The following is a 57,671-nucleotide window of genomic DNA, read 5'->3' on the forward strand; positions in this document are numbered from 1 at the left end:
CCTAATGGCCGAGTTTCGTTACATTGTCAGATCCGCTACTTTATTCAGGATCCTAGGGTCATCTGGTGATACAGATGGTTCACTCTTGTCGTGGTGAACAACGCTTCATACGACTTCAGGTCGCACGAGCAAATATGTATTAGTGGTAAACAAGCAGAACACAAAACAACCGTCCCCCTCCCTTGCTACACTTACCACCTTTTACCCCTTTCCTCGCCTGCGATTCCGAAAACTTAGCAAGGGTAAAGTGCCGCATCGTCCATTTAGCTATGCTTCTAGCAATAGATTTCACTTCTGAATACTGCATCGGGGTGTCATATCCCATCTTTATGGTCTCGCAGCGCGCTAATACGGCATATTCCCATGATGAGCCATAGTCAGGTCGCCAATATTCTCTAATTGCCTTATATGCCCAATGACGGACATTATCAAAAGTGTCGCTGTTGCGACCCAATCCGCTCGCTCCCTACCCGTTTTCGGATGGTTGCGGATATCAACAAAGTCCACCAAATAATCGAGGCTGTAACCGTCTTTTGTCCAGCATTCGGTTTGCCAATGAGGATGGAGCGGATTTTTCGTGATAAGTCCCGCGTAACCTTCATCGGCCTGTAGTCGTTGCATGAACGCCGATTGAATCGCCGCCGCATAACGTATTGGCTCACTCAACAAGCTGACTTTATCTTGCAGGGCAATACTGGCATAGGTATGCCGCAGGTCATGCAATCGCACATTTCTTGTTGTAATGTGACCTTGGGCATTATCGACTATCACGTGATATCGTGGGGTGTTCTGAGTGAGGCGGATTTGGAACAAATTCCTCTAACCACATTCGCTAAACGCAAAAAGGGCGCTGATAAATCAGCGCCCTTTTCTAAATGTGGCGGAGAGATAGGGATTTGAACCCTAGAAGGGCTATAAACCCTTGCCGGTTTTCAAGACCGGTGCTTTCGACCACTCAGCCATCTCTCCAACGCGGTGAATAATACGTATAACCACAGTGGCTGTAAACCCCTAAATCGTCGATTGCTTGTGAATTAAACAATCACAGTAAAAAAACCAACCAACCGCTTTAAAAACAAGCAGTTCGAGCAATTTAATTGCTTATATTTAAGCTTAGAATATGCGATTAAAACCGGTTGCATAATGAGTAAATAAGCGCGAAAGAAAACTTGATCTGGAACCGTGTTTTTTACTGAGCGTGAACGATCGAAGATACGCCCAAAAACACATTAGAAATAGTAAATTTTAGTGTTATTTTCACAAATACGAATTAGATCACAAACTCAATATTATGAGCTTAACGCATGCATTTTCATTTGGTACACATATGTTGAATCCAACGCAGGGTTTCTTTCGGAGGTAATTGTGTCTATCAATTCTATCGACCACACAGAGATATCAGATGTATCTTCTAAGTGGGATTACAAAGATGAAACAGCTTCAAATCTTGCCTCAACAAAGAAGCAGCAATCTGAAGCAAGAAGACGTATTGAAACGTTAAAAGATATTCGAGAGAGCGGCTTTAGTATTGAAGAAGCAAAAGAACTAGGGCTTCTCCATTAAGTCACTTCCATCCCCTACTTCATACAATCGTAAACTAGAGCGCCAATGCGGCGCTTTGTTGTGTATATACCCCGAGCAGATACTGAAAAATGACGACTAATGGCTTTTCACCCACAATTTTGAAAAGTCACACCAACCAACATTGTTCACCCGTATGCCTTGAATTTTTAGTGGCGCGGTTAATTTAAAACTTTCTTGCCTTATCATCGTCAAGATTCGATCATCTGATAACCAAGTCAGTATCGACCGTAATACACCTTCTGCTTGCTGTTTGTCTTGTGTCGCTTGTGCCTGATGAAGTAAAGCCAATAATTTTTGATATAGCGGCTGTGATAAAATTTGTGACCATAAGCTGTAGGTATAAAAAAATGCTAATAAACTGGTTAGGCTACAACCTTCAATTCGTATCCCTCCTAAGCTAATATCTGTTTCTTTTTGTTGTTCACCGAAAGACACACAAGTAGAAATAACATGTTGATGATTAGCTAATGCTTGATTCAATAACTGCGCATAGTAGCGACATTCATTATTATCATCGTAGCTGAAGGTGATTGGGTAATAAATCTCGCCGAGAATAAGCCGTTTTTCTTGAAGAACATCGATAATAGCCTTGCTAACTATTCTCTCTCTCAACTGTGGCTTTTTAATCATCATATAAAAGTAACCAACATCGTTACATGCAGCGGTATAAACCTGCTCAGGTTGATCCAAAAAAAACGAACCTTCACTGCACAGTTTATCTTTAGCCCAATCAGGATGTATCCATAATTCGATACAATCAATTAAGGCATTCTTACCAGAATAATGGTTGTTTCTTTTTAATCGAAACAATCGTGATGACGCAATATCAATCATAAAAGAACCAGACCCAACAGGTGCTTCAGGATTGATTATGAGCCGACCATACTGGCTTGGCATTATCGATGCCTCAGAACGCCCCAATAATGCAGCAAGGTGCCAATCAGGCCTTGATAGAGAAATTCGAATAGATTCCGGTGACAGCACTTCAATTTTTTCAATATGTTCGTATAACGGTCTCCAATATGGATTGTTGATTAACACCAATAAGCTAAGAACAATATCTTCGACTTTCATTGGGGTTTGATCTTGGTATTGCACCCCAGATTGCAAATAGAATGTCCAATTCATCCCTTCTTCATCGCTTTCCCAATGGTGAGCAAGCGACGGCTTTATTTCACCAAAATCATCTTCTGTTAGGCGCTGAAAAACATGCAATATTAGATGTCGTTCTGTTCTATCAAGGGCATAGTGTGGGTGCAGTGTTTTTATTTCTCGATGAAAAGGAATACGAATAGCTTGGCTGTTATGTTGGGTCGATGAAATCAAATATTTTTTAAGTTCAGACGATACATGCCGATCATTAAAGCCTGCAAGTTTAAATACAGACTCATGCTTTCCCGCTTCTAGAGCATCCCCCATCAGTTGATAACAGGCATTAATGGGTTCTTGATTACACACTAATAATGAACGCTTCCCTCGCCCAGGTTCTGGTTGCCACATTAACCATTCTAGTGCCGACATTTGTTGCAGCAAGGTACGCGCATGGCGGGAAGTGCACCCTAACGCAACAGCAACATCAGCAAGTGTGGTTTCTGATTCACCTGGTCCAAAGTATTTAAATAACAGCTCATAAGTTTCTAGCTTCTTTTTATTATTCATTTTTTTCTCTATGTAGTCGTTCTAACTCTGCCAGAGATAATGGTACTCGCCGAATATCATAAATTTGATCAAGACGATCCATTCTTTCTTCTAACGACATGTGAACGATTTTTGCGAGCAAACCGTTTTGTATCTCATCACACACCGTTGCTTTAAAAAATACCGCTAAATGATGTCTCAACATAATAGTTACCTCTTCAGAACAATGAGGCAACTGTAACGGTAGCTGATAGAAGGAAACAGAGAACAAATTTCCCAACTGTTCCTCTTTTAGCCTAAACACGGAAGTGACACACATTAAAGTCACCATCGTATTCCCTTATTAATCTCGACTTACTTTTTACTTAACCGTACCACTAGAACTAAGACACCTATGCGCAATTCATAGATAAGAGCAATTGAATTAATAAGCATAGTCGTCTTTTTTTTCTGAGCGCAAGCCTGTAAATTACAGCTATATACCTGAGTGATACCATTCTGGATAAGTAAATGGTCAGATACTTATCTATTGGTATTACCTTCATTGGCTAAATGTAGAGCCTATGAAGGCAACTTAGATAAAAATAATTCTAAAAAGTAAACAGCCAGAAAACGGATAATAATTATGAATACAATGACAACACGCTGCCCACACTGTAAAGCGATGAATCGCATACCAGCAGAGCGCATTGAAGACACGGCAACATGCGGTTCGTGCAAAGAGAAGCTATTAGATGGAAAGCCAATTGAAGGCACGACAAACAACTTCTTATCGTTAATCCAGAGTGACACACCTGTTGTTGTCGATTTTTGGGCACCATGGTGTAACCCTTGTGTGGGCTTCGCACCCATTTTTGAAGATGTTGCTGCAGAGCGCTCTGGTGATGCTCGCTTTGTAAAAATAGATACTGAAGCACAACAAGAACTTGCTGCCCAATATCGTATTCGTAGTATTCCAACCATTATGGTATTCAAAAATGGTCAACTACTGAATAATTTGAACGGTGCGTTACCAAAATCACAATTTAATCAATGGTTAAATGAAACGCTTGAACAAGCGAAATAACAGAAACTAAAGCACCCATTATACCAATTCCATTAATTATCTGAACTGAGCAGATAATTAATGGATTTGGTATTACCCAAGCTAATTTTTTATTTATTGTCACGATGCTTCTGAAAGGGAGTGTCGGGCTGAAAAATGGCTGATGATGTGATTGCTAGGAGTGAAATGCTGCCGTGATCATAACTCATTGAGTGACTTTGCGATAAAGCCTAATTATTCATACGGTCAATCGATTGGTTTTAATAAGCAGGAAAGGACATCCAAAAGACCAAAGCGTACTTCGACTTTATGGATGTCCCGACTTAATGTCTTGTAGACAAATGCCTGTTATGCTTGCGGAGGAGTACCTTCACAGTTAGAAACAACAGCATCAATTTGTACTAAAGCACCCATAGGGATAGCTGAAACACCCACAACTGTTCTTGCAGGAAGATCGCCTTTGAAGAAAGTCGTGTAAATTTCGTTTACAGCATCGATATCTTCAATATTTTTAAGTTGGATATTGATTTTAACTGTATCGTCCATCACATGGTCAACACTTTCAATAATTGCCTTAATATTGTTTAGACATTGTTCTGCTTGCGCTTTTACGTCACCAGCAACTAATTCATTTGTTTTCGGGTCTACAGGTAATTGACCAGAAACATGGTTGTAGTGAGAGAAAGCTACAGTGTGTGAGTATGTTGCTTTTGGTGCATTTTCCGTATTGCTTGCTTCGATTACAAGTAGGCTTGTGTCTTCAGGAAGCTGTGGTGGCGTACCATCACCGTGTGATACTGATGTATCAATTTGAACTAAAGCACCCATAGGTAAAGCTGAAGCGTTTACTATTGAGCGTACAGGAACATAGTTCGGGTAAAATTTTGCACAAACTTCGTTTACCGCTTCAACATCAGCGATATCTTTAAGGAAGATAGTCGTTTTAACTACATCGTCCATTACGTGATCGATGCTTTCTAAGATTGCTTTAATGTTGTTTAAGCACTGTTCAGTTTGCTCTTTAACACCACCTGCTACCAACGCACCTGTTTTTGGATCTACAGGTAATTGAGATGCAAGGTTATTGTAGTGAGAAAATGCAACAGTTTGTGAATATAGACCTTTTGGTGCGTTTTCTGTATCTCTAGATACTTTGATTAGAGCACAAGGAGCTTGTGGAGTAGTTCCTTCACCATTAGAGATAAGTGCATCAATTTGTACTAAAGCATCACTCATCGGTAATGCTGCAACTGCAACTACCGTACGTGTAGGAAGAGCACTTTGGAAGAAAGTTGTGTAAATTTCATCGATAGCTTCGATGTCTGAAATATTCTTAACGAAGATATTCAATTTAACAACATCGTCCATTACATGGCCGATACTTTCTACGATTGCTTTAATATTGTTTAAGCACTGTGTTGCTTGGTCTTTTACAGAACCAACAACAATTTCGCCCGTTTTAGGATCAACAGGTAATTGCGCTGAAATATTATTATAATGAGAAAAAGCTACAGTTTGTGTAGATACAGAACTTTGTGGTGCATTCTCTGTGTTTCTTGAAAACTTAATGATATCGCCAGACATATAGATACTTCTCTTTAATAAATTTTATTTGAAGGAATAAACTAAGTGGCGCCATGGTAAGTGAATTTATTTAGGGGAAATGTGATAGGCATCAAAATATCATTTCACTAGAAATAGCTAATTGATAGAATGAATAGTCATTATACGATTAATTATCCGCGAGTATGCGAGTAATCTGGCTGTTATGTCATTTTTTTTACGAATGATTCGTTAATTATGAATATAATCTCAGTAATTTAAATGCTCTATTAGCTTAATTTAATCCAATTTTGATACGTTGTTCACAATAAATTCATGCAAACTCAAAAATAAGCTCTATTGGTGCATTATTTATGTGGTTATAAATGCATAAATTCCCTGAAGTGTTTCACGGAGTTCCTCTTCTTCGTAAGAAAAGGGTTCACCACCACTCACAACGACTATTCTCCATTACCTCAGTTCTATGTTCGTACCTCAGATCTTTTCCAACGTATTTTAAATCGCCTTATATACTTAAAAATACTCCATTGGGTCACTTTAAGGCGGAACGAAATGTTGAAACGCGTTCACTTTCAATCTTCTTTTATCATGTTATTCGTCTTACTCCTTGTCGGCTGTAGCTCAACCTCAGAGACAAGACCTGACCTAGCTGAGTACAGTTTTCTTGATTCAACCAAAAGCTTTCTCGAATTAAATAGCACCCGTTCTAATGGAGCTGTGGTTGATAAAGGCAACTTTTATCCGAAAAGTGCGTATTCATTTAGCTATCGATATTGCGCTAATAGTGCACAACAGGCGAAGAACGATATTGCCGAATTCCTCGCTCTCGCCAAAAGAACCTGTGATGCCAACATTGGTACGTTAGTCCATCAAGAAACGGCATCATGGTGTGTCTACAATGCAAATACCGTTGAAGAACGCCCTATCTTTTCAGCGCGTATTTCTAGCACAGAGCTGTGGGCTGACTTGTGTTTAGATGGACCCTTTGTCACTTTACGAGTCATCGAAAATACCAATGCCCCCTCTAATGAATGGCTTGGCGCAGCTCAAATACTTGGTTATCAACCTTACTCGATACACCGTACACTTATTAACGATAATGACGATCTAGCCAGCACAGCGTATACATCACAACCCAACGTGACAGTACAACCTCAAGTGTGGACAGAAGAAAGTCAGTTCATTTATACCAATAAAGGGCAAACAGTTTGCTTGTTTGAACAACCTAAAGGTTCGAGTTTAGGTCACACTTACCAAGGCACAGTAATGCAGGCCTACAAAGGACGGGTAAAAGTATTAGCAACAGCCAAGTTTAAAGGAGATATTCGGATCGCACCTGCGCTTGAAAGAGTCGATTGGTATCGTGAAGCATACATAGATGCAGCGGCAAGCTCTTGGTTCGTCTGTGGATAAGGTGGATAAGCGTATTATAAAACACGCTCAAAAGGTATACATCCACCCGGTAAATCTTTTGCGTTACCGATTTGTTCAAACCCCATCTTTTGATAGAAAGAGGCAGCATAGAACGAAGAGTTTAATTTAACCGTTGATTGAGGTGAACACCGCTTACATATAGCCAACGCATGCAAGATAAGCTGTTTTCCAATTCCTTGATGATGAAAATCAGGATCGACAAAAAGATTAGAGATATAACAAAAATCTTTAATTAATATCGTACCAACAACTTTATCGTCAATACGGTATATGTAGTGTGCTGTACTTTCTTGATGACATTTCCACCATAGAATCTCATCAACACTGCAGGCTATAAGCCCATCAGCCTCAGCGGTTGGTACATCGATACACGTTTTAATCGACTTACTAATTAACTTAATAATATCTGAAACATCTGTATCATTTACTTGTTCAATCAACGTCGTTTCTACTCGTTATCCTTAACTGAAAGGCTAGTATCCCCTCATTGTCTTTAATTGTCCAAAACGGCAATACGGACTGCCTTTTCAGCGGCTTCTAATGCCCCTTCTATATAACCACCATTTTCAACGGCAGCTTCAGTGCCCGCGAAATACCAACCAAGATCATGTAATGCAGAAATATTCCTAGGTAACCCGTAGTTTGGGTGAAAAGTTGGTGCAACTTGATCGGTCGTCGTTGCGGTGAATGCTTGCTGGCTCCAATCTACCAATTTTATGTCTATCGGGTTGCCCGCTTGTTCGCCAAAAATACGGATTAACTGGCTGACTGCCATCGACTTAATAAGCTCGTCACCTGCCGATATTCTCGTAGTCGCATCAATACCCACAAAACCAAATAGTGCTCCAACACCTTCAAACGTCGATGCATCATGTATTTCGACTAAGGGACCGACTCGGCTACTGGCAGAGCCTGATAAACCATTATTACGCCAAAAAGGTTCATCATACACCGCAAAAAATTTCGCATGGGCAGCCATCCAGGTCGGCGTTGAAGAAAATGCCTTCTCAATCGCAACGGGCAAAGCGGGTTGAAATTGAACACTTTCAGCTATTAGACGTAATGGCATCGCAAAAATAACGTTTTTGGCAATAATTTGCATGTCGGTGGTATGCTTTTCACATGCTTGCTTATCATCGGTCATCGCGAGAGTTACAAGGGAATGATCACCTGTTTTAACAACACTTTTTACGGTCGACTGTAGATATATTTTATGCACTGGCAGCTGTTTTTTTACACCATCAATCACTGTTTGCATTATCAAACATATAAGCGCCCTCGGCATATTGAGGGAACACCGGCAATAACAAATCATCGATTAACTGTGTAATACGCGGGTGCATTGACGGCCAAAACCATGATGGCCCCATATCAAAACGATTTAAGTCTGCATCAAAGTGAGTGCTCTTCAATGTGGTAACAGGCTCTGAATAAATACGCCCACCAACACGATCACGTCCTTCAACAAGGACATAATCTTTTCCTAACCTCTCAAGTTGAAGTGCCGCATATAAACCGCTTAGCCCTGCACCTACAATAATAAAGTCCGTCTTCATAGAATGCCCCCAGAGACAGCAGCATGATTAAGCTGATGAAAATGATGACCTGTTTTTATCCACACGATACAACCTGTGTGTCCCGCTTTCGCGTTCAGTTTTTCCCCTATCGGTAAACGTAACCAATCATGCTTAGTGTAATGCACGCCATCATGATCGTATGCACCTTCAATAACCAAGATTTCGATGCCCCCAGTATTTTCTAGCATGATCGTCGAATCTTGTTCCCAGCGTTCTAACCGCACCACTTCATGCTTAAAGCTGTGTAATGGTTGAATAGCAACACCCGTTCGCGCTTCATCTTTCACAAATAAATGTTGTTGGGTGTCAATATGAACGGGTTGAGTATCCCCTTCTTGAAACTGCCCTAGCTTCACCAAAATCATACAGCCAGGTTCAACGGAGGGCGTATGAGATGTACCGGGAGGGTTTCTCATATACGTACCGATAGGATAACGGCCATGTTCATCGGCAAACTCACCATCTAACACTAAAAACTCTTCACCTCCGTCATGAATATGGGATGTAAAGTAACTATTGGGTTCATACCTAACGATGGTCGTCGCAATGGCAATCTCACCACCATCACGCTCTAACATTTTTCGTTTTACTTCTTTTATAGGTGACGAAGACCATCGTGACTGCTCAAAGAATGCATTCACTTTTTTCGTGAGATCGGTATTAAGTTTCATGTGATTTCCTTTGAGAGGCTGACTTCTCTTTATTTAGGTACATCATTCATGTGCACCCTATCTATACGCATACAATAAATATCAATGCATAACGTATTCGGTATATAAGGAAGTTTGGCTTATTTTCGTATACTCAACAAATCATAACTTCTATACTTTCGATAAAGATTTTCTTTATCGAAAGTATAGTGAACAGTCATTAAAGGCTTTGGATTAAGCAAGAGCTGATTAAAAAGTAGTGAGTATAAGCAATGAAAAGTATCGCGCATTTGAACGGATTACGAGCCTTTGAAGCCTCAGCAAGGCATCTTAGTTTTTCTATGGCAGCAAAAGAATTAAACGTAACGCCTGCTGCAATAGGTCAGCAAGTGCGGTTACTTGAAGAGTGGTTAGACATAAAGCTGTTTAATCGCAGTGTAGCCGGATCATCACGCTTAACACTTACCAAGCTGGCAGTTAAAGCGCTACCCGAAATCACACGAGGCTTTGAACACCTTTCAAGTGGGCTTTCCTTATTGCAAAAACCAAACAGTAATCATCTTCTCACTGTTACCGTAAGCCCTGCATTTGCAGCAAAATGGCTCTTAATGCGTATTGATAGCTTCCAACTTCAACATCCTGAGTTTGATTTACGTTTAGATACCAACACACGTACCGTCAATTATTTTTCAGAGGGCATTGATATTGGTGTACGTTACGGAAAGGGGAATTGGGCTGGGCTATCAACTGCGTTGTTAATGACAGAAAAAGTCTTTCCGGTGTGCTCACCCGACTTGATTCAACAAGGGCTAAATAAACCTGAAGACATACAACACTTTCCTCTTCTGCATGATCAATCTTTACCTGAAGACAGTGGTTTTCCTACTTGGCAAGGGTGGTTAGAAAGTCACAACATAATGGGGGCAAACACCGAACGTGGGCTTCGTATCAATAACTCGGCTTCTGTTATACAAGCAGCAGTGAGTGGGCAAGGCATTGCGTTAGGTCGCAGTGTATTAGTGAAAGACGATTTAGATTGTGGCCGGCTTATTCGTCCTTTTGCCGATTCACAATCCCCAGTCCAGCTTGCGTATTACGTAGTATGGAAGCCTGAACATGATAATACAGAGAAAGTACAAGCTTTTAGGTTATGGTTACAACAGCAAGCAAAAGAAATAACCTAGATCCCCACTTTAAAAAATATATCTGTAGTTGCTGTTTTCTTTGTGCAAGTGCGTATAAGTAACTAATACTTAGTTATACCTTATCCATTTTTCGAGCACACACAATGAAGACATCACCAGATAAGATAATGGTCATCCTAGGTTATATGGGACTTCTTCCTTTTGCGCTCAGTATTGTGTGTATTTGGTTGGATAAAACACTTTTCAGCCTTGCCCCTACAACTGTATTTATTGCGTACAGCGCCGTTATTTTAAGTTTTCTTTCAGGTGTACTATGGGGAAATGCGATTGATCACATGAAACACGCTTTAAGCCGCAATGCATTAATTTTAAGCCTCCTTTTCGCCTTGATTGCTTGGGGAACACTATTACATTCGCCTGAAGAGTATGTAATATCAATTCTGGTACTATTATTTGGCTTCGTGGCGGTATGGTTTTCTGAAATGAAAATCAGAGAAACGGAACATGAAGAAAATCCGAAGAATTACCAACAATTACGTAACCGATTAACAGCATGTGTGGGCTGTATGCATCTTATCGTACTGGTAAGTTAAACCTCATCGTTTCAACACTCATAAGTTCGCCGACTTTCAAGGATAGAATAAAATAGCCATAAACGAAAAAAGGCTACCTATATAGGTAGCCTCTTAGAATTCTTTGATTCAGTATTATGCTTTTTTAACAAAAATCTGATCTGTTTCACGTGTTTGCTGAAACCAAAAACGCTTTCTGCCTGATGATTTAGACATGTTTGTACCCTTTTTAATATAATTTTGCATCAATATGCATGGAGCCTGAAACGATTTACTTATTTGATGTAATTATACGAAAGGAAACTTCTAGACATGAACTTATGAGGCAGATGTTGGAAATGTTTCTTATTGCACACGGTTGTATTACATTTAAATAGGTCTACTTTTAGGCCTGTTATTTACGATTGATCATTGTTTTACACTGAGCAATCGTAAATAAATGCTGGCTATAAGCCAGCATTACTTCGAAGAATAAATCTTCTAATTATAAAGCTACAACGTTTGCAGCTTGAAGACCTTTCTGGCCTTGTTCAACTTCAAAAGAAACCTTTTGACCTTCAGCAAGAGTTTTGAAACCCTCTGAAGCGATAGCACGGAAGTGAACGAATACGTCAGCGCCGCCGTTGTCTTGAGTAATGAAACCGAAACCTTTCTCTTCGTTAAACCACTTTACGATACCAGTTGTGTTAGACATAATATGTCCCTTATAAAAATTCATTAAAAAATTCGCAGAGTTGCGATATTGCCAAGAAGTTGAATTATTAAATGTACGTGAAGCTAAGGGAAACACTGAGGACAAAAACTGAAAGCAAATGTATCTTAGGGTTTAACTTTTACTTATACTGCATTAATAACCCTGAACAACAGAGCGAGACGAATAATACCAGACTATTGGTTTCTGTAAAGCGTTATTTTCAAATAAACAAAAAAACATCTCTAGCGGGTTTTCCAGCAAAGACAAAAAATCCAGCAATCTACATTGTTGGCTAATTCATACTAGGCAGCAAAGCCTGCCGTGATAACACCCTTTATGGACCCTTTCTTCACCACAGCCTGTAATCACATCAGAAGTCATAACCAACATGGCGGGGGTTGATTCATTACTGCACCTAAAATAAGTACACCTCGCTGCCCTACACGGTCTTATAAAATACCTATACATAGTTACAAGGCTACAAGGCTACAAGGCTACAAGGCTACAAGGCTACAAGGCTACAAGGCTACAAGGCTACAAGGCTACAAGACTACAAGGCTACAAGGCTACAAGCATGGCTGTAATATTCACTTAAGTTTTATTGTTATGCTTTATTTATACAGAGCAATTTAAATCTAAATTAAAACTGCCTGCTTAACCTTTAAATAAAAGTTCAAGCAAGCAGCATTTATTTTTCAAACAGAAGTTCATCTATTATTAATAATAGATAATGCCTTCACCTTGAGTCACTAATGTACCGGCTTCATTCTTCAATATTTTATCTAAATCAAATAGAGAACCAATGGCTGAATTGCCTCGTCCTGTTTCTACGAATTTACAAACAGCATCGATCTTAGGCCCCATAGAACCAGCAGGGAAAGTAAATTCAGATAAACCAGCAGGCGTTGCCTGTTTCATTTCAGCTTGATCTTCTTTTCCATAATTACGGTAGATTGAACCATCCGTTAAAATGATAAATAAATCAGCATCGAGTTTTTCTGCTAACAACTCTGCAGTCAGATCTTTATCGATAACACATTCAACCCCAGTGCTCTTTCTATCTTCAATACTGACAGGAACCCCACCACCACCACAAGCGATAACTAAATTACCCGCTTTTAATAAGGTTTCAATCTGTTGTAATTCAACAATATCTTTTGGCATTGGTGATGGAACAACGCGACGATAGTATTCTCCATCAGGTTTGAACATCATTGGTGATGACGCCATGATCTCTTCAGCGCGCTCTGCTGTATATACAGGACCAACAAACTTCGTTGGGTTTGCAAATGCAGGGTCTGATTTACTAACTTCTGTCTGTGTAACCAAGGTCGCTATCGCTAAAGAATCATCAACGTTACGTAATTCTTGTTGCAGCATATAGCCAACCATACCGCATGTCTGCGAACCTAACACATCCATAGGATATGGTGTAGTTTCAGGCGAGTACTCTTGATATGCTGAGTTCTGCTCCATTAATAAACCTACCTGAGGTCCATTTCCGTGCACAACGACAATCTCATGCTCTTTAGCTATTGCTGCAATACTTGCTGCTGATTGTATAATATTCTTACGTTGATTCTCGGCAGTTAATGCTTGGCCTCTTGCCAATAAGGCATTGCCACCTAATGCTAATACTATGCGCATATGATCGTATCTCTCTATATTTTAATTATTATATTTGAATTTAATTCCATTAAATATTAACTTTAGTAATCACTGTCACTTTATAAGTTAGTTATTTTTATAATGAATTTAACCTATCACAACACGTTGTTATTAATTGTTTTGTAACCTTGCAGTTAAAAAACAATTAATCACTTTAAATGCTTGCGTAATTAATATGTCGCTATAGTAGGGTAAAAGAAATGTCGGAAATGTGACAAATATCAAGATATACCATCACTAGAAACAGCCTGAATTAATTAGAACTATTCATTATTCGATTAAATATCCAGTTTTTTTCACACAATCTCACTTAGGCGGTCTATTTTTTATGATTGATTCGTCACTAGTGAATATTATCTCAGCCATCTCCTTTTCAATTCATTGGTATTTTGTTAAATATTGATAAGTTGATCACGATATTCATACCGTGCACCAATATCAGGTTAGAAGATCATCACTCAAAGTGCTTTTAATTAAGTAATTATGCATAGATACAAAAACGCCGTGAAAATTCACGGCATTTTGCAATATTGTTTTAAACAGTAATACCTATCTAGCGATTTATCATTTGATCACGCTCTGGTCCGACAGATACCATCTTCACAGGTACACCCATTAGCTCTTCAATACGTAATACATATTTCTGTGCGGCTAATGGCAAGCTTTCAAATGTACGGCAGCCTGTAATATCTTCATCCCAAGCTTCTAATTGCTCGTAGATTGGCGCAAGAGTTGCTGTTTGAGGCCAGATTGGATTTTCACAGTGTTCACCATCATAAGCGACACAAATCTTAAGATCTGTCATACCACTTAGGCAATCAATTTTAGTTAAAGCAACCTCTGTCGCGGCCTGAAGCTCAACACCATTACGTGTTGCGACTGCATCAAAATAGCCCATATCACGTGGACGACCTGTTACTGCACCATACTCGTTAGCTGCTTCACGGAAGTTATCTTGTTCAGCCATTGCTGTAATTAGCGTGCCAGTACCTACTGATGAACTAAAAGACTTGGCAACGGCAATAACACGCTCAGGACGTAACGCAGGCAAACCACTACCAATACCAGCATAAGCAGCTGTCACATTTGATGATGTTGTCCAAGGATATTCACCAAACACAAGATCACGACCAGCACCAAGCTGTGCTTCAAACAATAACCCTTTATCTTGCGCTTGCAAGGCTTTTAGCGGTTCTGTAACGTTACAAATAGCATCTTGCCAAGGTGCTGACACTTCTAATAACCACTCTGTCATTTCTTCTGCCGTTTGGCTAAATTCAAATGACGGGTACAAGGCTTTAAGTTGGGGCAATTTCCAATCTAACATGAACTTAATGCGCTCAAGTAGCACTTCAGGTTGCTTAAGCCAACCAACCAAGATACCTTTTTTCATTACCCGGTCGCCATAAGCGGGTGCTATGCCCTGACGTGTTGAACCGTATGCGCCATCACCTAAACGCTCTTCTTCTAGCGTATCTTCAATAGCATGGAGTGGAAGACAAAGTGTTGCACGGTCGGAAATGCACATTTTAACATTCACGCCGGCAGCTTTAACTTCTGCTAGTTCTTCAGTTAAAGGCGCAGGGCTTATCACCATGCCAGGACCTAGCACCGCAATACAGTCGGGATTGAACACGCCGCTTGGCAGTTGGTGTAATTTAAATGTTCCGAAGTCATTAACAACGGTATGGCCAGCATTGTTACCGCCTTGAAAGCGAATACTTGCAGATGCACCACCTGCCAAATAATCTACGATACGGCCTTTACCTTCATCACCCCAGTTAGCACCAACAACAACAATAGACGACATGATTCATTCTCCTCAAAAGCGAAGTACCTATCCTATTCCTTAAGATTGAATATGAAAAATTAATTATAATTATCACCTTGATAAGAATTCCATATGAGACTATTGTGCAGATGATCAAAAAACAGATAGGTAGTCACATGCTAGACATCCATTGGTTAAACACATTTGTTACCCTTGCCAAACTTGAACATTTTGGTAAAACAGCCATTAAACTTCATATGACTCAGCCGAATGTTAGCCTTCATATCAAACAGTTAGAAAAGAGTACACATGTAAAACTAATTGAACGAAATCCATTTAGATTGACCCAAGCGGGCGAACGTTTACTGCAAAGTGCAGAAAATACCTTAATGGAATTACAGACTTGTCAGGCTGATTTAAATGCCATCAATGATCTAAGCCAAGGCACGTTAACCTTAGCCGCCAGTGATATCATTTCCCGTTTATTATTGATCTCACCTTTTCAAACATTCAAAAAAGAATTCCCCGGCATTGACCTATCGTTACTCAACACGACCTCAGCCCAAGCTGCCGACTTAGTAAAAAGTGCAAAAGCAGATCTTGGTTTTGTTATCGCCCAAAAGGAAAGCCAGCCACTCCACTTCACTGAATTACATCAGGTGAAATGGTGTGCATTGGGTAATGGGTTACAAGAAGAGCCCACCCTTATTCTATTAGGGCACGATACCAGAACGCGTGATTTGATTGATTTGGCACTGCCTAGCCTGCAACTACCCAGTTATCGCGTCATGGAAGTTGGTAGTGTTGATGCGCAAATCGACTGGGCAGAAGCTGGATTTGGTGTAGCGATCGTTCCGGCTTTTTCGCTGCACCCTAAACTTAATCTACAAACAACCATAACCCCGCTACCCGACTTCCCAACCACCAGCCTAGGATACATTGTTCGTCAAAACCAAGTGCTTTCACGTGCTATCAAACAACTGTTGCATTGGGTCGCTGAAGAGATACAGCGCTCGCAACATAGTGTGTAAATCTGACGCTCAATAGATACGTTTAACGCCAATAAAAAACGCCTCTGTCAGAGTAACCAACAGAGGCGTTTTAGTGTACTTCATTAAAAATTGATGTATTTATGCTGCTTTGTCGTTATTCGATGTGGCATCTTTACCACTAAAGGACTTTTTTATATCACTATCAGTCTCTTTGTCAGATGCTGTGCTTTGTTCACTCAGAACTTCAGCTAAAGTTGAACGCGACAATCGCCCTTCCACTTCACCCTCTGCATTCAATACTGGTAACGGGTGATCGCTCTCTAGTGTTTCAGGAATCACCGCTTCCAACAATGCATCTGTTTGTACTGAAGGCACGTCTTCTAACATAGATTCATCAATCGCATTGCCATAATCCGCTTTCTCAACATTTTCGAGCGTTTCTTGCGTGATAACCCCTTGGTAGCCCTCATCGTTAATGAAGTAACCGTAATCATCTTTAGCTTTACGCATTTCCGCGACGGCTTCACCAATCGTTTCAGCCGAAATTCTCACGACTTGTGGTTTCATCACTGTTTCTACCGTCAAGGCACGTGCACGGTTAACGTCTTTAACAAATGCTTCTACGTAATCATCAGCTGGGTTCAATAAGATATCAACAGGCTCACCTTGTTGAACCAACACACCATCACGCAAAATGGCAATTTTATCGCCCAAGCGTAATGCTTCATCTAAATCATGAGTAATAAATACGATCGTTTTGTGCAGCTTTTCTTGTAACTCAATAAGCTGATCTTGCATCTCACTACGAATCAATGGGTCGAGCGCCGAAAAGGCTTCATCCATTAGCAAAATATCGGCATCAGTACATAAGGCGCGGGCTAACCCCACACGCTGTTGCTGCCCACCGGATAACTGGGATGGGTACTGATTTGCATATCCAGCCAAGCCGACGGTTTCAAGCCATTCATGGGCGCGAGCTTCCCAATCATTTTTACTCAAGCCTTGAATTTGTAAGCCATAACCAATGTTTTGCAACACAGTACGGTGTGGCATCAATCCAAATCGCTGGAATACCATCGACATTTTATTACGGCGAAAGTCTTGTAAGCCTTTCTCATTTAGGCTCATCACATCAGTACCCGCAATTTCAATCACACCTTCAGTAGGATCAATCAAGCGGTTAAAGTGACGAATAAGTGTCGATTTACCCGACCCCGACAAGCCCATGACGACAAAGATCTCACCTGGGTTTATATCCAAATTGATATCACAAAGCCCAACGGTGTGACCCGTTTCAGCCAAAATATCATCTTTCGATTTCCCGGCTTTCACTTGTTTCAGCACGGCTTTCGCATTGGGTCCAAATACTTTGTACAGATTTTTGACCCGAATAAGTGGTTTTATTTGTGATTTATCCGTCATGTTAGCGACCTCCTAAATGCTGTTGGGTACGCTTTGCATAGCTCTGAGAAATACGATCAAAAATGATGGCTAATGCCACAATCGCTAAACCGTTAAGTAAGCCTAAAGTAAAGTATTGGTTAGTAATTGATTTAAGTACAGGTTGTCCTAACCCTTTAACACCGATCATTGAAGCGATAACAACCATGGCGAGTGCCATCATGATAGTTTGGTTGATACCCGCCATGATATTCGGCATAGCCAACGGAATCTGCACGCCAAATAAGCGCTGCATAGGGCTTGCTCCGTAAGCTGTGGCAGCTTCAAGTACTTCTTCATCTACTAAACGAATACCAAGGTTAGTCAGACGAATAACGGGCGGCACTGCATAGATCACCACGGCAATCACACCTGGTATTTTACCAATACCCAATAACATAACGACCGGAATCAAATACACAAATGCGGGCATAGTTTGCATAATATCGAGCATTGGTGTGACAATTGATTGCACCCTATTGGATCGCGCCATTGCAATACCAATAGGTATTCCCACCCCGATGGCGACCATGGTTGAGACTAAAATAATACTCATGGTACGCATGGTGTTATCCCACATCCCAAACACACCAATGAGTGAAAAGGCGACAACAACACCAACGGTTAATTTCCAAGAACGGCTCGCCATAAACGCAAAGCCGGCCAACACACCAATAACAATCCACCATGGCGTGCCTAATAATAGTTTTTCAAACCAGATAAGGAACGATAACAGAGGGTCGAAGAAGGCTTCGATATTGTCACCGTATTCACGAGAAAAGGAGCGGTAAGCACCATCGAGAGTTTTACGAATTTCGAGCAGTTGATAGCGATCAAGCTGAGGAATTTCCGTTAACCATGATTTATCTGACATAACAATTTTTCCCTAAAATGCAAAAGCCCGACAGTCAATTGTCGGGCTCTATAAAGGTTTACAGCGCTGCTAACGCTTTTTTCACTTTGTCCGCTGTTTCAGGACTTACCCATTTCATCCAAATATCTGAGTTTTCATTCAAAAATTCTTCTGCAGCAAGCTCACCATCAGCTTGGTTATCTTCCATCCACGCTAGTAATGCATTCATTTTCGCATTGGTAAAGGCACGTGTAGATAAGTATTCCATCGCTGCTGGAGCACGCTTCGCAAAGGTCTCAGTCACAACAGTATCGACGGGAGATGGTGGGTACATCGTCACTTTGGGATCTAAACAATCTTCGTTGGTAGTACAGTCTTTGAATTGCTTTTCATCAATACCAGAACCGAAATCGACTTTCACCATTTTGTATTTACCCAAAACAGCTGTCGGAGCCCAATAATAACCAAACCATGCTTCTTCACGTTCATATGCTTTGGCAATCGAACCCGATAGACCAGCACCTGAACCCGGATCAATCAAATCAAAACCAGCTTTATCCAACTCTAAAGCATTGAATAAGTTGCCCGCAGAGATCTGACAATTCCAACCAGCAGGACATCCCATGAAAGCAGATTTATCTGGGTCTTCTGGGTGTTCAAATAATTTCGCGTTGGCTTTCACACCTTCGATAGTGGCTAAGGTTGGGTCTTTTTTCACCATATATTCCGGCACCCAAAAACCTTCTTCACCACCTTCTGATAAGCTGGAACCCGCATAACGAATACGACCTTCATCAACACCTTTGTCGAGAGCCGCTTTCATCGAGTTACTCCAGAATTCAGGTGCAACATCCGGCTGCCCTTTCTCGATCATCGATGCACCTGTTGGCATCGTATCGCCCGGCACCAATTCAGCATCACATCCATAACCGTGATCTAAGATAAAGCGGTCTATATTGGCAATTAATGTTGCTGAATTCCAGTTCATGTCTGCAATGGTCACTTTGCCACACTCTTCAGCGGAAGCGGTGAACGATACAGAGGCTAAAACAAGCGATGTCGCAAGAATTTTACGCATATAAATATCCTTATTTAAGGGTTTGATTCCTTACAAACCTTTCAATAGCTTACATGAATACAATCAAATTGCATCAAACATATTTTGTCATCTAATCAATTATTGGCGATAAATAGGAAATATCTAGTGCTTTAATGCGTTATTTCACAATAAACCAACAAATAAATGTTTAGTACTGTAATTATTACAGCTATCAACAATTATCCACCGGACTCCTTCCTAGCAGCCGTGTCAACTAAAGAACGTGTGCAAACTCACTTTCACTCTCAGGTATCCAATAAGAAAGTTAATGACGATTCTATCGTTACAAAAACAAACGCATTTTTTGTCGAGTCTGTCACATTTATTGATTAGAATAGACGCATTAGTATTTTCTTACTGTGGATGAACAACATGTATAAACTGGTTGCATTAGATATGGATGGCACCCTGCTTAATAGTCAGGGAAAGATTTCTGAAAAAACGAAACAAACCATCGCGGCAGCGCGTGAAAAAGGCATTGTGGTGGTATTAGCGTCTGGGCGTCCACTTGAAGGAATGACCGATGCGCTCAATGAATTAAACATGACTAGCAACGACGATTACGTTTTATGCTACAACGGTTCATTAGTTCAGCGAGTTGAAAGCCAAAGTGTTATTCGCAGCCAGCTATTATTAGGCAGTGATGCAAAAAACATCGCTAGCCTAAGCCATGATTTTGGTGTTCACGTACACGGGTTTTCTCGCCGCCAAGGTTTAATCACGCCAGAGAACAACCACTACACCCAACATGAAGCGACCATCAACGGTCTTGCTATTACTGAAATGGATTTCGCCGAATTAGATGACAACGAAGAAATATTAAAAGTAATGATGATTGATGAGCCCGAGTTATTATCAAAAGCTATCACTCAATTACCTGCAGCACTATACGATCAATACACCATCGTACAGAGCGCACCGTTTTTCTTGGAGTTTATGAACAAGAACAGCAATAAAGGTGCAGGCGTAAAAGCGTTAGCAGAGCATCTAGGCATTGATGCTAGTGAAGTCATTTGCATGGGCGATGCGGGAAATGACCATCACATGTTGGAATATGCAGGGCTTGGTATTGCCATGGGTAACGCAACCGACGATACCAAAGCGATTGCGAATTATATTACTGACAGTAACAATGACGATGGTGTTGCTACCGCAATAGAGAAATTTATTCTTAACGCTTAGTTATGAATTTATAACTCAACCAGAAAAGTGAAGGTCATGCTTATCATTGTATTCAGCCTTCGCTTTTTCTTTATTTTCAATATGTTGAATAATGACATTCTAACGTTCTTTGAACCATGCTGGGCGCTGTATTTTCTAACAGTAATCAGTGTATTAACCATTCATTTTTATATTTTATTCCACTATGCTTACTAAAGCATAAGATGACACTTAACGGAATGGAGTGGGAAATGTCTGACGAGAACATGCCTAAGGTGCAGGTTGAACCAAGGGAAAGGATCGCATCTAAATCAGGAAAGCCCAAACGTGTCAAAAAAGTGCGTGTCAAAAAAGAAAAATCCTCTCCCAATAAAGTAAAACGCTTAACAACGTTTGTACTTGCTTTATGTCTTGGTTTATTTGTTTTCTATATCGCCGCTGACCGTATTATCCCGTCTACAGATATGGCACGTGTTCGTGGTTTTGTTATTCCCATGACACCTTTAGTCTCTGGACGGTTAGCCGAAGTTACCGTAGAGCCCAATGAGATTGTTAACCCTGGCGATATTTTGGTGAAAATTGATTCTGCTGATTATGAGCTCGCGATTCAAGAAGCAGAGCAAGGGCTAGTTAATGCAGGGAAAAGCGTTGGCGTGCAAACGGCGTCTATTGCTTCAGCCCAAGCCAAATTAACCGACGCATTAGCCAATCAAGCCCACTTACGTGCACAAGCCAAACGTATCTTAACCATGGAAAAAAAAGGCATTGTCTCGAAGTCTGATGCCGATAAAACACGCGCTTCACTTGCCAGTGCGAAAGCACAAGTAGAAGCAGCACAAGCTGGTATAGAACAAGCAAAGAAACAACTAGGTTCTACTGGTCATGAAAATAGTGAAGTAAAATCAGCCTTATTAAAATTACAAAAGGCACAGCTTGATTTAGACCGCACGGTCATCAGGGCACCAGCGATTGGTGGGGTAACAAACTTCCGTTTAGATGAAGGCTTTTACGCCCAAGCGGGTCAACCATTATTCACCTTTGTTTCTGGTGAAGATGTTTGGATTGATGCCTATTTTCGTGAAAATAGCATTGGCAACATGAAAGTTGGCGATAGTGTCGAAATCGTTTTGGATTATGCTCCTGGTCGCGTTTTTGCAGGGAAAATAGCAGGTATTGATTGGGGCATTAGCTGGGGAGAAAATGAACAAGCAGGTAAACTAGCAGCCGTTACTTCTCAAACAGGTTGGCTACGACAGACCCAGCGTTTTCCGGTGACGATTCGATTTGATGATGATACCGCCCGAGGTTTTCGTCGAGTAGGTGGCCAAGCTGACATCATCGTGTATACCGAGCAATCTTCAATAATGAATACGTTTGGTCGAGTATGGATTCGTATAATGAGCTGGTTATCTTATGTCCGTTAACAATAATGAGCTAAGCGAAGACATATATACACCACCTACTGAGCAGGCCATTATTCAGCGTCGTATTTTCCGGTATGTGATAGGGCTTGTTGTCTCCTGTGCTTTAGCATTAGGTATTGGGTGGGGGCTGTCTTTTGTTGCGCCTGTCTTTCTCGCTAAATTTTTAGTAGATCACCAAAAGCCAACCTCCCATACAATCAGTCAATTACTCTTAGCAATGACGGTAACAATACTAATTGGCTTATCTGTCAGTGCAGGCATTACTCACTACCCATTGCCCTTGTTATTGCTACTGAGTTTACTGATGTTCATAGCCTACTACCTATTTATGGATCCACAGTGGAATTTTTTCGCGACCATTTTAATGATCGCGGTAATGCTCCTACCTTTCATGGGTACAATATCTCCAGGTTTGGCTGTTTACGTTGGTGTAGGGTTAACGACATCAGGGGTGGTGGCTGTATTGTTGTTTGGCTTACTTCACCTCGTATTACCCGATCTTACCCCCGTTAACGACAATCAAGCACCGCTCGCTAGTTCATTAACACATGACCAACGTGTATTCGAATCATTAAAAGCCTTAACCATTTCTTTTCCAATTATTGCTTATTTTTATTATTTCCAAATCACAGGTGCAATACTCACCATGGCATTTATTGGCCTTTTATCATTGCAGACTGCTGGCCAGAAAAGTGTCAAAGTCAGTATGTTTCTGCTGCTGACAAATATAATCGGTGGTTTAGTGGCTATTGTGTATTACGAGCTATTAGTTATGGTGCCGCATTTCTTATTCCTGCTCAGTCTTATTGCACTGATTGGTTTAGTGTTAGGTAAAAAAATCTTCAGCGAACCTGCTAAAGCGCCTATTTGGGCTGGCGTAATGTCGGCATTGCTAGTTTTACTTGGTTCCACTGTCGCTTCAGATAGCAAGTTGATGGACGATAACTTTTATATGCGTATTGCACAGATCATGATGGCAAGTATTTATATGATTGTGGTGTCGTTTATTTTAGATAAATGGCAGTACAAGCAGGAAGTCAAAGAGTGCTCTGAGTAAAGTTGATTTGGAGTAAACCCCCTACCTTATTGGCAAATTACAAACGTAAAAAAATTCTCACAATATAGCCGCTTTTTTGTCTCTCTTTAAGCTTATACTAATCTAGACAAACTCTGAGCTTATGGTTGATGCTGAACCGTTCATAACTGTCAGCGTGCTGGCTAGCCAACCCTTTTTGCAACATTGGTTCGACAGAGGTCTCTAAAATCTTTCGGCGTCAAACTGGTATGGCGTCTGAAAAATTTGGTCATATTCGTTGCCTCTTTAAACCCGAGCTGCAGCGAGATATCCAGTATTGAATACTGGCTAAAGGCCAACAAGCGTTTTGCCTCAAGCAAAATTCTGTCATCAATTAACTCTTTAACACTGCGACCTGAATAATCTTTCGCAATTTTATCAAGCTGTTTGATACTTTTACCCATTGTTTTTGCCAAATCCCCGACGGAAGGACGTTGGCTAAAAACTGTTTCGATATGCTTTTTTAATGCGTGATAATTAATATTCTTTTGACACAAACTGGTGTTATTACACAACGCTTGATAGTTAGGTACAATTTCTTTCAACATAAGAGCGCGCATTAAATTCCGAATGATTTCATCTTTATAGCTACTACCTTCACGGTGGTACTCTTGGTCAATTTGATCAAATAAACCACCGAGGTTATCTGCTGTTTCAGTAATACAATTAACTTCTTCAACCGCAGTTGCCATTACTTCTTGGTAAGGATCGTCGCCCCCCGAGTGTAAAAACTCATTACTAAAAGAAATGACGTACCCTTCTACGCTGCAATGTTCAGAAAAATGATGGACTTGATGTTTACCCAAGGTGAGCAGTGTACCTGGCTTTAATTGATACCTTTTGTAATCAATAAAATGATAGCCCTCCCCCTGAGTTATATAAACCAAGGCGCTAAACCGTAAACGGTGTGGTTTACCGATATAGAGCTGATCTCGTTGCTGGTAGAACGTCGCGATAGTGTTAAAAGAAAGCTCTAAATTAACACTCACATCGTTGAGCAATACTGCGGGAATATCTTTATTTATCACGATCATCCTAATAAAAAAGAGGCAACCCATGCCTCTTAGGTATCCTTCCTAATGTCATCAATAACTTAATAGTTCAGTTCTGATAACTCTGTTGCGACTTTTTGGTAATCAATCTCGATATCAGGTTCGATGGCGGTTTCCACCTCAATACTGAAAATGTACAGCGGCTTATTTTGCTTAGCAAGGGTACGTTGTGTCACAACACTCCCCCACAAGTGGGCAAGAATCAATACTGTTGAAACGCAGTAAAAAACATAAACTAGCGTTTTTCTCATCACTCACGTCCTCCAGTATTGCTCTGGCATTGACCATCTTCAGTTTGCTTTCGGTGTTGACGGTGTTGTTTTGCTCGTTTTTTTTGTACCTGTTTAAACCATGATTTATTGAACGTCAAAAAGTCAGTCATCGCATTAATTGGGCATAACGTCTGACACCACGGCCGACGAACCACCAATGATGTTAATAAAATAACAATTGTCAGAACAAAAAGGTACATCGTCCCAATCATGCCAAACATAATACCAAACGGTTCGTAAGAAAATGCGACCGGATTACGAAAATATGCGCCAAGACACAATGTAGTTAATAATAATACGCGAGGGAACCACAACAGAAATTCGTTTTTGATTGTGGAGGATTTTGCATTACCGACCTTCGCTAGGCATTGCTGCACCGCACCGAAAGGACAGATATTCTGACAGTAGACATTTCGGTTGTAATACAATATGTATACGATGCTTAATAGGATCAAGATTAAAGGCGTGTAATTCGCGAGACCATATAGCCAAGCACCAGAAATCACCATACCCATTGTGGATGCGGTATACAGCGTTGCTGAATAAAAACCGAATATCCCCATAGAGATAATAAGCACGACCCAGTTGATCATCACTTTCTTTTTATTTCGGGTTCTGCTCGCCCACACCGCGACACCAAAAAAGACGAATGCGGCTAAGTCTAACCACTGCAGCGAAGAAAAAACACTTTTCGACTCAGACAAAGTATAGCCGTAGATTTGCTCACGAACAGGCTTTGCAGCATGCTCAACTGCATCCATTAAGGCCGTTGAAGTTAGGGTCGCGCCCGTTATGCTATCAAACGTGATGGTGGTATCAATATGTTGACCTAAAATACGGTCAACAACCCCACTCTGCATGACTTTGTCTAAATAGGTTGAAGTCTCTTTTGAATCAATAATTGCAAGTGCTTGTAATGTACCCGTGGGTGAAATATTAATGCCAGCGACCATCTCGCCGCCATAACCAATACCGCTTCCTACACTTATCCATTCAACTACGTTACTTTCATTATCACTTCGCACCACACCTTGGAAGGTATTAGATCCTGCTGGTTCAAGTTGCTCCGATTGAAGGGTTAAATAGGATAATTGAGCCTGTTGATTATGTTGACTCCGATCCCCTCCTAAATACCAAAAGACAGCAAACAGTAAGATTGAAAGTACACTAATAAACTTATCAAATACTTTTGATTTTGATTTCGAAGACGTTTTTTTCATCATATTTTATTATCCCCGTATTATGACAATACGGGGATATACCTTATTCACTAATGTTAATGCTTATATCCTTCGGTTTCATTGTAATCAAAAGCCGCAATAACAATGCACCCACAATGATTAGCAACGTTCCAGCAAAGCCGAGTAAATACCAGCCAGCTAAACCTTCATTCTCACCCAATAAAGTAAATGCACCAGCAATGGTCAACATCATCGAGAACCACCAGCCACCAACTAAGCACCATTTCCACAGCTTCATTCCCAGCTGATATTCTTTAGCCCATTGATTTGCACCAGCAAACACTAATATTTGCAGTGCGCCTAATCCCATCCAAAATAGCGGGTCTAATACCGTTGATTGTGGAAACATTAAAATCCCTCCCAGTTTCCGTCATATTCCCAAGTTTTGGTGACTTTCAAATAATTTTCACTACGTAACCATTCTGGTGGCTGGTGATAGCCAGCAAATCGCCCGCCATTCCAATCACCGTGAAACGCTTCTGCATCGGGGTAATAAAAGAAGTTATGCTGCATCGCTAGCAGCGCTTTACGTGTAGCGCCGGTAGGGTCTCGCGGATCCGCTTCTTTCACCAACGCGTGTATCCAGTTGTTTTTACGGGTATAAGGACAAATTGCGATACACACACGACAGCCCATCCCCGTTTCAGTTGGCCCTTGGCGCCATAACTTCCAACAGCCATCTTGGTTAAAGGCAAACTTACGATAACCACGAACCACTGCATCTGGTTTATCGGCATGGCTAATCGATCCACTTGGGCACGAATCAGCGCAAATCTTACACTCTTCGCAAAAGTGCTGAACTTTAGTATTGATAGGTTTATCGGCTTCAAGATCAAGATCGGTGATCACCGCCGCTAATCGAATATTTGGCCCCAGCTCTGGCGTTAGTAAAATACCATTGCGCGCTGCTTCCCCCATACCCGCCTGAATAGCAAGTGGTGGCACAATGATCTCGTAATCAGAACCGGGCCATTGTGGTCGCGCAGCATAGCCAAGCTCACCTAAATAAGCGGCCATCAAACCAGCTGCATTTTTGGCTCTAAAATAACCATCATACGAGGTAGAATAGCCAATCGCCGCATACATTGGATCCCAGTTCATCGGCGTACCAAAAACAATGACATTTTTCCAGTGCTTGGGAATCGATTCATCCCACTCAGGCATGCCGCGCATGGTATTTTTAAACACAAAATTGGGATCCATTTTAGTGATCCCGACAATGCTCATACCAAATTTAAACGCCATTTTTTTGATCAGATCAGAGGCATGTTGGGGCGATTTAAATTCCTGCTGTTCCCTTTTTACCCATTGAAAATCCACTTCATCTGGATGGCCGTTTGGCTTTGGTGGGAAATTACTGTACAGCCCACGCATAAAGGCAGCCGAATGGGCCCAACCTAGGGCAAATTGATCACGGTGCTTTTCGACATTTTGATCATGCTTCACTTTTTCACTAAAGGATTGGTACATGTCATCCCAACGTTCTGGATAGCGCGAGTAATACTCTCTTATTCGTGCATCCGGAATTGTTTTCCAATCAGGCGTGGGTACCCAGCCATCTTTCATTAATGTTGAAAGCACACCAGTACGGTGAAATAAGAAATCGCTCCACTCAGGACGTACCAGTTTGCCTGCCACTTCTAACGTTGGCGCACTATCAACTCGGAAAGGTTCACGATTAAAGAACATATCTTTACCCGCTTCCGTTCGGCCATACCCCACATTGGCATCGGGATCGCGGCCAAGAGCAAAACCAGCCCCTGCCGATGCACCAACTGTAACCGCTGCAGCGGCTACGCCTCCCATCTTTAGAAAATTACGGCGCGAAGGGTTATCTGCACCTTCTATTGTGCTATTTTTAGATTTCACTGTTGCTCCCCAATACTAGCTAATTACACTCACAGCAATACTATTTTGCTGTCTGATCTCATTAATTTGGTTACGATAAGTGCTGCTATAGTGCGTTGATAGTTTGTTAAGCTCTGCCATCACACACTCAGCATCTAACCACTGCTTGGTGTGGTAATAGGTAAGAAAAAGCTGTTCAAGCAGCTCGCTGTCATGTGGGTCAAATGCCAATAAGCATTTCAAATCGGGCTCTAACACGCTCCACTGATGAGCGCCAATTTGAGCTTTTATTCTTAAATGCAACACATCGTAAGAGTCAGGGGTATTACTGAGGTAATGGTTGAAGGCGGCAATGGCTTCTTCATAACGTTGACATTGAAATGCTAAAATGCCACTTAATCGAACCAGCTCCATGGATGTGATTTCATTATCAATCGATAATTGGATCCAGCGATCCGCTTGTTCTGTATTTTTAAGTGCTAAATACGCACTGATCGCAGTGATGTAAGTCGCTACAATCGTTTTGTCCAAGGTGAACACTTTTTCACAATAGTTAGCCGCTTGTTTAAATTCACTATCTTGGTAATAGCAGCCCGCTAAATTTTGATAACCGCCCGATAATTCAGGTGCAAGCGCAATAACCTGTTCAAACATCTCGATTGCCGCCGCATTTTCACCGGTATAGATGTGATTAAAACCAAGGTGGTTAAAACACATGTAATTATTAGGGTTAGACTTTATCCCATCTTCAAACATTGCTCGGGCATGTTCATGATCCCCTAACTGCTGATAGATAAGTCCAGCCTTTAAACTAAATTCATCATTGGATAACTGAGTTCGAAAATGATTAATAACCGCCAGCGCAAGCTGACATAACTTAGCCGACATTAAGATGTTATAAACGGTATCGAGCTGGTTTAGCGACAAACTTCCACGACGAATGATATCGCTAAAAAAAGCGGTGAATGCTTCATGCTCTAACCAGTCATTTTTATTTTCATCCTCACCGCTATTTACAGTACTAAACTGACTTTTAATAAAGTTATATTTATAATTCAGGTTATCTTCGATATTACCCTCATATAAAAAGCCGCCGGTTTTTTCCTGAAGGTATTGATAGAGTTCTAGCCACTTTGTATCCATCATGTCGTTACGCCAAATCATTTTGAATAATGTTATGGTACGTACAAATAAAGTGGTTAAAAGGTCAAAAAATACCTTCAACCGATAGATAACCTCCCTTTCTTTTAATTATTGATAATGATCAAATTTTATTTAGTACTCTTATACCAATATATAAATCTGCTTAATTGTTTTGTTCTTATATCTCATTAATTTGATCAATTATCAGTTTATAACTACATTGCACAAACCTTCAGTACAGGCAATGTGCTTTCGCTTCGCTCAGGTGAACCCAATCTAGGATTTTGCATCTCTATATTATTGGGTAAAGTCTAGACGTAAAAAAGCAGCTAACAGAGTAGTGGCTTCTTTAAATATGGTGGAGTGTTCTGGGTGAGGTGGATTTGGAACAAATCCCTCTTACCACATGCGCTAAACGCATACTACGACAACAAAAAGCTACAGTTCTATAAATGTTAGATTTCACAATTAACACTTGTACTTTTCACCCCTCCAAGCACTTAAAAAAACATACCTTTTCTTTCAACACATTTGGTTATCGGCCCTTTTGCTGAGTACAAATTGAATAAAAAACGAGATTTACATCACTCTATTCAAGCAACAGCAGATGTAGCATACATAAATAGTTTGATAACAATCACCATTGGTACACATCTATTATGCCTTACTTACACTTTATTTTTGGCCTTGCTGTCGTTGCTGCCCTTGCCTTATTGGTCAGCAAAGATCGCAAGAGCATTAAACTTCGCTATATTATTCAGCTTCTCGTGATTGAAATGGGTGTCGCTTATTTCTTACTGAATTCTTCAACTGGAACAGGGATTATCGCCGAATTTGCAGGCGGTTTTAATGGCCTAATGGCATTCGCAGCTGAAGGTACAAACTTTGTCTTTGGCGGATTAGTCAATGAAGGTGGCTTCGATTTCTTCCTGCAAGTATTAATGCCCATTGTCTTTATTTCGGCCCTTATTGGTATTTTACAGCACATTAAAGTGCTGCCCGTGGTAATTAGTGCAATTGGCTACTTACTCTCTAAAATTAACGGCATGGGTAAACTTGAGTCATTTAACGCCATCAGCGCATTAATGGTTGGTCAATCAGAGAACTTCATCACTTATAAAGACATTTTGGGCCGTATGTCAGAGCGCCGTATGTACACATTAGCAGCCACAGCTATGTCTACAGTATCTATGTCGATAGTCGGTTCATACATGCAGCTCATCGCTCCTAAATTTGTAGTGGCCGCATTATTTTTGAACATGTTCAGCACCTTTATTATTCTGTCGATCATTAACCCTTATGATCATGAGGCAGAAGTAAGCTTTGACGATATGATGGCCGATGAATCAATTGAAAAACTTACGTTTTTTGAAATGCTCGGCGAATATATTCTTACGGGATTTAAAGTCGCGGTAATTGTCGCTGCAATGCTGATTGGTTTTATCTCACTCATAGCCATGATCAACGCAGGTTTCACCTACGCCTTCGGTATTAGCTTCCAAGATCTGATCGGTTATGCGTTCTACCCGATTGCATGGCTAATGGGAATTCCTGCCAACGAAGCCTTGCAAGCCGGTAGCATCATGGCGACTAAATTAGTCTCAAACGAGTTTGTGGCAATGATGGCATTACAAGATCAGTTGGGCAGCCTTTCTGCACATACAGTCGGTACAATTTCTATCTTCTTGGTGTCTTTCGCTAACTTCAGCTCAATTGGTATCATTGCGGGTGCTGTTAAAGGGGTCAACGAAGAGAAAGGTAATATGGTTGCCCGCTTCGGCTTACGCTTACTGTATGGCTCGACTTTGGTCAGCATTCTATCGGCAATGATCGCCAACATCATGCTGGCTTAATTATCACGCAAAAAATCAAAAGGCCAGCATTTCTGCTGGCCTTTTTGTATCTGGCGGAGTGTTCTGGATAAAGCTGATTTGGAACAAATTCCTCTTGCCACATGCGCTAAACGCAAAAAGGGCGCTGATAAATCAGCGCCCTTTTCTAAATGTGGCGGAGAGATAGGGATTTGAACCCTAGAAGGGCTATAAACCCTTGCCGGTTTTCAAGACCGGTGCTTTCGACCACTCAGCCATCTCTCCAACGCGGTGAATAGTACGTATAAGAGCTGAGGCTGTAAATAGCATTACTGATCAACCGTTCAGGAATCCAGCAATCACAGCGAACTTTTACTTTACTCTAACAAGGCACTCGATTTCTTTAAGCTAATAGCGTTAAAATTTCACATTTAACAACCATTTATTAAGACGCATGCTGACCCTTTACCCTCTCTTACGAATAGCGTATCTAAGGCTGTACATCTTGATTGATGTTTTGGTCTCACTATTTCCGACCAATATAGTTCATTCATCCATTATTCATTTTCGATCCTTTATGCTTCACATCATCAACTCACCTAATTCGATTAAATAAGCATAATAATGAAAAAAATACTTTTACTGTCTAGCCTTCTTATTCTTTCTCCAATGGCATTCGCCAACACCAATAGCTTGAACAACCATGGTTTCAACGATCAAGGCTTAAACGATCAAGGTTTCTTTGGCCCGAGTGAAACCTCAGTGAAAGCGGCAAAAGAAGGAAAAGATGACCAACCAGTCACCCTTACAGGCTACATCACAGCCTCTTTAGGTGACGAAATGTATACATTCTCCGACGGCCAAGACAATATCTCGGTAGAGATCGATAACGACAAGTGGCACGGTATTAAAGTGACGCCTGAAACAAAAGTAACCATTACAGGTGAAATTGATGAAGAGTGGTTCAACTCCCACATTAATGAATGGTTCAGCACAAAAATCGATGTTGAACGTATTCAATTAGCCATTCAATAATTCGCCAAGCTCCCCAGCCACTTAATCAGTCATAGCATTGCAGTTTAAGCCACTGGCTTAGTATTTTAATTTCTGGTTGTTTGGCTCGGGATTTTTTATACACAAAATACAAACTATCGCCGGTAGGTAGTTCATGCATTGGAATTCTAATCAAGTCCTGAAGCCGATCTTGGTCTGTCATAAAGTAATCATTAAGAAAGGCGATTCCTTGATGGTACTTCGCCGCTTCAGCAGCCAAAATCATATGACTAAAATGAATCACTTTTACATCGTCTGGTAACTCAAACCCACCAAGCTCACACCATAGTCGCCAATCTTTCTTTTCAGTGCCATCTTTAAAGATTGAACGTACTGATAATAAAGGCTGCTCCCACAATGCTTCTGGTAACGACTTTCCTTGCATTTCATACCACAGTTTAGGGCTGCAAAATGGGTATAGCTGCTCTTTATATAAAAACTCACTAACAAAGTTCCGTGAAGGAGGGTAAGCAGTAACAAAGCAATCAGCCACTTGATCACTACATTCTGGCTCGTCGGCCACCATATTCAAGGTAAGATCAATTTCAGGGTGTAACTGTCGTAAGTTATCTAATCGAGGCACCAGCCACTTTACCGCTAACGTACTATAAATCGCTAAGCGGACTTTTCCATCCTCACCTTCCCGTAACTTCTGACTCGCGTGCGAAATACTGATGAGGGCAGAATTAATTTCCTCTTGATAACGCTCACCGATAACGGTTAACGATAACCTTCGCCCTTGACGAATAAAAAGGTCTTCACCTAGGTATTCTTCAAGTAATTTAACCTGATGGCTAACCGCACTTTGGGTAACATTTAATGCTTCAGCCGCTTTAGAAAAGCTATTAAAACGCGCAACAGACTCAAAGCATTGAACAGCGCGTAACGGGGGTAATTTCATTATTAGCTCAACTAATACTAAGTTAATTTATATCATTATACTTCATCCTTAAGATTCTCTATCCTCCAAAAATCACTTTCTGTGATCTATCGGCTAATCGTAAATTTCAAAGCAATTTATTCGTTATTTCCGTTTCTACATTAATGCCTCATGCCCCAAAAAAAGGAGTCGTGTTATGCCTAAAATATCTGTTGGTCTTGCCATGACCCTGCTTATTGTGGGGAATTTGGTTGCTGTTTTTTCTGACGCATTAATTAAAACACTGGATGCCAATACTGCTATTTTTCAGTTTGTCTTTTTTAGGCAGCTGACTGCAGTTTTGATTCTTACTCCATTTTGTTTATCTTCATCGAAGAAGAGTTTTATTGATGGATTGAAATGGCACGCATTACGGGCTCACATTTGGCTTTTTGGTGCTATTTTCATGGTGATTGCCATTAATTCAATGCCGCTCGCGACAGCAAATGCCATTTTCTATGCTGCGCCGTTAATCATGTTACCGATGGCGATGATGCTTTTTAGTGAAAAGCTCACTAAACATTCTGTTGCTGCAGGTATGCTCGGCTTTGCTGGCGTATTAGTCGTTATAAGGCCAACTGAACTTAATTGGGCTGCAATGGCCGCACTCGTTGTTGCCGTTACGTTAGCTGCGAATAATTTATTAATTCGAAAACTACCAACCCATCAAACCGTTGCTCAAACATTATTGTTAACAAACCTTGCGGGTATGCCTGCTGCATTGGGTTTAGCCTTGTGGGAAGGACAACCTTGGGATTGGGCACCGTTATTAACCGCTGCTGGCTCAAGTGCATTTATTTTGGTTTATGCGGCAACCTGCGTGATCGCCTACCGCTCAGCAGAGAGCAATAAAATTGCCAGTGCGGAATATAGCGGCTTATTAGGTGCGGTTGGTGTGGGCTTATTGTGGTTTGATGAAGTACCTGATTTAGCAATGCTAATTGGAACAACAATGATTATATTGCCTCTGGTATGGCTTGCCCGTATTGAGAAAAAGAAGCAAAAACAACTTTTACAAACTGAATTATAAATAGGACTTATCTTAATGACTGCTTTTCTACTTTCTCAGATAATTATTGGGTTCGCAGCCTTTTTTGATCTTTTATCTTTTCAGTTTAAAGAAAGAAAAAAAATCATCATTTGTTTCGTTTTTGCAGTCATTTTAATTGCTATTCATTTTGCATTATTAGAACAATGGACAGCAGCAGGGTTAATGGCTCTTGCGGCGGTTCGATACATCACGAGCCTTTTTACGACATCTAGACAAATGGTCGTACTGTTCTCAATAAGCTCGCTTGTTGTTACATATTTTACTTATGCTGGCTTCATTAGTTTAATCAGCTGCGCTGCGTCTCTTTTTCAAAATGGAGCCGCCTTTTCTAAAGAAGATAAACGGTTGCGCCAGTTTATGATTCTCGCGACCAGTTGTTGGATTGTGCATAACATTATTATTGGCTCTCCTACTGCTGTTCTGCTTGAGTTGCTTTTTATTACCAGTAATTTTGTAGGCTATTACCGTTACTACGTTAAAACCCCAAAAGAAGTAGCGGAAGCATAAAATTCAGCGTGTAACAGAAAAGAAATTGCACTTATTTATCTTTCAACATTACAGAAGAACTCTGCTATGGTTGTTCTCGTAAGGGTGAATTAAACATAAAATCAATCTGTTGATATAAAAATAATGATAGCCCCTCAACGAAACTCGATAAATTGCTCTTTAGGAATGGAATGATGAAGAAAGTATGCTCAATGCTTGCGGGAATGCTAGTCAGTATTCTACTTGCAGGCTGTACAACGAATGAAAATTACAGACCACCGGATGATCTCGAAAGCAAAGTAAGAGCAGAGCAACGTAAAGAAGAAGCTAACTGTATGTTGAATGGCTCTGCTAACTGTTTTTAATTAAAAGCGACAAAGCTCCAAACATTTAAAAAAGCCCTGATGAAGAATATTCATCAAGGCTTTTTTATTCATTCAACCTAACTTTGCATTATTGCTGTTTTTCACGCCAATCATTGCCTGATACTGTACACACATTAGTTATCCAGTCTATTAGGGCACACCATGAAACCTTGGTTTAAATTCATCCCACTTATTATGCTTGTTAGTTACTTCTTTTATTATGATGTTATTGATCCAATGGATAAAAATGCACCTAGTACACAAACAACGATTTCAGCATCACAAAATTCAGAAAAGTGATATTTACCTTCAATTACGAAGAGAAACGAAATAAGAACTCAATAAATAGCAACAAATAGCAACCCGTGACTACATGCAGAGTTACAAACGTTTAATAATTCTGCATCACATGGACAATCTTACGTTTCAATTTTGTCCATACCTGTAGCACATTGATAGTGGTACGCTATACTCAACAAATGATTCGAAAATCAAAATTCTAATACTCGCTGTATTGAAAACTTCTTCCAAATCACATACCTCCAGTGTATATCGTATGTGATTTGGTTTTTTCATTTCCTTCTTTTACTTCTTAAATTACTTTCTAGTCCCTTTGATTCAAATTCTCAGCCTCACCCACAAATGAGAACTATGTGCATTTGCAAGTAATGTGCGTATAATCATCATACAAATTTGGTTAGGGTTATTTTTATGTCAACCATTCGAGTATTACTTTCTACTTCAACAAACCCTTGGTTTAACTTAGCCGTTGAAGACAACATCTTCAGGTCTATGTCTAACAAGCAACGTGTTCTCTTTTTATGGCGAAATGCTGATAGTGTTGTTATAGGTCGAGCTCAAAACCCATGGAAAGAATGTAATACACGAAAGATGGAACAAAATGGTATTACACTTGCGCGCCGTCAAAGCGGTGGCGGTGCCGTTTTTCATGACTTAGGTAATACCAACTTTACGTTCATGGCAGGTAAACCAGAATATGATAAAACAGTGTCTACAAATATTGTATTAAACGCGTTGAAGACATTGCATGTAAAGGCTAAATCAACCGGACGAAATGATCTGGTTATTGAAGATAGCGAAGGGGAACGAAAATTTTCTGGTTCGGCATACCGTGAAACGATGGATAGAGGCTTCCATCATGGCACGTTATTACTGAATGCAGATCTAGGACGTCTCGCCAACTATTTACGCCCTGACCCTAAAAAGCTTCAAGCAAAAGGCATCCAATCTGTACGTTCTCGCGTAGCTAATTTAAACGAGATTAATCCTGAAATTAACCATGACAATGTATGCACTGCTATAATAGATGCTTTCTTTCAGCATTATGGTGAAAAGGTAGAGCCAGAATATATATCACCAGAGTCATTACCAGAACTACCCGATTTCACAGAGAAATTTGAGCATCAAAGTAGCTGGCTATGGAATTTTGGGAACACCCCAGAATTTATGCATACATTAAGTGAACGCTTTACATGGGGGGGAATTGAATTACATCTCGATATAAAAAAGGCACACATAGTCAAAGCACAAATATTCACAGATAGCCTTAATCCAACCCCATTAGAAACATTGTCTGAAGCACTTATTGACCAGCCATATAGCATTGATGCTTTTAACAAAGTCATTAACAAAACAGCAAAGGCTTTTCCAGAAAGCGCCAATGAGTTAGCTGAACTACAAAAATGGCTTACAACCGCGATTGCGTAAATTATAAGAATATTCAGTGCACATAGTTACATGTCCCATTCCACTATATGCCCTTCATCATAAACGCCATCACTGTATGCGGGTGTATAGTTGATAAAAATATTCTTTTTCGCAACGGGTACATGCTCTGAAATCGTATTGGCAATGAGTTCTAACATTGCCATTATCTGTTGCTCAGTATTGAAATTAGGAGCAATTAAATCAACGAGTAATGGATGCGTATTGATTCCTTGAACCTCTGCCACTTTCCCTGCATGAGAGTAATGCCCTTTCAATAAGTACTCCCACGACACCATAATATGATGGCTCTCTATGCCTGTCGCATCAGCCACTGCTTGCGATAAATTACAAACGACTAGTGAAATATCAACGTCACCCTCAAATGGTAACGACTTTATTCTAATCAATGGCATAAAATTCCCCCCTCTCGCATACCGTTTTAATATACGCTTAATAACAATATTAATTATAGAGAAGTGTAATAAAAGCTTGTCGCTTTTTGCCGTATCAAAAACGAGAAAATCATAAATAAGTACAATATAAAAACATAAATAGCAAAAAAGCCCATCTAGATTATCTCTAAATGGGCTTTTTTACACAATACACTATAAAAATTGAATCATTAAAATTCTAATCTTTAGAATTTTCATCGTGGCATTCATCTTCACCACAACACGGGTTAATCACCCTTTCAGCACAGTTATACGGTTCAATGTGAATAATTACATCAACGACTTCATCAAGCTGTTTAAGGATATGGCTCTTAAAGTCTTCCGTAATTTCATGAGCCTTATCAACACTCATATCGGGATCAACTAACAGGTGGAAATCGAGTAAAATACTGCTACCAGTACGACGACTTCTAATCGCATGAACTTCACGGATATCACTGTTCTCTGCTGCATACTGTTGAATTTTATTTTCAATATCACTATCTGCTTCAGCTTCTGTGATTTCCATAATCGCTGGCCATAAGATTTCAAAAGCAGCTTTTAAAATCATTGCCGTTACCAATAAAGCGGCTACTTGATCAAGATAATGTAAATCAGGCACGAAGTAGTTTGCAATAACCGCAATAGCAACAGGAAGTGAACTCAATGCATCCGAACGGTGATGCCAAGCATTGGCATGCAGGGCACGACTATTAATTTTCTTCGCTTGAATAACTGTCCAACGATACAGTATTTCTTTAACGAGAATAGAAGCAATCGCAGCACCAAAGGCAAGCATGCCTGGATTGGTTTTTGCCTCGTTTCCGATAGAGTTAATTGAATCCCAACCTATACCGATACCAACAATAGCGAGAATAACGCCAATGAAAATATTGGTTAGGGTTTCAAAGCGCCCATGCCCATAGGGATGTTCTTTGTCTGCCGGAGCAGTCCAATACCTTGAGCCAATTAAGATAGCGGTATCTGTTACCAAATCAGAAAAACTATGAACACCATCGGCAATCAAAGCTTGGCTACCTGTAATCTTACCTATAGTGATTTTTAACAAGGCTAACGCAACGTTAGCTATCGACCCGACCCATGTGGCTTTACGGATCAATTTTAGTGGCACATCAGACATACTATTAACTCAAAACTGCTTATATAAAAGGCCTATACCCAAATTACTTCAAGGTACTCGTTTCAGCGAGAATATGAGATAGTTTGGGAATACGTAAATTTATCATATCTGATTTACAATTTTATTTCTCGTTGAGAATATACCCACTTACCTTAAAGTGATTTGGGTATACGCTTTGATATTTCATAACAATCACATGAAACTAAATGATCGTTAACCATACCAGTTGCTTGCATTAACGCATAACAGATAGTCTCACCAATAAACTTAAAGCCTTTTTTCTTCAAGAACTTGCTCATTGCTTTCGATTGTTCTGTTATAGCTGGCACTTGTTCTGGTGTAGTCCATGTATTGACTACTGGCCTGCCATCTACAAACTGCCACAATGCCGCTGATAAACTGCCGTATTCTTGTTGTAATGAAAGTGCTGCTTCTGCATTACTGAATACTGAGCGAATCTTATTACGGTGTTTAATGACGTCATACTGATTAATAACCTCATCGATATGGGACTCATCATCAAGGTTTTCTGCTTGTTGTTTAACGGCAATTAATGTTTTTAAATCATATTGCTTAAATGCTTCACGGTATGCCTCTCGGCGTTTCAGTATGGTGTACCAGCTCAAGCCAGCTTGTGCCCCCTCTAAAGTGATAAATTCAAATAAGTACTTATCATCAAAATTAGGTTTACCCCACTCTTTATCATGATATTCACGCTCAATGGGATGATTTAATGCCCAAGCGCACGTACGCTTATCCGAAATAGTATCCATCTATATTTCCATCTATTTATTTAAATTCTAACGAAAAACAATATTACAACGCGACTCGCTATTAAGCATAAACCCACTATACAAACATCCACCGTACAAATGGAATCAAGTTAACAATAATTACGCGTGATTATTCTTTGCGCTTTATCGTTCTTATGTATAATGCAAATGATAATGGTTTTCATTAAGATTAGCGAGAGCAAGGATACTCATGTCACAGTCAGGTACACCTTTACCCCGTCAACCCGTTCGTCCTTTCTTAGTATCGGTCAAACATGTTATCGATATTACGCCCGCACTGCGCCGTATTTGCTTTACCAGCCCTTTATTAGCTGATTACCCAGATGTAAGTGGAGGCGCTCACATCAAAATAATGATGGCGCACGGTGAACAAACACTACCAGAGCTTCCTACGTTAACCGACAAAGGGCCGCGCTGGTTAGTCCCAGAAGACAAACCACTGATTCGTACATTCAGTGTACGAGCTTTTCGTCGCAACGCTTGTGAAATCGACATTGATTTTGCTCTACATGCAGACAGCGGCCCTGCAACTCGTTTTGCTCAACAGGCGCAGGAAGGTGATGTACTCGCAATTTCTGGCCCCGGAGGTCCGCATCCGATGCTACAACCAGCGCGGCATTATTACATGGCTGGCGATCTAACTGCCTTGCCTGCCATCAGTGCAATGATTGAAGACATGCCAGCTGATAGTGACGGTCATATAGCACTTTTAGTGCCCACCTCTGATGCCATTCAAGATCTGCTAGTACCTGATAAGGTAACACTCACATGGGTGATCGGTAACTCTGTCGACAGTGACAAACTTACAGTGCCTTTTTTGCAACGTGGTATGGAAAACATCAATAGTTATTTTTGGTTTGGCGGCGAAGAAAATATCGTAGTGCCATTACGTAATCACGTTCGCCGTAACATGGAGGTTGCTCGAACCGCTATTTATGCCGTGCCTTATTGGCGCGATGGCAAAGATGAAGATGAATACCATCAGAATCGCCATACCGTTATGGATAGCTAACAATTCAGAATAACAACAAAAACACTACGTACTAAGACGTGAGACTGATGTCATTATATTAATGATAAAGAAGGAATTTAACATGGCTATTCACCCGTCAGTGATGAGAGCGACGACATGCCGTCGGCTTCCTTCACCGGCAGAACTGCTCAGTGACTACCCGTGCAAGGCCGACACTGAACACCGCATTATGACGTCACGTAATGATGTGAGGGATATTTTACATGGCAAAGATGATCGGCTTTTGGTCGTGATTGGTCCATGCTCAATTCATGACCCAGATGCAGCACTGGCATACGCAAAGCAGCTTAAGCCACTGGTCGAACAGTTTAGTGATCACTTACATATTGTAATGCGAACGTATTTCGAAAAGCCCCGAACAACAACTGGTTGGAAAGGCTTAATATTCGATCCGCATCTCGACAACAGTAATGACCTTATTACAGGGTTAACAACAGCGCGTCAGTTAGTACTCGCAATCAATGAACTTGGTGTATCAACCTCAACCGAATTTTTGGATAATACCAGCTTTCTATATTTGGCCGACCTTATGAGCTGGGGAGCCATTGGCGCCCGCACTACAGAGTCACAAGTTCACCGACAGTTAACCTCGGGCTTACCCTGCCCCGTCGGTTTCAAAAACGGCACCGATGGTAACATTCGTGTTGCGACAGATGCCATTCTGTCGAGCCAATCCCCTCACTTGTATACCGTTACAGGACACGATGGACATTTATATGCTGTGGAAAGTTCAGGTAATACCGATTGCCATATCATCCTACGTGGTGGGCAAGAACCTAACTACAGCCCTAGCCATATTCAAGCTGCCAGCAAAGCGCTATACCAAGCCAAGTTACCAGTAAGTATTATGGTAGATTGCAGCCATGGAAACAGCCAAAAGCGCCATAAAAACCAACTTGTTGTCGCACAATCGTTGTGTGAACAATTGTCTCAGGGCGAACAAGCAATAACGTCAATTATGGTGGAAAGTTTCTTTGAGGAAGGTAATCAAGCAATAAGTGCCAATATGACTTACGGGCAATCGGTAACGGATGCCTGTATCAACTGGAGCGACACAGAAATATTGCTTAACCAATTTGCCGCTGCCATTGCGACTCGCCGCACATTGTATCAATCGCTCTCGCCAGTCGCCATGCACGGCTAAGCTCTAAGCTCTAGAAACAGCATAGAAAAAACCTTGCACGCATAACTTTTCAAGATTAGAACGGTTATGCGGGTAAGGTTTTTTATTCTGGATAAACAACAAGATCAGAAATCAAGATTGCGAGTAACAATATCGATATTACTACTGCTTCGCATGCATCTTACGACGCGGCACAATCACAGGAGCCTGATCAAACGGGGCATATAATATATCTACATTTGTATCGTATAAGTCATCAATCAAGGTCTTCGTTACCACCTCATTCACCCTACCCGATGCCACCACCGTATTATTACCTATAGCAATTAATTCATCGCAATAACGAGCTGCCGCGGCTAAATCATGAATCACCAATACCACTGTTTTACCAGACGCTACCATATGGCTAATACTTTCCATCACCTCAATTTGGTGACCAATATCTAACGCGCTGGTCGGTTCATCTAATAAAATTAAATCGGTGTCTTGTGCCAGTATCATTGCTAGCCAAGCACGCTGCCGTTGACCGCCAGACAGGCTAGTTACTGGTTGTTGCAAAATGTCTGACAACTGCATCAACTCAATGGCTTGGTTTACTTGCTCGGCATCTTTGTCGTTCCATTGATTAAACCAACGTTGATGAGGGTGACGTCCATATTGCACCAACTGTTCCACTGTAATACCCGCTGGGCTAAGTGGATGTTGCGGTAAATAAGCAACCTGCTTGGCTAGCGCTTTCATCGAGTACTGCGACAACGGCTTTCCCTCAAGGGTAATATTACCGCTGTGGGGTTCCATTTGTTTGGCAATCAATTTCAGTAAGGTCGATTTTCCACCGCCATTGGGCCCAACAATCCCTACCAATTTCCCTCTATTTAGTTGTATAGATACATTATGGAACACGGACTTTTCATCATAAGAAAAACCAATATTGCTCATCGTTAATAAAGTCATTAGTCCGCACTTCCTTTGTCGCGTAATAAGAAAACTAATAGCATAATACCGCCTAAAATACGGGTCATGATCCCCGTGGCAACTTCATGCGGATCCGCCAATACCCTTACTAAGGTATCGCTGAACAACAACAACAGCGCCCCAAGCAGCGCAGCACTCCACAGTGGAACAATGCGATTCTTGACGCAATACGACGCCAAAATCGGGGCTGCCATCGCAATAAAGACAATTGGCCCACCAATAGCTGTCCCTAGGGCCGCCACCATGATGGCAAGCATCAAAATGCTAAGCTGCACTCGATTCACATTAATACCCAAGCTTTGCGCGGTACTAACACCTAATCGCAACACATTGAGTTGCCGAGAAAAGTAAATAATAAAGGGGCATAACAGCAACAAAAGCATGGCTACAGGTAAGCTTGTCGTATAGCCCTGCCCGACAAAATTTCCCATACTCCACATATATACACTGCTGACATGCACAATAGATTCTGTCGACATCATGAATTCGCCGACCGCTCGCATCAACTCGGACACCCCGATACCAATAACAACGAACAAATACCCTTGCTCACCAGGGTTCTTACACAATAAAAACAAAATCACGGCTGCGAGCATGGCACCAATGGGGGCAGCCCACCATGGCCATGCACCTACGCTGATATACAAGGTGAAGAAGGTAATGGCGAGTGTGGCCCCTTCGTTAACCCCTATCATATCGGGTGTCGCCAAACGGTTACGCACCAAGGTTTGAATTAAGCAACCAGATAGCCCGAGTGCTGCACCTGCAACCACGACCGCAACCACGCGTGGTAAGCGGATTTTAAATACCATGATATTGACCATGCGCGATGCATCGCCAAGGAAAGCTTGCAATGCCGACAACGGCGTTAATTTTGCAGAGCCAACGCTGACCGCAATCACGATGCCCACCAGCAACATGATCATTAATATGACACTGACGATGACCGCACGCTTTTCAACCAAAAGGTTATATTGCCCACACTGTAACCGCCATTTTCCCGTAGGCGTTATTACAGGTGAGGTTGAAGTTAATGTTAACGAAGATAAAGACTGTGCTGCTTGCTCAGTGGAAAGTGAATGTTCGTGTGACATAAAAACGCTCCTATTTCACAGCTAACAAAGTGCGGAAGCCACCGCGGTGCACAACTGCAATTAAGACGGGCGCCCCAATCAAGGCTAAGATCACCCCATTAGGCATTTCAAACGGTTGAATTAACCAACGTGCGAGAATATCGGCGATAAAGAGAAAAATAACACCAAAAAGTGCCGAAAAAACCACTTGTAATGACAAAGCGACAGGTTCAACCATACGTGCACAATAAGCTGAAAGAAATCCGACAAAACTGATAGGACCCGCTACCGAGATGGCACAAGCTGTAAATAAGGTAGAAGCAATCAGCACCCCAATACGCACCACATTGGTATTAATACCCAATGATTTGGCTTGCTGTTCACCTAATTGCATCAAGGTTAATTGACGAGTTAAAGCAAAAGTTAATACCACGGCCACCACTAAGAATGGCAAGATCATCAACATCGCCCCCATTTCAGCAGCAGCCAATGAACCTAGATTCCAAAAGCGAAATTGATCAAGTACCACTTGGTTCGACAACAACACATAATTCGATAGGCCGCCAAACGTAGCACTAAGAGCAACACCAACGAGAATCAATTTCAATGGATGCGATTTACCCACAAGGTGGCCAATGATCAACACCACAGTATTACCTGCCAGCGCACCTAAGCCAGACCATACTAAATAACCTTGGGTCGATTCCACATCAAAGTAAGTCAGCCCGATAACCAACCCAAGTACAGCCCCCGCATTAACACCAAGCAAACCCGGCTCTGCCAGTGGGTTACGCGTCGCACTTTGCAGTAATGAAGCTGCCAACGCTAAACTAACTCCGACAATAACAGCACACAAGGTGCGTGGAATACGTAAAGTATCCATCACCATGGCCAGTTGCGCGTCTGATGCCAGTAATGGAGAGCCTGTTAGATAACCGAATGCATCACTAAACCCATAGATACCAGCCCCAACCGACAACGACAACAACACTAAAAAGAAGACTGCTGCCAAGCAACTTCCGAGGCCAATAAGGTGCGATTTTGTCACAACGTTAACTCCCTTTAATCAATTTTACTCACGTGCTAATGACACGTGTAATCCTTGCAAGCACGCATAATAACAATGAGCCTAACCTATGAATAGATCTAAATAAAAATAGTTATCAATCTCTTTCTCATATATTATCAAAATCTATCAATCGCACCCCTTCTCTCATAGCGTGCCAATTTTTGTTAGTGCATTCAAAGGCTAATAACGTGAGACGTGTTTGTTTGTGATGGGGTGTATTCATGATGAAGTTTGAAATAAGGGATGATGATGTTTCTTCGTAAGGTCGCACTCTCGGTGTTATGTATTACTGCCGCTTTTACCGCCCACAGTCAGACTGTGAGCAATGAAGCCATGCGTAGCATTCATGATGTCTACGGTAAAATGATTGAAATACCCGCCGCGCCCAAGCGGGTGATCACCTTGAGTGAAATCGATCTCGATAGCACCTTGGCATTGGGGCTTACACCTATCGGCACGGTGAATGGTCGTGGGCAGCAAACATTACCCCGCTACCTCCAAGCTGCTATTCAACAAGACATTAAGATTGTCGGTGACCTTAGTCGTCCCAATATGGAAACCATTCTAGAACTCGAACCAGATCTCATTCTAACGACGCCTAACCGACCAGAGGTATTGGCGTTACTGAATGAAATTGCACCGACAGTTGTTACATTTAAGCGAGGCGAACCGTGGAAAGACACTTTTAACCGCACAGCCGATATTCTCAATCGTCAAAAAGAAGCCATTGCATTCATGGCACGCTACCAGCAGGCCATACAGCAATCAAAGGCTGACATAGGTGATAAAGCCGGGCAAACCATCAGTATCGTACGCTGGAATCCGAAAGGACCGGCCTACATGTTCAAAGATGCTTTTGCCAGCCAAGTGATCGCAGATCTCGGTATGACACGTCCCGCCAATCAGCAAGACCCTGGTCACACACATTCACTATCATTGAGTTTAGAAGCATTAAATGTCTTAGATGGTGATTGGATGGTCATCGGTACACTCAGTACGTCAGGCGATGCTGTCGATGCGATGAAACAAGCTGAATCAAGCCCTGCATTTAAACAACTCAGCGCTATCCAAACTAAACGTTTTGAAGCCGTTGATGGGTCATTATGGACCTCTGTAGGTGGACCGCTCGCTGCATTAAGCGTCATGCAAGACATCGTCAAACTGGTTAATAAACCGGATGCCGAACCACTTACACCATAATAACTTCAACAAGTAGAATTCAATTCTAGAGCACAATATATAACCTGATATATAACGCGATAAAAAAGCCGATTGTTATTAAACAATCGGCTTTTCATTATGATGCGTATCTATCATCATCGATCTTTCACGTTACATCACACTAGATACCTAGATTACCTAGATATAAGATTTCTTGATATAAAGTTGCTTGCGATCAACTTTACCACTTCCTGTTTTTGGTAACTGTTCAAGCACCACAAAACGGTTTGGCACCATATAACTGGGTAAGGTTTTCAGCAGTACTTTACGCACCGCTAATTTTGACAACCTAGTATCTTTTGTCATTTCCATAAACGCAACTAACTGCGCCTCATCCCCTTTTCCGATCAATTTTACCGCAGCATCTTTGACCATCGTCAGGTACTTAAGCTGAGCTTCAATTTCACCCAATTCAATCCGAAAACCACGCAATTTTACTTGATCATCAAACCGTCCCAAATATTGATAACAATCATCCCCTAACACCCGCACTTTATCACCCGTACGATAACTTCGAACCTGATGCGGCGACAAAGTGACGAATTGTTGAGCCGTTAGATCATCACGCTGCCAATAACCATGACTCAACGCCTCACCTTGAATACATAGCTCCCCAACCATATTCACCGAAACAGGCTGTAAGTCAGCATCTACCACCTGATGGGTGTAACCAATCAGGCTATGCTGCAAAGTGATACTCGGCAAGTTCAAAGCATCCGCAGTAATTTCTGCCATCAAAGACCATACCGTGGCTTCCGTTGGCCCATAACAATTCCACAAACGTTGAGTTCGTAATACCAATTGCTCTGCCAGCGGTTTATCTAATGCTTCTCCACCACACAACGCTACCAGCTGTTGATTTCCCTGCCATCCTGTATTCAATAACATTCGCCAAAATGCAGGCGTTGCTTGCATTACCGTGATGGCATTATCTTCCGTTAAGTAATCACTAATCGCATGGGGATCACGATATTCATCACTCGACATCAAAACAGCACAACCACCCACCCATAAAGGTGCGAATATTTCCAATAAGGCTATATCAAACGCCATGGTGGTGATCAATAACCAGCGAGTAGCAGCATCTAATTCCAAACGATCAGTGCTGCCCTGCAAAAACGTTAACAAGGCTCGATGAGTAATCACGACTCCTTTCGGTTTCCCTGTTGAGCCCGAGGTAAACATAATGTAGGCAGGCGTATCAGATGATAGCCCATCACACACTCTCGGCATTAACCCCGATATAGGCATTACATTTTCAGCCGCTAACAACACTACATTAGCCCCCTTAAATGGCACCATAGGAATAGCTATCGACAATGCCGTATCTTGGAGAATTGCTTTAAGCCCAGCCTCTTGCTCAATAGTTACCAGACGATCAGCAGGAAACGTCGGCTCTAATGGTACAAATGTCACTCCCGACAATAGACTCGCGATCATCGCCGAGATCATGTCTGGTTGCCGATATACGTGCAGCCCAACCCTGTCACCACACTCAATATTATGCTGATGCAGTAAATGCTGGATCTCCGCTACACGCTGTAACAATGCCGTGTAACTTAGCGTCCCCCCTTGCCATTCAATCGCTGTTCGTTCATGTTGTGCAGCGTGCTGTAATGCAGCTAATAATGTCGATGCCAGTTCATCAGAAAATGTATTAGAAGGTGACGGTAAATCTGAGATTGGCCCAATAGAAGCATCCTTTGACGACAGCCATTGCCCAACACACAATTCATTGACCGTCGACCATCGCTGCTGACAGATCCCCATCAATAGCCTTATCCAGTCTTCCAGCAAAGACGAAGCTTGTTCGACAGAAAAGTGCACCTCCGAATAAGCAAGTTGTACCCGCCATCCAGTGAATGAATCTTGGTTATCAATATATACTGAAGCAATAGTCCCCGGCATCAAGGTGCCATTATTATCAACAACGTCGTTTGCACCGTCATTAGGACAATCATCATTATCTAACGGTGGCACTAAATGCTTAACCGAGACAACGCTGGTCAGCCAGTTAAGTGGCTGCAAATCAGCCGTCGGATTCAGACGCGTATGGAATAGCATCTGTTTTGATAACGACAATTGTGCTTGAGCGTCACACAACCATGCCGCCACTGTTAACGAACGATCGGAAAATGACTGTACCGTAGGGATCACCGTCTTGCAGGGTATATCGCACATCCCACTTGTCACTACAGATTCACCGCTATATTGGTACAACATCCAATTCCAGCTTGCACTGAATAAAGTTGAGCAATCCACATTAGCGTCGACACAAAAAACATTGAACATCGCCACCCACTCTGGCGATAAGTTGTGCGTAAGCAGCTGCGTGAAGGTGTCTGTATTAGCAACACGTTGTTCTAGAGGAGCAGTACCAGCCTTATTCGCACTAAAATGCGTCGGTTCGGTTACACCAGCGAATAACGTCTTCCAGTACGCAGCATCAAGACAACTATCAAGACAATCAGCCTGCATTATTTGCCTCCGAAGCCCCTGCTTGAGTTATTTCAGGTAATATCGAAACACAGCTCTTACACTGGCGTTGCTGCTCCTTGTAATAAGACTGCACAAATGCTGCTGGACTTGGCGATTGATATACCATGGCTGGTGTTACAGGTTGACCTAATACATCCGATAACGTTGCCGACAAGGTAATCACAGCCAACGAGTTGATTGCCAAATCAGACAGCGTCGCTTGCCAAATATCCTCTTTCTTACCTGATATTGGCATCACCACAGACAACCAAGCCGTACACACAATAGCTGCTAAGCTTTCCCTCTCTATCGAGGTTGATGGTGTAGGATCAGTCAACATAACCGTTTCTTCATCTGCTTTTGATGCATCCATTTCAATCGTAGACTTACAAGTTCGTAATTGAATGTGGGCATCACTGTCGATAGGCAATCGAATGATTTCCAGTAACTCTGCTAGCCACTGTGCCAAGACATCATCTGCCTTGTCAGTACTTACCTGTGCAGCATCAAACTCAAAACGAATAGAGGTTCGGTTAGCCACTTCAGTCACCACCACATTAAGCGGAAACTCAACTTTCTCATACGCTTGCCCAAAGACAGGAGCCAGTGGGACTGTCGATTCAGTTTGTGGGGTGCGTGCTGTCGGTCTAGGGTAATTTTCAAACACAAACAAGCTATCAAAACAACGAGGGAGACCGTTTTGTAATGTAATTAAAGACTGAGTCGCGTGCTCATTGAGCCCCATCAACTCACGTTGCAGTGTGACAATGTGCTCTCCTAAGGTTAGCCCTGTGTTCCACTGCATCATCAATGGCAGCGAGTTAATATATAAGCCAACACTGGCAGAAATATCATCAACAGGCGCATCTCGTCCTGACGTTACATTTCCCACTACTGTTACGGCATTACCCGTTACTTTTGCCACTAGTCGATGCCAAGCATATTGCACAACAACGCTATTGGTCACACCTATTGCTTGGGCTAAATCCACCAGCTTTTGTTGCTCATAATCCGTCAAACGCAAACGTACCACCGACGGTGTTTGTTGCATCTTAGCCAGTGAAAGATCTGCTCCAAACAAAGAAGACAAATCATTTCGTTGTTGCATCGTAGGCCACTTTTCTTGCCAATAAGCAGAAACGACCTCACGTTGTTTCACCGCATAGGTAGCATGTTCAAGATAGGCGTTATCATACTGGTGGACGATAATAGGAACAGCTGCTGTATTTTGTTCAGCGGTAATGGGTGCCACAGCTTCATCTAAAAGGCGCTGATAACACTCATGCACTGCGCCAAATAATCGCGGTCCACTCCATCCATCAATGATCGCGTGATGGCAACTGAACAACACGTGATAATCCGACTCTGACACTTTCACGCACAGCAATCTAAACAAGGGGGCAGTAGTCTCATTCAACACAAACGAACGCTGGCGATCTGCTTCTTGAAAACGGATCCGCGCAGCCTGTGGATCTGCATGATCCGGTGATGCAGGATCGGAGAGATCAACAATATCAAATGCCACTTCAACCTTGCCTTGAATGATTTGCACTAGTTCTTGGCAATGGCGCAAAGCAACTCGAAGCGCAGGGAAACGTTCAGTAGCATGCTGCCAAGCTTGTTTATAGGCTGTGATATTCAGCGCATGCGGGTAATGAATAGGGGTTTGCAAATGGTACGCATCATCTTGCGGGCAACATTGTTGGTGCACAAACATACTTGTTTGCAACGATGATGCAGGCACAATGGCTTCAACATCTAAGGTCTGTTGTAAATGATTCAGTTCTAGCTGTGATAGCTCAACGAGTGGATAATCACTGGGTGTCGGTTGGCACCCTACTTTGTCATAAGTCTGTTCACAGAAATCAATTAACTTTTCAATGTTAGCCGCCAGGCTAACCATAAATTGCTCACTCAATATTTGAGTTAAACAACCTACCTGCCTGAAGGTAAGCGACCCTTCAATAATGCCACCGTGTAAGCTGATCAATTCTGCTGGCTTGTTCAACGGTGACATCACCTGACCCGGCTCAAGGCCTATTGGTCGCCACTCACCGGCGGTATGCGTCTGTAATCCTAAATAATTAAACACGATCGGTGAAAGTGATAAGCGGCTGCCTTCCGCATGGTGCTGTTTAAACGCCGCAAAGCCAATACCTTTATCAGGAATTACACGGCGACATTCTTTGGTATGTTGAATTAGCGTTGTAAGTTCATCTTCTATGCTCTGTGCATTAGCAGTACGGAGTAATAATGGATAAGTACTGGTAAACCACCCAACCGTCTGACTAACATCATGGTTTGGCGAAATAGCTTCACGACCATGGCCCTCCAGCATAATAGTATGTTCATCGCCCCATCCCATATCAGCCAACGTTTTCACTAAAGCAGCCAATAGAATGTCGTTCACTTCCGTGTTGAAAGCATTGTGGGCTTGCGACACTAAACGTTGAGTCAATGCTACAGGCAACTGCATCATCGCTGAACTGGCTAACCCTTCAGGATGCTGATCATCGCGTAAAAAGCTATTATCGCTCCCTTGCGATTGCTGTAACCAGTAGTCAAACTGCGTTGAGTGTTGCTGAGTGTAATCGGCTAATACCTTACCCCACTGGCGGTAACTGGTTGTTTTCATGCCCAATATTTTACTGCTTGTTTTACTAGCCAGAGCTTCAGCATGACATAACTTGGCAAAATCATCAGTTAAAATACGCCATGACACCGCATCAATCACCCAGTGATTAAACGCAAGAAACAGCGTGATTTCCGCCTGTGGATGATTGCGAACTAATGCCCATGCCATCGTCTGTCCAGCACTCAAGTCAAAGTTGGCTTGTAGCTCGGTAAATGCATGATACAGCTCTTGTTCACCCAACGAAGTCGCATCTAACTCAATCAATGGAGGAAGGGAAATATCTGTGTTGTACTGTTGAACTGAGACTCGCTCAAATGCCACACCAGATTGCAATTCAGGTAATGACAATCGCAATGCATCATGATGTGTGAACAGCTGTGTCATTGCGTGGATCAGTTGTGTTTCGCTCAACGCTGGGATCTGCAATATTGCCGCTTGATTCCAATGTTGCGGCTTACTAAATCCTTGCTCAGTAAACCAAGATTGAATCGGCAATAACGGGAAAGTTCCCGTTAACAACGCCTGTTCAGCCTCTATCTTAGGGGTAACCGTGGTACTTACTGCTAAGATATTTGAAGCCAAAGTGCGACATAATCGACGCACCGTTTTTGCTTCAAACACATCTTTCACCGTACACGCATATCCTGCGTCACGTAATTTGGTAGTGAGCTGAATACTCAGAATAGAATCTCCGCCTAAACGGAAAAAATCCTCTTCAACGCCACAAGAGGTATTTAATGTTGACTGCCAAATAGCCAACACGGCAGATTCCAAATCATTCATTGGTGCAGTAGATGTAACGGTATTCAAATCAACTTTAGGTAATTGTCGTATATCGAGTTTGCCATTCACTGTCAGCGGCATGTCATCGATGAAGAATAGCTGGGCTGGTACCATGTATTCCGGCAAGGTACGCGCGACATGGTTCAATATTGTGGATGCAGTAACAGCCAATGCACTTTCACGTAAGGTGGCATAGGCTACCAGTACTTTTTGTAGTCCCTGTTCCGCCACAATGACTTTTACTTGGTGAATATTCTCATGTGCTAAAACTAACTGGGCTTCGATTTCCCCCAGCTCAATACGGTAACCGCGCAGTTTCACTTGCTCATCAATTCTTCCCATGTATTCAACACGACCATCATGATTCACGCGCGCCTTATCACCCGTTCTATACATGCGTACCGTTTGATCTAAACACTGCCATTGAATAAAAGCTTGTGCGGTTAATTCTGGTTGATTCAAATACCCGCGCGCTAGTCCGAGTCCTGTTAAGCACAGCTCACCCGGCACACCGTTTGGACATAAATTTCCAGACTGATCGAGGATCAATGCCTGTGTGTTAGTCACATTGGTACCAATGCTCACAGGTTGATCTGTTTCAAGTTGCTGCACTAAAGCTGTCACGGTAAATTCGGTTGGGCCGTACATGTTAAACAGCGCAACCTTATCCGCCCAATGCTCGACAAGTTGAGCTGGGCAAGCTTCACCGCCAATCGCCACTGCCTGTAAATACTGCACAGCTTGTGGTGGAAGTGCTGCAAACAAAGCAGTTGAACAAATCATATGGGTAGCTCGATATTGTTCAGCTTGCGCGATCACTTGATCATTCGGTTCACCAAAAGCCAAGGTAATGCCCGATGCCAACGGCAACATCGCTGTCATGTTACCGGCATCAAATGCCAAAGACATGCAATTAAACATCACACTGCCTGCACCAAACTCCAAGCGCTGACAATGGTCCTGAATCAAATTGACGAACGCACCGTGCTCAACCATCACGCCTTTTGGCAAACCAGTCGACCCAGATGTATAAATGACGTAAGCCAATTGCTTCGGTGAACAATGTGCTAATACAGGGCGAATATCAGTAAACTGAGCCAATCGTGCGACGAGTGAAGGCGCTGCGATATTCACCACTTCAACCCCAGTTACACAATGCATACCGTCATCAGCTTGCTGAATCTGTTCCGCAAATGTACTTGAAGGCGCAATAATCAGTGACAGTTCTGCATCATCAATCACATGCTGCAGGCGCTTCAATGGATAGCTCGGATCCAACGGCACATACGCCCCACCCGCTTTCCACACCGCCAATGCTGATACCACAAATTCAATACCCCGATCGGCAACTATGCCGACCAGACCTTCTGAACGCAGCCCTCGTTCAATCAGCCAGTTTGCTATTCGGTTGGCGCGAGATTCAAGCTCTGCATAGGTCAATGACTGCTCACCATGGATCACTGCCAGTTTATCAGGATGCGATGCCATTGCCGCTTCGAACAGTTGGTGGGGCAACATAGTTTCAGGGGGCATGGTTTCTGGATACGCGCTTGGCAAGCGTGCCAATTTGGCAGCCATCTCAGCCTCTTCATTATGCGCAATCATCGGCAATTGCTGCACATCGGTTTCCGGGTGCTCAACAGCCGCCGTCAATAACCTCAAGAAATGCTCGGCATAACGTTCAATGGTTGTTTTTTCGAAGATCCCTTTGCTGAACAGCCAATCCAGCCGCACACCCTCAACCAACTCAGTCACCTTCAACGAGATATCCGTTTTAGCTGGCAAAATCGGGGATGGCTCTTCCACTGCACCACAACCTGGGATCAAATCATTAAAATCCACTTTGGCTTGATAAACCAACATGATTTGAAAAATAGGATTAATGGCAGTAGTCCGATCGGTGCCAATGGCTTCACTTAAAGATTCAAAGCGGTAAATCTGATGGTCAAACGCCGACAAATCTTGTTCACGACAGTACTGTAAATAGTCGACGAATGGCTGGTTTTCTCCCAACTGGGTGCGCAGTACAATTGTGTTAACAAAGAATCCAACGACATCTTCAATATCATGTCGCTCTCGGTACGCCAGTGGAGTACCAATAACAATGTCGTTTTCATCGCTGAGTCGTGCCATCAATAATGAGAACACAGCATGTAAGCCAATAAAATTAGACGTATTATATTGCTGGCACAGACGCTTAAATTTATCCCATAGCGCATTGTCAATGCGCGAGAAGACTAGCTCTCCATCGTTATTATGAGCGACGGGGCGCGGCTTATCTAACGGCAAACTGTGCACTTCAGGAATACCCGCTAAACGATCAACCCAAAACGGTTTAAATTCAGCATGATAATCCTGAAATGCGGGTGAATTAAACCAATTGGCATAATCGATATACGTCCGTGCAGTCGGTATCACTGGCATCAGCTGTTGGTTTTGATACGACAAAAACGCCTGCTTAAAATCGGCAAACATATTCTTCACCGACCAACCATCCGAAATGATGTGATGTTGAGTCAGCATCAATATATGTAGTTCATTATCCAGCTTTACCACATCGACACGTGTAAGTTGTCCTTGGTTCAGATCAAATGGACGATTCACATCATCAATGATCCACTGCAATAGGACAGCTTCTCGCTCACCTTCTGGCAAATATGACAAATCTTTGTGCTTAACCGTAAACGGCGTATGCGCATCAATATGTTGCTCCCCTTGACCTTCCGTATTGATCGCAAAACGGGTTCGCATACTGGCATGTTTTTGTGCAAGTACATCAAAAGCATAAGCAAGTGCCTCATAATCCAATACTCCCGTAACACGGAAATGCACAGGCATATTGTACAAGTGAGAGTTTTCTTCATATTGCTCGATAAACCATAAACCACTTTGTGAATAGGATAATGGCCCCACAATTTCCCTTGTTACGGGGATGGGTTGGTCAAATGCTTGCTGAGCTTTCAAACAGCGCACAATGGCATCTTTATGTGTTTTAATTTGAACAACTACATCTGGCGTCATCGCCTGCTTATTCGCTTGAGACACCAGCTGAAATTGACGATTCAACGCCAGCCTTACCCCTTTACGCTCTAGCGCCATGAGTAAGGTAATAATATCTGTCATGATCGATCCTGCTTATGCGTTAAGGGTGGCGCCGCCGTCTACCACAATGTCTTGCATCGTGACATGTCCCGCTAAATCAGACGCGAGGAAAGTCACCACGTGGGCAATGTCATTTGGCTGGGCAATTTTTCCAAGCGGGATACCTAGTTTGAACTGCTCAGGAAAGCCAGAAATCGTGCGCTGTTCCGCATCCGGCGAATGCCACAGTGCCCGCTGCATTTGGGTATCAGTAGAACCCGGCGATACCACGTTGCAGCGAACGCCATACGGTGCGAGTTCTAAACCAATGCAATGCGACAAGCTGGTTAGTGCCGCTTTAGATGCGCAATATGCAGTCATCTGTTGACGAGGGACATGTGCCGCATTTGAACTGACCGTTACCACCGCACCTGAAGCTTGGCGTTTGAATACTGGGATCAGCTGTTGCAAGAGGTAAAATGGCCCTGATGCATTCACATTCAAACAAGCATGCCAATCATCAACCGACAGCTCCTCCGTCGCGCCTAATCGTAAAATACCGGCCACATTCACCAATACATCAACAGTGGGGTAACGCTGTAAAATAGCTTGTGCTGTCGTCTTTACTGCCGCCGAATCACTGATGTCGACCGTCATGGTCTCAAACGGATAATGTTCGTTATCATTAAATGCCACATCGAGCCCTATCACGGTGGCACCCAAATCAACGAACTGTAACGCCACTTGATAACCGATACCTTGCGCTGCACCCGTAACCCATACGTACTTATTGTAAAACTGCATCATGCTTGCTACTGGATTTTGTTTCATTACCACACCATCTCCACTTCATCTTCACTTTGCACTTGCATCACATCCAAGTACTGACAGAACTCGCTGAGAACTGGATGATCAAACACATCAGACACTTTTACCGTCACGCCAAACTCTGCCGCTAAGCGGTTTACTATTTGAATGGTTTGCAAAGATTGTCCGCCAAGTTCAAAAAAATTGGCTTGAGAGTGCAACCCACTCACACCTAAGATTTGTTGCCAAATAGTACTGACACGTTGCTCGGTTTCTGTAGCTAATGCGACTTCCGTGCTTACATTGTCATAGCTAGCTAGCAGCGCCTTGCGGTCAACCTTATTGCTGGTGGTCTTAGGTAAAGTATTAAAGAAACGATAATCCGTTGGGATCATGGCAGGAGGTAAGTGTTCACTCAGCTGTTGCTTAATGTCTTTTACATCTAACTCAACATTTTCTGGTACCGCAATGAATGCAATCAAACGTCGAATACCATTTGGGTAAACAACACCTTGTACACTGGCTTCTGTTACCGTATTGAGCGCCAGTAAGTGTGATTCCACTTCTCCCGGCTGAATACGATAACCACTGATTTTAAATTCATTATCGATACGCCCCAGATAAACAATTTGCCCATCAAGGAAAGTCACCCGATCGCCTGTTCGATAAGCACGGCACGGCGCTTCACCGATCAACATAGTGGTGAATGCCGGATGCGTTAATCCGATATATCCTTGCGCCAGTGTGGGCCCCAACAACACCAATTCACCAATATTGGCTGGTTGATTGGCATGATCGAGGATCAAGGCGTTCACTCCGGGTAAGGGCAAGCCTATAGGTAGCGCTGTGGTGTAACTCGATTGTGCTTGAAGGTCGCACGACGTCGCAACAACGGTACTTTCGGTAGGTCCGTAAGTATTAAACAGTGAAATAGTACGTACAGGTATTGCTTGAGCAACCGCTGTTTGCCATTGTGCCAGTTGCTCTGGATACACGGCTTCTCCACCGATAATGACGTGCTGAAGCGTTGTGGGTATAGATGCCACACCAGCATGTAAGCTCACGACCCATTCATTCCAGAAAGCGGTAGGTAAATCCAAGACCGTGATATCAGCCTGTTCAATGGCATCAACAAAAGCTGGCATCGATTCAAGCATGGCATCAGTCCGCAGTATTAAAGTCGCCCCTTGCGTTAAAGTAACAAACACTTCTTCGATACTTGCATCAAAATTAAAGGGGGCGAATTGCAACACGCGATCTTCAGTGGTTATGCCATAGGTTGTTGCTCCAGCAGCAGAGAAGTGGTTCAAAGCTCCATGACTAATTTCAACCCCTTTCGGCTCACCCGTCGATCCTGAGGTGAACATCACATATGCCACATCATCGGCAAGCACTGGTTCACAATGCATAGATTTATACTGCATTGGTTCATACTGCATAGGTTCATAATGTAAGCCGTCACTAAGGAGGTGGCCAGCTAACAACATGGTTGGGATAGCCAAAGGAGTCAGTGCATGTTGGTATTCAGCTTCAGTAATCAACGTCTGAATATTGGCTTGTTTCACAATACTCTGTTGACGCTCCATCGGTTGTTCTGGGTCCAACGGGACATACACCGCACCACAATGCATTACTGCCAATTGTGCAATAACCTGTTGTACTGAACGCGACATCGCGACTGCTACACGATCACCACGCTGAACACCTTGTTGCTTCAACGCCCATGCCGCTTGTTGCGATAATGATATCAATTGCTGATACGTGGTTTGCTGTAAACCCGCAGGAGTTTGCTGCTCAATAGCTACATTATTTGGGTATAGCAACGCTTGTTCGTTAATGCGTTCTATCACCTGACCATGTATTGAAGGTAGCTGTGTCGCATCAGTCCCCTTGATCAATGCCGATAAACGAGCATCAGCATGCTGACGATCCAAAAGACTATCAACGGTGAGTGATGGCTCCGTCACCCATTGCGCGATCAAGGTTAACAAACCATTTTGCAGAGTAGACAGTTGCTCCCAAGAATAGACATCAGGGTTAGCATCAAAATCAATGCTTGGCAGTCCTTCCGTCTTACTGTGCAATTCAATAGTGATATCTTCCACGGGCCCTGCACTAAGATTCAGGGTTTGTGCTGCCAAGTTCCCATAATGTAAAGGGTGATCGAATGGCATGATATTGACGAGGGCACCAAATAAGCGTTGTTCACCGCCAATACGGTGTAAATCACGGCGGAGATCTTCATAGCGATAATGCTGAAAACGGCGCATTGTTTTTTTGTGCTGCGCAATTTTCTTTGCACTACTGATCAGATCATCTTGCGGATCGAAAGTCATTACAAGCGGAACGATGTTCATCTGCATACTTGGAACTGTTAGCGATTTTGACCCCAAACGGTTCATCACCATCATGCCTAGCATGATCGCATTATCACCAGTTTGTTGTTTCAAGTGGGCGCATAACACAGCCAAAAACACATCAGCCCACGTCAGTTTATTGGCCTCACAGATTGTCGTTAACGATTTCCATACCGTGGCATTGATGCCTGCCGATGTTCGATAAAAGTCGGCAGTAATAGGTGCAACTTTGTCACTGTATGACGATGGTTGCGGATACGTTTCAAGAGTTTCTAGCCAGAAATTTTTTGCTTTTGCATAAGTGCCCGACGTCACT

At 42.2% G+C, this 57,671-nt stretch carries 49 protein-coding genes and 2 tRNA genes (1 of these 51 running past the window's edge); 18 read left to right on the top strand and 33 right to left on the bottom strand.

What is annotated here, in order from left to right; translation table 11 throughout:
- Positions 1-345: 345 nt before the first annotated feature.
- Positions 346-771 carry a replication initiation protein gene (locus tag C9J12_RS23600; protein ID WP_146150107.1) on the bottom strand — a complete coding sequence of 142 codons (426 nt, stop codon included), beginning with the start codon at positions 769-771 and terminating at the stop codon, positions 346-348.
- Between the two features lie 107 nt (positions 772-878).
- Positions 879-969, bottom strand: a tRNA-Ser gene (locus C9J12_RS23605).
- 396 nt (positions 970-1,365) lie between these two features.
- Between C9J12_RS23605 and C9J12_RS23610 the strand changes: the two genes are divergently transcribed.
- Positions 1,366-1,563 carry a hypothetical protein gene (locus tag C9J12_RS23610; RefSeq protein WP_041395435.1) on the top strand — a complete coding sequence of 66 codons (198 nt, stop codon included), beginning with the start codon at positions 1,366-1,368 and terminating at the stop codon, positions 1,561-1,563.
- Positions 1,564-1,659: 96 nt separating this feature from the next.
- On the opposite strand, the gene C9J12_RS23615 is transcribed toward C9J12_RS23610, so the two are convergent.
- Both C9J12_RS23615 and C9J12_RS30500 read right to left on the bottom strand, forming a co-directional pair.
- Positions 1,660-3,243, bottom strand: coding sequence for an SgrR family transcriptional regulator (locus tag C9J12_RS23615; RefSeq protein WP_107244942.1), 1,584 nt, complete (start codon positions 3,241-3,243; stop codon positions 1,660-1,662).
- Entirely contained in the window at positions 3,236-3,427 is a 192-nt protein-coding gene (locus C9J12_RS30500) for a hypothetical protein (RefSeq protein ID WP_146150108.1), read from the bottom strand. Before C9J12_RS30500 ends, C9J12_RS23615 begins: the two co-directional genes overlap by 8 nt.
- A 420-nt stretch (positions 3,428-3,847) precedes the next feature.
- Between C9J12_RS30500 and trxC the strand changes: the two genes are divergently transcribed.
- Entirely contained in the window at positions 3,848-4,288 is a 441-nt protein-coding gene (gene trxC / locus C9J12_RS23625) for a thioredoxin TrxC (RefSeq protein WP_107244944.1), read from the top strand.
- Between the two features lie 327 nt (positions 4,289-4,615).
- On the opposite strand, the gene C9J12_RS23630 is transcribed toward trxC, so the two are convergent.
- Positions 4,616-5,851: a RidA family protein gene (locus C9J12_RS23630; protein WP_107244945.1), complete on the bottom strand. Its 1,236-nt coding sequence runs from the start codon at positions 5,849-5,851 to the stop codon at positions 4,616-4,618.
- A gap of 531 nt (positions 5,852-6,382) precedes the next feature.
- On the opposite strand from C9J12_RS23630, the gene C9J12_RS23635 reads away from it, so the two are divergent.
- Positions 6,383-7,243: a hypothetical protein gene (locus tag C9J12_RS23635; protein WP_041395439.1), complete on the top strand. Its 861-nt coding sequence runs from the start codon at positions 6,383-6,385 to the stop codon at positions 7,241-7,243.
- Between the two features lie 14 nt (positions 7,244-7,257).
- Here C9J12_RS23635 and C9J12_RS23640 read toward each other — a convergent pair whose 3' ends face one another.
- From C9J12_RS23640 to C9J12_RS23650, 4 genes are read right to left on the bottom strand one after another with little or no spacing between them, the layout of a single operon-like run.
- Positions 7,258-7,704 carry a GNAT family N-acetyltransferase gene (locus tag C9J12_RS23640; RefSeq protein WP_107244947.1) on the bottom strand — a complete coding sequence of 149 codons (447 nt, stop codon included), beginning with the start codon at positions 7,702-7,704 and terminating at the stop codon, positions 7,258-7,260.
- A 53-nt stretch (positions 7,705-7,757) separates the two neighbouring features.
- Positions 7,758-8,522, bottom strand: a complete 765-nt coding sequence (locus tag C9J12_RS23645; RefSeq protein WP_227876441.1) for a flavin monoamine oxidase family protein — start codon at positions 8,520-8,522, stop codon at positions 7,758-7,760.
- On the bottom strand, positions 8,506-8,820 hold the full coding sequence (locus C9J12_RS31230) for an FAD/NAD(P)-binding protein (protein WP_322348888.1): 315 nt from the start codon (positions 8,818-8,820) through the stop codon (positions 8,506-8,508). Before C9J12_RS31230 ends, C9J12_RS23645 begins: the two co-directional genes overlap by 17 nt.
- Positions 8,817-9,512: a cupin domain-containing protein gene (locus tag C9J12_RS23650; RefSeq protein WP_107244948.1), complete on the bottom strand. Its 696-nt coding sequence runs from the start codon at positions 9,510-9,512 to the stop codon at positions 8,817-8,819. The genes C9J12_RS31230 and C9J12_RS23650 overlap by 4 nt, the downstream gene beginning before the upstream one ends.
- A gap of 251 nt (positions 9,513-9,763) precedes the next feature.
- Here C9J12_RS23650 and gcvA point away from each other — a divergent pair, with 251 nt between their 5' ends.
- Together gcvA and C9J12_RS23660 are read left to right on the top strand one after the other, a co-directional pair.
- Positions 9,764-10,675 (top strand): transcriptional regulator GcvA, encoded by a 912-nt coding sequence (gene gcvA / locus C9J12_RS23655; RefSeq protein WP_107244949.1) that lies wholly within the window; start codon positions 9,764-9,766, stop codon positions 10,673-10,675.
- Positions 10,676-10,779: 104 nt separating this feature from the next.
- Positions 10,780-11,229: a DUF3429 domain-containing protein gene (locus C9J12_RS23660; RefSeq protein ID WP_107244950.1), complete on the top strand. Its 450-nt coding sequence runs from the start codon at positions 10,780-10,782 to the stop codon at positions 11,227-11,229.
- 463 nt (positions 11,230-11,692) lie between these two features.
- On the opposite strand, the gene cspE is transcribed toward C9J12_RS23660, so the two are convergent.
- The 3 genes from cspE to C9J12_RS23675 form a co-directional block, all read right to left on the bottom strand.
- On the bottom strand, positions 11,693-11,902 hold the full coding sequence (cspE, locus tag C9J12_RS23665; RefSeq protein WP_006228553.1) for a transcription antiterminator/RNA stability regulator CspE: 210 nt from the start codon (positions 11,900-11,902) through the stop codon (positions 11,693-11,695).
- A 717-nt stretch (positions 11,903-12,619) separates the two neighbouring features.
- Entirely contained in the window at positions 12,620-13,549 is a 930-nt protein-coding gene (locus C9J12_RS23670) for a carbamate kinase (RefSeq protein ID WP_006228974.1), read from the bottom strand.
- A gap of 574 nt (positions 13,550-14,123) precedes the next feature.
- Complete coding sequence (locus tag C9J12_RS23675) at positions 14,124-15,380, bottom strand: adenylosuccinate synthetase (protein WP_107244951.1); 1,257 nt, start codon at positions 15,378-15,380, stop codon at positions 14,124-14,126.
- Positions 15,381-15,517: 137 nt separating this feature from the next.
- Between C9J12_RS23675 and C9J12_RS23680 the strand changes: the two genes are divergently transcribed.
- The gene (locus C9J12_RS23680; protein ID WP_107244952.1) at positions 15,518-16,372 is read left to right on the top strand and encodes a LysR family transcriptional regulator; all 855 of its coding nucleotides are present in this window, start codon (positions 15,518-15,520) and stop codon (positions 16,370-16,372) included.
- Between the two features lie 99 nt (positions 16,373-16,471).
- Here the strand turns inward: C9J12_RS23680 and C9J12_RS23685 are convergent, their stop codons facing one another.
- Genes C9J12_RS23685 through C9J12_RS23695 form a run of 3 tightly spaced genes read right to left on the bottom strand, consistent with a single transcriptional unit; the run spans position 16,472 to position 19,704 of the window.
- Entirely contained in the window at positions 16,472-17,755 is a 1,284-nt protein-coding gene (locus C9J12_RS23685) for a quaternary amine ABC transporter ATP-binding protein (RefSeq protein ID WP_107244953.1), read from the bottom strand.
- 1 nt (position 17,756) lies between these two features.
- Positions 17,757-18,647, bottom strand: coding sequence for an ABC transporter permease (locus tag C9J12_RS23690; RefSeq protein WP_107244954.1), 891 nt, complete (start codon positions 18,645-18,647; stop codon positions 17,757-17,759).
- Between the two features lie 58 nt (positions 18,648-18,705).
- On the bottom strand, positions 18,706-19,704 hold the full coding sequence (locus tag C9J12_RS23695; protein ID WP_107244955.1) for an ABC transporter substrate-binding protein: 999 nt from the start codon (positions 19,702-19,704) through the stop codon (positions 18,706-18,708).
- 393 nt (positions 19,705-20,097) lie between these two features.
- On the opposite strand from C9J12_RS23695, the gene yidA reads away from it, so the two are divergent.
- The 3 genes from yidA (at position 20,098) to C9J12_RS23710 (ending at position 23,367) form a co-directional block, all read left to right on the top strand.
- Positions 20,098-20,907, top strand: a complete 810-nt coding sequence (gene yidA / locus C9J12_RS23700) for a sugar-phosphatase (protein ID WP_107244956.1) — start codon at positions 20,098-20,100, stop codon at positions 20,905-20,907.
- A gap of 230 nt (positions 20,908-21,137) precedes the next feature.
- Positions 21,138-22,310 (top strand): HlyD family secretion protein, encoded by a 1,173-nt coding sequence (locus C9J12_RS23705; protein WP_107244957.1) that lies wholly within the window; start codon positions 21,138-21,140, stop codon positions 22,308-22,310.
- The gene (locus tag C9J12_RS23710) at positions 22,300-23,367 is read left to right on the top strand and encodes a DUF2955 domain-containing protein (protein ID WP_107244958.1); all 1,068 of its coding nucleotides are present in this window, start codon (positions 22,300-22,302) and stop codon (positions 23,365-23,367) included. The genes C9J12_RS23705 and C9J12_RS23710 overlap by 11 nt, the downstream gene beginning before the upstream one ends.
- 161 nt (positions 23,368-23,528) lie before the next feature.
- Here the strand turns inward: C9J12_RS23710 and C9J12_RS23715 are convergent, their stop codons facing one another.
- From C9J12_RS23715 to C9J12_RS23740, 6 genes are read right to left on the bottom strand one after another with little or no spacing between them, the layout of a single operon-like run.
- Positions 23,529-24,419 carry an AraC family transcriptional regulator gene (locus C9J12_RS23715; RefSeq protein WP_107244986.1) on the bottom strand — a complete coding sequence of 297 codons (891 nt, stop codon included), beginning with the start codon at positions 24,417-24,419 and terminating at the stop codon, positions 23,529-23,531.
- Positions 24,420-24,478: 59 nt separating this feature from the next.
- Entirely contained in the window at positions 24,479-24,688 is a 210-nt protein-coding gene (locus C9J12_RS23720; RefSeq protein WP_107244959.1) for a hypothetical protein, read from the bottom strand.
- Positions 24,688-25,932, bottom strand: coding sequence for an FMN-binding protein (locus C9J12_RS23725; RefSeq protein WP_107244960.1), 1,245 nt, complete (start codon positions 25,930-25,932; stop codon positions 24,688-24,690). The genes C9J12_RS23720 and C9J12_RS23725 overlap by 1 nt, the downstream gene beginning before the upstream one ends.
- 40 nt (positions 25,933-25,972) lie before the next feature.
- A complete protein-coding gene (locus tag C9J12_RS23730; RefSeq protein ID WP_107244961.1) occupies positions 25,973-26,299 on the bottom strand; it encodes a hypothetical protein in 327 nt (108 codons plus the stop codon).
- The gene (locus tag C9J12_RS23735) at positions 26,299-27,819 is read right to left on the bottom strand and encodes a 4Fe-4S dicluster domain-containing protein (RefSeq protein ID WP_107244962.1); all 1,521 of its coding nucleotides are present in this window, start codon (positions 27,817-27,819) and stop codon (positions 26,299-26,301) included. Before C9J12_RS23735 ends, C9J12_RS23730 begins: the two co-directional genes overlap by 1 nt.
- A gap of 15 nt (positions 27,820-27,834) precedes the next feature.
- Complete coding sequence (locus tag C9J12_RS23740) at positions 27,835-28,944, bottom strand: tetratricopeptide repeat protein (RefSeq protein ID WP_170111865.1); 1,110 nt, start codon at positions 28,942-28,944, stop codon at positions 27,835-27,837.
- 656 nt (positions 28,945-29,600) lie between these two features.
- Between C9J12_RS23740 and C9J12_RS23745 the strand changes: the two genes are divergently transcribed.
- Positions 29,601-30,794 (top strand): NupC/NupG family nucleoside CNT transporter, encoded by a 1,194-nt coding sequence (locus tag C9J12_RS23745; RefSeq protein WP_107244964.1) that lies wholly within the window; start codon positions 29,601-29,603, stop codon positions 30,792-30,794.
- A gap of 152 nt (positions 30,795-30,946) precedes the next feature.
- Here C9J12_RS23745 and C9J12_RS23750 read toward each other — a convergent pair.
- Positions 30,947-31,037 (bottom strand) — tRNA-Ser (locus tag C9J12_RS23750).
- Between the two features lie 339 nt (positions 31,038-31,376).
- Here C9J12_RS23750 and C9J12_RS23755 point away from each other — a divergent pair.
- The gene (locus C9J12_RS23755) at positions 31,377-31,787 is read left to right on the top strand and encodes a YgiW/YdeI family stress tolerance OB fold protein (protein ID WP_107244965.1); all 411 of its coding nucleotides are present in this window, start codon (positions 31,377-31,379) and stop codon (positions 31,785-31,787) included.
- Positions 31,788-31,812: 25 nt separating this feature from the next.
- Here the strand turns inward: C9J12_RS23755 and C9J12_RS23760 are convergent, their stop codons facing one another.
- Positions 31,813-32,706, bottom strand: a complete 894-nt coding sequence (locus C9J12_RS23760; protein ID WP_107244966.1) for a LysR family transcriptional regulator — start codon at positions 32,704-32,706, stop codon at positions 31,813-31,815.
- Positions 32,707-32,881: 175 nt separating this feature from the next.
- Here C9J12_RS23760 and C9J12_RS23765 point away from each other — a divergent pair, with 175 nt between their 5' ends.
- The 4 genes from C9J12_RS23765 to C9J12_RS23775 all read left to right on the top strand — a co-directional run bounded on the left by C9J12_RS23765 (position 32,882) and on the right by C9J12_RS23775 (position 36,354).
- Complete coding sequence (locus tag C9J12_RS23765) at positions 32,882-33,754, top strand: DMT family transporter (RefSeq protein WP_107244967.1); 873 nt, start codon at positions 32,882-32,884, stop codon at positions 33,752-33,754.
- A gap of 15 nt (positions 33,755-33,769) precedes the next feature.
- Positions 33,770-34,282 (top strand): YgjV family protein, encoded by a 513-nt coding sequence (locus tag C9J12_RS23770; protein ID WP_107244968.1) that lies wholly within the window; start codon positions 33,770-33,772, stop codon positions 34,280-34,282.
- Between the two features lie 170 nt (positions 34,283-34,452).
- The gene (locus tag C9J12_RS30830) at positions 34,453-34,626 is read left to right on the top strand and encodes a hypothetical protein (RefSeq protein ID WP_170111866.1); all 174 of its coding nucleotides are present in this window, start codon (positions 34,453-34,455) and stop codon (positions 34,624-34,626) included.
- 711 nt (positions 34,627-35,337) lie between these two features.
- A complete protein-coding gene (locus C9J12_RS23775) occupies positions 35,338-36,354 on the top strand; it encodes a lipoate--protein ligase (RefSeq protein WP_107244969.1) in 1,017 nt (338 codons plus the stop codon).
- Positions 36,355-36,380: 26 nt separating this feature from the next.
- On the opposite strand, the gene C9J12_RS23780 is transcribed toward C9J12_RS23775, so the two are convergent.
- From C9J12_RS23780 to C9J12_RS23790, 3 genes are all read right to left on the bottom strand, one after another.
- On the bottom strand, positions 36,381-36,767 hold the full coding sequence (locus C9J12_RS23780; RefSeq protein ID WP_107244970.1) for a hypothetical protein: 387 nt from the start codon (positions 36,765-36,767) through the stop codon (positions 36,381-36,383).
- Between the two features lie 217 nt (positions 36,768-36,984).
- Complete coding sequence (locus C9J12_RS23785) at positions 36,985-37,926, bottom strand: cation diffusion facilitator family transporter (protein ID WP_107244971.1); 942 nt, start codon at positions 37,924-37,926, stop codon at positions 36,985-36,987.
- Between the two features lie 152 nt (positions 37,927-38,078).
- Complete coding sequence (locus tag C9J12_RS23790; RefSeq protein WP_107244972.1) at positions 38,079-38,699, bottom strand: DNA-3-methyladenine glycosylase I; 621 nt, start codon at positions 38,697-38,699, stop codon at positions 38,079-38,081.
- A 211-nt stretch (positions 38,700-38,910) separates the two neighbouring features.
- On the opposite strand from C9J12_RS23790, the gene C9J12_RS23795 reads away from it, so the two are divergent.
- Positions 38,911-39,732 (top strand): siderophore-interacting protein, encoded by an 822-nt coding sequence (locus C9J12_RS23795; protein WP_107244973.1) that lies wholly within the window; start codon positions 38,911-38,913, stop codon positions 39,730-39,732.
- A gap of 82 nt (positions 39,733-39,814) precedes the next feature.
- Positions 39,815-40,897, top strand: a complete 1,083-nt coding sequence (locus tag C9J12_RS23800) for a 3-deoxy-7-phosphoheptulonate synthase (protein WP_107244974.1) — start codon at positions 39,815-39,817, stop codon at positions 40,895-40,897.
- Positions 40,898-41,038: 141 nt separating this feature from the next.
- On the opposite strand, the gene C9J12_RS23805 is transcribed toward C9J12_RS23800, so the two are convergent.
- Genes C9J12_RS23805 through C9J12_RS23815 form a run of 3 tightly spaced genes read right to left on the bottom strand, consistent with a single transcriptional unit; the run spans position 41,039 to position 43,972 of the window.
- Entirely contained in the window at positions 41,039-41,830 is a 792-nt protein-coding gene (locus C9J12_RS23805; RefSeq protein ID WP_107244975.1) for an ABC transporter ATP-binding protein, read from the bottom strand.
- On the bottom strand, positions 41,830-42,945 hold the full coding sequence (locus C9J12_RS23810) for a FecCD family ABC transporter permease (RefSeq protein ID WP_107244976.1): 1,116 nt from the start codon (positions 42,943-42,945) through the stop codon (positions 41,830-41,832). The genes C9J12_RS23805 and C9J12_RS23810 overlap by 1 nt, the downstream gene beginning before the upstream one ends.
- A 10-nt stretch (positions 42,946-42,955) precedes the next feature.
- A complete protein-coding gene (locus C9J12_RS23815; protein WP_107244977.1) occupies positions 42,956-43,972 on the bottom strand; it encodes a FecCD family ABC transporter permease in 1,017 nt (338 codons plus the stop codon).
- Between the two features lie 270 nt (positions 43,973-44,242).
- Here C9J12_RS23815 and C9J12_RS23820 point away from each other — a divergent pair, with 270 nt between their 5' ends.
- On the top strand, positions 44,243-45,193 hold the full coding sequence (locus C9J12_RS23820; RefSeq protein ID WP_107244978.1) for an ABC transporter substrate-binding protein: 951 nt from the start codon (positions 44,243-44,245) through the stop codon (positions 45,191-45,193).
- Between the two features lie 159 nt (positions 45,194-45,352).
- Here the strand turns inward: C9J12_RS23820 and C9J12_RS23825 are convergent, their stop codons facing one another.
- The 4 genes in view from C9J12_RS23825 to C9J12_RS23840 are tightly spaced (at most 12 nt apart) and all read right to left on the bottom strand, a layout consistent with a single transcriptional unit that may run on beyond the window.
- Complete coding sequence (locus tag C9J12_RS23825; protein WP_107244979.1) at positions 45,353-47,692, bottom strand: amino acid adenylation domain-containing protein; 2,340 nt, start codon at positions 47,690-47,692, stop codon at positions 45,353-45,355.
- Positions 47,682-54,233, bottom strand: a complete 6,552-nt coding sequence (locus C9J12_RS23830) for a non-ribosomal peptide synthetase (RefSeq protein ID WP_107244980.1) — start codon at positions 54,231-54,233, stop codon at positions 47,682-47,684. Before C9J12_RS23830 ends, C9J12_RS23825 begins: the two co-directional genes overlap by 11 nt.
- A 12-nt stretch (positions 54,234-54,245) precedes the next feature.
- Positions 54,246-55,022, bottom strand: a complete 777-nt coding sequence (dhbA, locus tag C9J12_RS23835; protein WP_407675700.1) for a 2,3-dihydro-2,3-dihydroxybenzoate dehydrogenase — start codon at positions 55,020-55,022, stop codon at positions 54,246-54,248.
- Positions 55,022-57,671: the 3' portion of an amino acid adenylation domain-containing protein gene (locus C9J12_RS23840; RefSeq protein ID WP_322348889.1), read on the bottom strand. Its footprint extends 638 nt past the window's final position; the window shows 2,650 of its 3,288 coding nt (coding positions 639-3,288); the start codon falls outside the window, past its right edge; its stop codon occupies positions 55,022-55,024. The genes dhbA and C9J12_RS23840 overlap by 1 nt, the downstream gene beginning before the upstream one ends.

Origin of the sequence: Photobacterium frigidiphilum, from assembly GCF_003025615.1 — a bacterium.
GTDB lineage: Bacteria > Pseudomonadota > Gammaproteobacteria > Enterobacterales > Vibrionaceae > Photobacterium > Photobacterium frigidiphilum.

What these genes read in the sequence shown, in the direction of transcription:
- C9J12_RS23615 (WP_107244942.1), bottom strand. Translation starts at nt 3,243, where the DNA reads ATGAATAATAAAAAGAAGCTAGAAACTTATGAGCTGTTATTTAAATAC.
- C9J12_RS30500 (WP_146150108.1), bottom strand. Translation starts at nt 3,427, where the DNA reads ATGTTGAGACATCATTTAGCGGTATTTTTTAAAGCAACGGTGTGTGAT.
- trxC (WP_107244944.1), top strand. Translation starts at nt 3,848, where the DNA reads ATGAATACAATGACAACACGCTGCCCACACTGTAAAGCGATGAATCGC.
- C9J12_RS23630 (WP_107244945.1), bottom strand. Translation starts at nt 5,851, where the DNA reads ATGTCTGGCGATATCATTAAGTTTTCAAGAAACACAGAGAATGCACCA.
- C9J12_RS23635 (WP_041395439.1), top strand. Translation starts at nt 6,383, where the DNA reads ATGTTGAAACGCGTTCACTTTCAATCTTCTTTTATCATGTTATTCGTC.
- C9J12_RS23645 (WP_227876441.1), bottom strand. Translation starts at nt 8,522, where the DNA reads ATGCAAACAGTGATTGATGGTGTAAAAAAACAGCTGCCAGTGCATAAA.
- C9J12_RS31230 (WP_322348888.1), bottom strand. Translation starts at nt 8,820, where the DNA reads ATGAAGACGGACTTTATTATTGTAGGTGCAGGGCTAAGCGGTTTATAT.
- C9J12_RS23650 (WP_107244948.1), bottom strand. Translation starts at nt 9,512, where the DNA reads ATGAAACTTAATACCGATCTCACGAAAAAAGTGAATGCATTCTTTGAG.
- gcvA (WP_107244949.1), top strand. Translation starts at nt 9,764, where the DNA reads ATGAAAAGTATCGCGCATTTGAACGGATTACGAGCCTTTGAAGCCTCA.
- C9J12_RS23660 (WP_107244950.1), top strand. Translation starts at nt 10,780, where the DNA reads ATGAAGACATCACCAGATAAGATAATGGTCATCCTAGGTTATATGGGA.
- cspE (WP_006228553.1), bottom strand. Translation starts at nt 11,902, where the DNA reads ATGTCTAACACAACTGGTATCGTAAAGTGGTTTAACGAAGAGAAAGGT.
- C9J12_RS23670 (WP_006228974.1), bottom strand. Translation starts at nt 13,549, where the DNA reads ATGCGCATAGTATTAGCATTAGGTGGCAATGCCTTATTGGCAAGAGGC.
- C9J12_RS23675 (WP_107244951.1), bottom strand. Translation starts at nt 15,380, where the DNA reads ATGTCGTCTATTGTTGTTGTTGGTGCTAACTGGGGTGATGAAGGTAAA.
- C9J12_RS23680 (WP_107244952.1), top strand. Translation starts at nt 15,518, where the DNA reads ATGCTAGACATCCATTGGTTAAACACATTTGTTACCCTTGCCAAACTT.
- C9J12_RS23685 (WP_107244953.1), bottom strand. Translation starts at nt 17,755, where the DNA reads ATGACGGATAAATCACAAATAAAACCACTTATTCGGGTCAAAAATCTG.
- C9J12_RS23690 (WP_107244954.1), bottom strand. Translation starts at nt 18,647, where the DNA reads ATGTCAGATAAATCATGGTTAACGGAAATTCCTCAGCTTGATCGCTAT.
- C9J12_RS23695 (WP_107244955.1), bottom strand. Translation starts at nt 19,704, where the DNA reads ATGCGTAAAATTCTTGCGACATCGCTTGTTTTAGCCTCTGTATCGTTC.
- yidA (WP_107244956.1), top strand. Translation starts at nt 20,098, where the DNA reads ATGTATAAACTGGTTGCATTAGATATGGATGGCACCCTGCTTAATAGT.
- C9J12_RS23705 (WP_107244957.1), top strand. Translation starts at nt 21,138, where the DNA reads ATGTCTGACGAGAACATGCCTAAGGTGCAGGTTGAACCAAGGGAAAGG.
- C9J12_RS23710 (WP_107244958.1), top strand. Translation starts at nt 22,300, where the DNA reads ATGTCCGTTAACAATAATGAGCTAAGCGAAGACATATATACACCACCT.
- C9J12_RS23715 (WP_107244986.1), bottom strand. Translation starts at nt 24,419, where the DNA reads ATGATCGTGATAAATAAAGATATTCCCGCAGTATTGCTCAACGATGTG.
- C9J12_RS23720 (WP_107244959.1), bottom strand. Translation starts at nt 24,688, where the DNA reads ATGAGAAAAACGCTAGTTTATGTTTTTTACTGCGTTTCAACAGTATTG.
- C9J12_RS23725 (WP_107244960.1), bottom strand. Translation starts at nt 25,932, where the DNA reads ATGATGAAAAAAACGTCTTCGAAATCAAAATCAAAAGTATTTGATAAG.
- C9J12_RS23730 (WP_107244961.1), bottom strand. Translation starts at nt 26,299, where the DNA reads ATGTTTCCACAATCAACGGTATTAGACCCGCTATTTTGGATGGGATTA.
- C9J12_RS23740 (WP_170111865.1), bottom strand. Translation starts at nt 28,944, where the DNA reads ATGATGGATACAAAGTGGCTAGAACTCTATCAATACCTTCAGGAAAAA.
- C9J12_RS23745 (WP_107244964.1), top strand. Translation starts at nt 29,601, where the DNA reads ATGCCTTACTTACACTTTATTTTTGGCCTTGCTGTCGTTGCTGCCCTT.
- C9J12_RS23755 (WP_107244965.1), top strand. Translation starts at nt 31,377, where the DNA reads ATGAAAAAAATACTTTTACTGTCTAGCCTTCTTATTCTTTCTCCAATG.
- C9J12_RS23760 (WP_107244966.1), bottom strand. Translation starts at nt 32,706, where the DNA reads ATGAAATTACCCCCGTTACGCGCTGTTCAATGCTTTGAGTCTGTTGCG.
- C9J12_RS23765 (WP_107244967.1), top strand. Translation starts at nt 32,882, where the DNA reads ATGCCTAAAATATCTGTTGGTCTTGCCATGACCCTGCTTATTGTGGGG.
- C9J12_RS23770 (WP_107244968.1), top strand. Translation starts at nt 33,770, where the DNA reads ATGACTGCTTTTCTACTTTCTCAGATAATTATTGGGTTCGCAGCCTTT.
- C9J12_RS30830 (WP_170111866.1), top strand. Translation starts at nt 34,453, where the DNA reads ATGATGAAGAAAGTATGCTCAATGCTTGCGGGAATGCTAGTCAGTATT.
- C9J12_RS23775 (WP_107244969.1), top strand. Translation starts at nt 35,338, where the DNA reads ATGTCAACCATTCGAGTATTACTTTCTACTTCAACAAACCCTTGGTTT.
- C9J12_RS23780 (WP_107244970.1), bottom strand. Translation starts at nt 36,767, where the DNA reads ATGCCATTGATTAGAATAAAGTCGTTACCATTTGAGGGTGACGTTGAT.
- C9J12_RS23785 (WP_107244971.1), bottom strand. Translation starts at nt 37,926, where the DNA reads ATGTCTGATGTGCCACTAAAATTGATCCGTAAAGCCACATGGGTCGGG.
- C9J12_RS23790 (WP_107244972.1), bottom strand. Translation starts at nt 38,699, where the DNA reads ATGGATACTATTTCGGATAAGCGTACGTGCGCTTGGGCATTAAATCAT.
- C9J12_RS23795 (WP_107244973.1), top strand. Translation starts at nt 38,911, where the DNA reads ATGTCACAGTCAGGTACACCTTTACCCCGTCAACCCGTTCGTCCTTTC.
- C9J12_RS23800 (WP_107244974.1), top strand. Translation starts at nt 39,815, where the DNA reads ATGGCTATTCACCCGTCAGTGATGAGAGCGACGACATGCCGTCGGCTT.
- C9J12_RS23805 (WP_107244975.1), bottom strand. Translation starts at nt 41,830, where the DNA reads ATGACTTTATTAACGATGAGCAATATTGGTTTTTCTTATGATGAAAAG.
- C9J12_RS23810 (WP_107244976.1), bottom strand. Translation starts at nt 42,945, where the DNA reads ATGTCACACGAACATTCACTTTCCACTGAGCAAGCAGCACAGTCTTTA.
- C9J12_RS23820 (WP_107244978.1), top strand. Translation starts at nt 44,243, where the DNA reads ATGTTTCTTCGTAAGGTCGCACTCTCGGTGTTATGTATTACTGCCGCT.
- C9J12_RS23825 (WP_107244979.1), bottom strand. Translation starts at nt 47,692, where the DNA reads ATGCAGGCTGATTGTCTTGATAGTTGTCTTGATGCTGCGTACTGGAAG.
- C9J12_RS23830 (WP_107244980.1), bottom strand. Translation starts at nt 54,233, where the DNA reads ATGACAGATATTATTACCTTACTCATGGCGCTAGAGCGTAAAGGGGTA.
- dhbA (WP_407675700.1), bottom strand. Translation starts at nt 55,022, where the DNA reads ATGAAACAAAATCCAGTAGCAAGCATGATGCAGTTTTACAATAAGTAC.